Annotated in this window: 43 protein-coding genes and 3 pseudogenes (1 of these 46 only partly in view); 31 read left to right on the top strand and 15 right to left on the bottom strand. The window is 50.6% G+C overall.

The annotated features are described in order from the left end of the window. The first annotated feature begins 16 nt into the window (after positions 1-16). The gene (gene ssb, locus QT397_06120) at positions 17-640 is read left to right on the top strand and encodes a single-stranded DNA-binding protein (protein ID WNZ56922.1); all 624 of its coding nucleotides are present in this window, start codon (positions 17-19) and stop codon (positions 638-640) included. 15 nt (positions 641-655) lie between these two features. Further along, entirely contained in the window at positions 656-1,504 is an 849-nt protein-coding gene (locus QT397_06125) for a sugar nucleotide-binding protein (protein WNZ56923.1), read from the top strand. 59 nt (positions 1,505-1,563) lie between these two features. Here the strand turns inward: QT397_06125 and fabB are convergent, their stop codons facing one another. Further along, positions 1,564-2,787, bottom strand: coding sequence for a beta-ketoacyl-ACP synthase I (gene fabB / locus QT397_06130; protein WNZ56924.1), 1,224 nt, complete (start codon positions 2,785-2,787; stop codon positions 1,564-1,566). A 67-nt stretch (positions 2,788-2,854) separates the two neighbouring features. After that, a complete protein-coding gene (gene fabA / locus QT397_06135) occupies positions 2,855-3,379 on the bottom strand; it encodes a 3-hydroxyacyl-[acyl-carrier-protein] dehydratase FabA (GenBank protein WNZ56925.1) in 525 nt (174 codons plus the stop codon). A 316-nt stretch (positions 3,380-3,695) separates the two neighbouring features. Between fabA and galU the strand changes: the two genes are divergently transcribed. Then, positions 3,696-4,547, top strand: coding sequence for a UTP--glucose-1-phosphate uridylyltransferase GalU (galU, locus tag QT397_06140; GenBank protein ID WNZ56926.1), 852 nt, complete (start codon positions 3,696-3,698; stop codon positions 4,545-4,547). Further along, positions 4,544-5,890, top strand: a complete 1,347-nt coding sequence (locus tag QT397_06145; protein ID WNZ56927.1) for a phosphomannomutase — start codon at positions 4,544-4,546, stop codon at positions 5,888-5,890. Before galU ends, QT397_06145 begins: the two co-directional genes overlap by 4 nt. A 91-nt stretch (positions 5,891-5,981) precedes the next feature. Here the strand turns inward: QT397_06145 and QT397_06150 are convergent, their stop codons facing one another. Further along, positions 5,982-6,611, bottom strand: coding sequence for a hypothetical protein (locus QT397_06150; GenBank protein ID WNZ56928.1), 630 nt, complete (start codon positions 6,609-6,611; stop codon positions 5,982-5,984). Positions 6,612-6,864: 253 nt separating this feature from the next. Then, positions 6,865-7,827: an octaprenyl diphosphate synthase gene (gene ispB / locus QT397_06155; GenBank protein WNZ56929.1), complete on the bottom strand. Its 963-nt coding sequence runs from the start codon at positions 7,825-7,827 to the stop codon at positions 6,865-6,867. A 249-nt stretch (positions 7,828-8,076) separates the two neighbouring features. Between ispB and rplU the strand changes: the two genes are divergently transcribed. The 4 genes from rplU to proB all read left to right on the top strand — a co-directional run bounded on the left by rplU (position 8,077) and on the right by proB (position 11,262). Beyond that, positions 8,077-8,388, top strand: a complete 312-nt coding sequence (rplU, locus tag QT397_06160) for a 50S ribosomal protein L21 (protein ID WNZ56930.1) — start codon at positions 8,077-8,079, stop codon at positions 8,386-8,388. A 17-nt stretch (positions 8,389-8,405) separates the two neighbouring features. Next, complete coding sequence (gene rpmA / locus QT397_06165; protein ID WNZ56931.1) at positions 8,406-8,663, top strand: 50S ribosomal protein L27; 258 nt, start codon at positions 8,406-8,408, stop codon at positions 8,661-8,663. 189 nt (positions 8,664-8,852) lie between these two features. After that, positions 8,853-10,061 (top strand): Obg family GTPase CgtA, encoded by a 1,209-nt coding sequence (cgtA, locus tag QT397_06170; protein WNZ56932.1) that lies wholly within the window; start codon positions 8,853-8,855, stop codon positions 10,059-10,061. A 64-nt stretch (positions 10,062-10,125) separates the two neighbouring features. After that, positions 10,126-11,262 (top strand): glutamate 5-kinase, encoded by a 1,137-nt coding sequence (proB, locus tag QT397_06175; GenBank protein WNZ56933.1) that lies wholly within the window; start codon positions 10,126-10,128, stop codon positions 11,260-11,262. A gap of 67 nt (positions 11,263-11,329) precedes the next feature. Here proB and rpsT read toward each other — a convergent pair whose 3' ends face one another. From rpsT to QT397_06200, 5 genes are all read right to left on the bottom strand, one after another. Continuing rightward, a complete protein-coding gene (rpsT, locus tag QT397_06180; protein ID WNZ56934.1) occupies positions 11,330-11,596 on the bottom strand; it encodes a 30S ribosomal protein S20 in 267 nt (88 codons plus the stop codon). A 143-nt stretch (positions 11,597-11,739) separates the two neighbouring features. Continuing rightward, on the bottom strand, positions 11,740-13,764 hold the full coding sequence (locus QT397_06185; GenBank protein WNZ56935.1) for an ATP-binding protein: 2,025 nt from the start codon (positions 13,762-13,764) through the stop codon (positions 11,740-11,742). A gap of 35 nt (positions 13,765-13,799) precedes the next feature. Further along, positions 13,800-14,489 carry a proteobacterial dedicated sortase system response regulator gene (gene pdsR, locus QT397_06190; GenBank protein WNZ56936.1) on the bottom strand — a complete coding sequence of 230 codons (690 nt, stop codon included), beginning with the start codon at positions 14,487-14,489 and terminating at the stop codon, positions 13,800-13,802. Between the two features lie 211 nt (positions 14,490-14,700). After that, positions 14,701-15,387, bottom strand: coding sequence for an OmpA family protein (locus QT397_06195; protein ID WNZ56937.1), 687 nt, complete (start codon positions 15,385-15,387; stop codon positions 14,701-14,703). A gap of 159 nt (positions 15,388-15,546) precedes the next feature. Then, on the bottom strand, positions 15,547-15,681 hold the full coding sequence (locus tag QT397_06200) for a hypothetical protein (GenBank protein ID WNZ56938.1): 135 nt from the start codon (positions 15,679-15,681) through the stop codon (positions 15,547-15,549). 174 nt (positions 15,682-15,855) lie between these two features. Here QT397_06200 and murJ point away from each other — a divergent pair, with 174 nt between their 5' ends. The 12 genes and pseudogenes from murJ (at position 15,856) to QT397_06260 (ending at position 30,238) form a co-directional block, all read left to right on the top strand. Further along, positions 15,856-17,466 (top strand): murein biosynthesis integral membrane protein MurJ, encoded by a 1,611-nt coding sequence (gene murJ / locus QT397_06205; protein WNZ56939.1) that lies wholly within the window; start codon positions 15,856-15,858, stop codon positions 17,464-17,466. Positions 17,467-17,565: 99 nt separating this feature from the next. After that, the gene (ribF, locus tag QT397_06210; protein ID WNZ56940.1) at positions 17,566-18,546 is read left to right on the top strand and encodes a bifunctional riboflavin kinase/FAD synthetase; all 981 of its coding nucleotides are present in this window, start codon (positions 17,566-17,568) and stop codon (positions 18,544-18,546) included. 51 nt (positions 18,547-18,597) lie between these two features. Further along, the gene (ileS, locus tag QT397_06215; GenBank protein ID WNZ56941.1) at positions 18,598-21,402 is read left to right on the top strand and encodes an isoleucine--tRNA ligase; all 2,805 of its coding nucleotides are present in this window, start codon (positions 18,598-18,600) and stop codon (positions 21,400-21,402) included. Continuing rightward, positions 21,395-21,930, top strand: a pseudogene (lspA, locus tag QT397_06220) (signal peptidase II). The gene ileS and the pseudogene lspA overlap by 8 nt, the downstream one beginning before the upstream one ends. Then, complete coding sequence (locus QT397_06225; protein WNZ56942.1) at positions 21,927-22,367, top strand: peptidylprolyl isomerase; 441 nt, start codon at positions 21,927-21,929, stop codon at positions 22,365-22,367. The pseudogene lspA and the gene QT397_06225 overlap by 4 nt, the downstream one beginning before the upstream one ends. A 43-nt stretch (positions 22,368-22,410) precedes the next feature. Next, positions 22,411-23,343: a 4-hydroxy-3-methylbut-2-enyl diphosphate reductase gene (ispH, locus tag QT397_06230; GenBank protein ID WNZ56943.1), complete on the top strand. Its 933-nt coding sequence runs from the start codon at positions 22,411-22,413 to the stop codon at positions 23,341-23,343. A 312-nt stretch (positions 23,344-23,655) separates the two neighbouring features. Next, complete coding sequence (locus tag QT397_06235; protein ID WNZ56944.1) at positions 23,656-24,171, top strand: GspH/FimT family pseudopilin; 516 nt, start codon at positions 23,656-23,658, stop codon at positions 24,169-24,171. Positions 24,172-24,200: 29 nt separating this feature from the next. After that, entirely contained in the window at positions 24,201-24,773 is a 573-nt protein-coding gene (gene pilV, locus QT397_06240) for a type IV pilus modification protein PilV (protein WNZ56945.1), read from the top strand. A gap of 2 nt (positions 24,774-24,775) precedes the next feature. Next, positions 24,776-25,783: a PilW family protein gene (locus tag QT397_06245; protein WNZ56946.1), complete on the top strand. Its 1,008-nt coding sequence runs from the start codon at positions 24,776-24,778 to the stop codon at positions 25,781-25,783. Further along, on the top strand, positions 25,783-26,316 hold the full coding sequence (locus QT397_06250; protein ID WNZ56947.1) for a PilX N-terminal domain-containing pilus assembly protein: 534 nt from the start codon (positions 25,783-25,785) through the stop codon (positions 26,314-26,316). Before QT397_06245 ends, QT397_06250 begins: the two co-directional genes overlap by 1 nt. A gap of 13 nt (positions 26,317-26,329) precedes the next feature. Further along, positions 26,330-29,716 (top strand): PilC/PilY family type IV pilus protein, encoded by a 3,387-nt coding sequence (locus QT397_06255; GenBank protein WNZ56948.1) that lies wholly within the window; start codon positions 26,330-26,332, stop codon positions 29,714-29,716. A 66-nt stretch (positions 29,717-29,782) separates the two neighbouring features. Then, the gene (locus QT397_06260) at positions 29,783-30,238 is read left to right on the top strand and encodes a type IV pilin protein (GenBank protein WNZ56949.1); all 456 of its coding nucleotides are present in this window, start codon (positions 29,783-29,785) and stop codon (positions 30,236-30,238) included. A 6-nt stretch (positions 30,239-30,244) separates the two neighbouring features. Here the strand turns inward: QT397_06260 and QT397_06265 are convergent, their stop codons facing one another. From QT397_06265 to QT397_06275, 3 genes are all read right to left on the bottom strand, one after another. After that, on the bottom strand, positions 30,245-30,805 hold the full coding sequence (locus tag QT397_06265) for a GspH/FimT family pseudopilin (GenBank protein ID WNZ56950.1): 561 nt from the start codon (positions 30,803-30,805) through the stop codon (positions 30,245-30,247). 93 nt (positions 30,806-30,898) lie between these two features. Next, positions 30,899-32,299 (bottom strand): sigma-54 dependent transcriptional regulator, encoded by a 1,401-nt coding sequence (locus QT397_06270; protein WNZ56951.1) that lies wholly within the window; start codon positions 32,297-32,299, stop codon positions 30,899-30,901. 116 nt (positions 32,300-32,415) lie between these two features. Further along, positions 32,416-33,999, bottom strand: a complete 1,584-nt coding sequence (locus QT397_06275; GenBank protein ID WNZ56952.1) for an ATP-binding protein — start codon at positions 33,997-33,999, stop codon at positions 32,416-32,418. A gap of 92 nt (positions 34,000-34,091) precedes the next feature. Between QT397_06275 and QT397_06280 the strand changes: the two genes are divergently transcribed. Further along, the gene (locus QT397_06280) at positions 34,092-35,720 is read left to right on the top strand and encodes an NAD+ synthase (protein ID WNZ56953.1); all 1,629 of its coding nucleotides are present in this window, start codon (positions 34,092-34,094) and stop codon (positions 35,718-35,720) included. Between the two features lie 57 nt (positions 35,721-35,777). On the opposite strand, the gene QT397_06285 is transcribed toward QT397_06280, so the two are convergent. Further along, positions 35,778-36,710: an outer membrane protein assembly factor BamD gene (locus tag QT397_06285; protein ID WNZ56954.1), complete on the bottom strand. Its 933-nt coding sequence runs from the start codon at positions 36,708-36,710 to the stop codon at positions 35,778-35,780. A 118-nt stretch (positions 36,711-36,828) separates the two neighbouring features. Here QT397_06285 and rluD point away from each other — a divergent pair, with 118 nt between their 5' ends. The 5 genes and pseudogenes from rluD (at position 36,829) to QT397_06310 (ending at position 45,906) form a co-directional block, all read left to right on the top strand. Further along, on the top strand, positions 36,829-37,782 hold the full coding sequence (gene rluD / locus QT397_06290; GenBank protein ID WNZ56955.1) for a 23S rRNA pseudouridine(1911/1915/1917) synthase RluD: 954 nt from the start codon (positions 36,829-36,831) through the stop codon (positions 37,780-37,782). Positions 37,783-37,857: 75 nt separating this feature from the next. After that, positions 37,858-38,624 (top strand): annotated as a pseudogene (pgeF, locus tag QT397_06295) (peptidoglycan editing factor PgeF). Positions 38,625-38,906: 282 nt separating this feature from the next. After that, a pseudogene (gene clpB, locus QT397_06300) lies at positions 38,907-41,508 on the top strand (ATP-dependent chaperone ClpB). A gap of 279 nt (positions 41,509-41,787) precedes the next feature. Next, positions 41,788-42,822, top strand: a complete 1,035-nt coding sequence (locus QT397_06305; GenBank protein WNZ56956.1) for an efflux RND transporter periplasmic adaptor subunit — start codon at positions 41,788-41,790, stop codon at positions 42,820-42,822. An 18-nt stretch (positions 42,823-42,840) separates the two neighbouring features. Beyond that, positions 42,841-45,906, top strand: a complete 3,066-nt coding sequence (locus QT397_06310; GenBank protein ID WNZ56957.1) for an efflux RND transporter permease subunit — start codon at positions 42,841-42,843, stop codon at positions 45,904-45,906. Between the two features lie 16 nt (positions 45,907-45,922). On the opposite strand, the gene QT397_06315 is transcribed toward QT397_06310, so the two are convergent. After that, the gene (locus tag QT397_06315) at positions 45,923-46,987 is read right to left on the bottom strand and encodes a helix-turn-helix domain-containing protein (protein WNZ56958.1); all 1,065 of its coding nucleotides are present in this window, start codon (positions 46,985-46,987) and stop codon (positions 45,923-45,925) included. A gap of 255 nt (positions 46,988-47,242) precedes the next feature. Here QT397_06315 and QT397_06320 point away from each other — a divergent pair, with 255 nt between their 5' ends. Both QT397_06320 and QT397_06325 read left to right on the top strand, forming a co-directional pair. Continuing rightward, positions 47,243-48,460 (top strand): hypothetical protein, encoded by a 1,218-nt coding sequence (locus tag QT397_06320; protein ID WNZ56959.1) that lies wholly within the window; start codon positions 47,243-47,245, stop codon positions 48,458-48,460. Between the two features lie 30 nt (positions 48,461-48,490). After that, entirely contained in the window at positions 48,491-49,570 is a 1,080-nt protein-coding gene (locus tag QT397_06325; GenBank protein ID WNZ56960.1) for a hypothetical protein, read from the top strand. 16 nt (positions 49,571-49,586) lie between these two features. Here the strand turns inward: QT397_06325 and QT397_06330 are convergent, their stop codons facing one another. Next, positions 49,587-50,045, bottom strand: coding sequence for a DUF4124 domain-containing protein (locus tag QT397_06330; GenBank protein WNZ56961.1), 459 nt, complete (start codon positions 50,043-50,045; stop codon positions 49,587-49,589). 451 nt (positions 50,046-50,496) lie between these two features. Between QT397_06330 and QT397_06335 the strand changes: the two genes are divergently transcribed. The 3 genes in view from QT397_06335 to ilvC are tightly spaced (at most 22 nt apart) and all read left to right on the top strand, a layout consistent with a single transcriptional unit that may run on beyond the window. Next, positions 50,497-52,233 carry an acetolactate synthase 3 large subunit gene (locus QT397_06335; protein ID WNZ56962.1) on the top strand — a complete coding sequence of 579 codons (1,737 nt, stop codon included), beginning with the start codon at positions 50,497-50,499 and terminating at the stop codon, positions 52,231-52,233. Between the two features lie 11 nt (positions 52,234-52,244). Further along, a complete protein-coding gene (gene ilvN, locus QT397_06340; GenBank protein WNZ56963.1) occupies positions 52,245-52,736 on the top strand; it encodes an acetolactate synthase small subunit in 492 nt (163 codons plus the stop codon). 22 nt (positions 52,737-52,758) lie between these two features. Next, positions 52,759-53,215, top strand: the 5' portion of a protein-coding gene (gene ilvC, locus QT397_06345) for a ketol-acid reductoisomerase (GenBank protein ID WNZ56964.1). Its footprint extends 569 nt past the window's final position; 457 of the gene's 1,026 nt are visible here — the first part of the coding sequence; the start codon lies at positions 52,759-52,761; its stop codon lies beyond the right edge, outside the window.

A 53,215-nucleotide genomic window follows, 5' to 3' on the forward strand; every position in this document is an offset into this window, starting at 1 on the left:
ACGAGAGGAGAGGGCCATGGCCAGGGGTATTAATAAAGTAATTCTGATCGGTAATCTGGGGAATGACCCGGAAACCAAATATATGCCGAGTGGCGGTGCTGTTACCAACATCAGCCTGGCTACCAGTGAGAGCTGGAAAGACAAGCAGACTGGCCAGCAGCAGGAGCGCACTGAGTGGCATCGCGTAGTATTTTTTAACCGCCTGGCTGAGATCGCCGGTGAGTACCTGCGCAAGGGGGCCAAAGTTTATGTAGAGGGCTCTCTACGCACCCGTAAGTGGCAGGATAAGAATTCCGGCCAGGACCGCTACACCACTGAAATCGTTGCCAGCGAAATGCAGATGCTGGACGGTCGCGGTGAGCAGGGCGGCTTTGGTCAGAGTATGGGTGGCGCTGGAATGGGTGCAGCCGCAGGTGGTCAAATGGGTGGCGGCCAGCCGATGGGTGGTTCCAGCGGTTTTGACCAACAGGGCGGCGGTTTCCAGGGTGGCTACCAGCAGCAGGGCGGCCAGGAGGCATACGGGCAGGGGCGTACCGCTCCCTCACCGATGGCACCAGCTAACCAGCAGCCCCAGCAACAGCCGAACCAGGGTCCTGCCGGTGGTTTCGATAATAGCTTTGATGACGATATCCCGTTCTAAGAACTGGATTTACCAGTGTCTGAATTGAATACAGGTTATATGCCGGATACCGTCGCCATTATCACAGCAGGTAATGAGATTGATGGTGCGCTGCAAAAAAGACTGCAGCGCGCAGGCTTTCGCATACAGCAGTTGACCCCCGGGGAAATCGATCAATTGAGACCGGGCTCAATTGTGATTAATGCCTCCGCCTGTGCCGACAATCGAGGCATGCCGGAGTCACTGCTGGTGAGTAAGCGGCTTTGTGCTGCACCCTGTGAACATATTATTCATCTCTCATCCTACCAAGTTTTTTCTGGCGGTGAGCGCCGCCGCTATGACGAAGATGAGCCCGCAGAACCACAGTCCTTGAGTGGGCGCGAATGGCTGGCCTGCGAAGATGCCTTTAATGGGCTGCAAAACCTGACGATTTTGCGTTTTGGCTGGATGGTGGATAGTGGTCAGGATGCCTTGTTAGGGCGTATTTTACGCAACTTTGTGTCTGGGGAGCCTTTAGCCCTGGATGGAAGGAACAACGGTAACCCGGTGACAGTGGTGGATATGGCTCGTGTCGCAGTGGCGGTTGCCCAGCAGCTCGCTAGCGGGGCCAAGGCAGGAGGCGTTTACCACTACGGTAGTTCTGATAGCTGCACAGCGATGGAGTTTGCCCTGGAGGTGGTCGAGCGCGCCCAGGCTTTTTACGATGAAGAGCGCTTTGCGCAATTTACTTCATTAGGGGATGAGGCTGAGAAGCGGGATCGCAGCATAGTACTTTCATGTGGCAAGCTGCGGGATGTCTTTGGTGTTCAGCAGCGGAGCTGGAGACAGGGACTGACACGCCAGGTTGAGCTGTGGTTGGAGCGCTTACACGCGACTCCGGAATAGTTTGGTTTCTGTTGTGCAGTCAATAAAAAGGGCGCCTCGCGGCGCCCTTTTTATTTCGATTAGATTTTATCGAATATCAGGCAAGCATTAGTTCCGCCAAAGCCAAAGCTATTGGACATAGCCCGTTTGACTTCAGTCTCACGCAGCTGGCGGACAAGGTCCATGCCTTCCGCAGCGGGGTCGAGGTTCTCTACATTAGCTGATGCAGCAATAAAGTTATTCTGCATCATCAGCAGGCTATAAATGGCCTCCTGAACCCCTGCAGCTCCCAGAGAGTGGCCTGTCAGAGATTTGGTAGAGGCGAATGCCGGAACTGTATCCCCGAAGACTTCGCGCATGGCCTTCAATTCGGCGACATCGCCTACAGGCGTAGAGGTGCCGTGGGTATTGATATAATCCACGCTACCCTGCAGGCCTTTGCCGTCCATTCCGGCCAGAGCCTGCTGCATGCAGCGGGTGGCGCCTTCACCGCTTGGGGCAACCATATCGTAACCATCGGAAGTTGCGCCGTAACCGGTCAGCTCCGCATAGATGGTCGCACCGCGAGCCACGGCGTGTTCCATTTCTTCGAGCACCAGACAGCCACCACCACCGGCGATCACAAAGCCATCGCGATCGGCATCGTAGGGGCGTGATGCTTTTGTCGGAGTATCGTTATATTTGCTTGAGAGGGCGCCCATAGCGTCAAACAAGTGAGTCAAACTCCAGGCTAGTTCCTCACCACCGCCAGCAAACACTACATCCTGCTTACCCATCTGGATAAGCTCAGCTCCGTTTCCTATACAGTGGGCACTGGTAGCGCAAGCGGAGGAAATACTGTAGTTCACCCCTTTGATTTTGAATGGAGTGGCTAAGCATGCGGAAACGGTACTGTTCATTACCTGGGGCACGCGGTAGGCGCCTACACGGCGAACACCTTTTTCCTTCAGAGTATGTGCAGCGTCAATAATCTGCTGAGTGGATGTGCCGCCAGAGCCCATCACGATACCCGTGCGCGGATTAGATATCTGCGCCTCCTGCAGGCCCGACATCTCGATTGCCTCACGCATGGCAATGTACGCATAGGCTGCAGCGTCGCCCATAAAGCGAAGTTGCTTGCGATCGATATGCTCTTTGAAATCGATGTCCACAGGCCCAGCCACATGGCTGCGCAGGCCGAGCTCCTTATACTCTTCTTGGAAGCGGATGCCGCTTCGACCAGTTTTCAGTGACTCGGTGACTTCTTTAGTGTTGGTACCGATACAGGAAGTGATACCCATTCCGGTAATGACGACCCGACGCATAGTGATCTCCAGCATAGCTTGTCGGCAGAGGACTGATGGTTTCTACCGGTATTAGTCTTAAACGAGTTTAAAAATTGTCCGTACGGGTAAATAAGCCTACGCGAAGATCCTTTGCTGTGTAAATTTCTCTTCCATCCACAGAGACACTGCCGTCGCCAATACCCATAACAAGCCTGCGCTCAACAATCCGGCTCATCTGGATATGGTAAGTCACCTTCTTGCTGGTGGGGAGGATCTGGCCTGTAAATTTAACTTCACCACAGCCCAGTGCGCGGCCGCGGCCGGGGTTGCCTTTCCAGGCAAGGAAATAGCCCAGCAGCTGCCACATAGCGTCCAAGCCCAGGCATCCAGGCATTACGGGATCGCCGGGGAAATGGCAGTCGAAGAACCATAGGTCGGGGTGAATGTCGAGCTCAGCGATCAGCTCTCCCTTGCCGAAAGCACCACCTTCCTTGGATATATGGGTGATACGATCGAGCATCAACATATTGGGAGCCGGCAACTGGGCGTTGCCTGGGCCGAACATCTCACCGCGGGAGCAAGTCAGGAGCTCCTCTCTGGTATACTCACTTTTTTGTACAAAATTACTCATCATTTCCCCGTTAGTGGGTGGTTATGCAATTGAGATTGGACACTTTTGCAAGAGCGGGCATTCTAAGGGGTCTGTGTCGCTTGTCCAGTCGGTCAAGTCGCTTTTTGTGACTGGCGCGAGAATTGTCTTCACAAATACTGCTGATTTAGCGTATTAAATCCCTAATATATTTGTTTAGTTTCAGTACTTGTCCTCGGGGAATTCACACTATGAGCCAAGTTTAACGTTATCGAGTGTAAGTGCTCCTGTCGCGAGGCTATGATAAGTTGCCGGGTCTGCGCAGGGGTGCGCCGTTTTGAATTGATTAGGGGGCAGAATGCTCAAGAAATGCCTATTTCCTGTTGCCGGTTACGGCACTCGTTTTCTTCCTGCCACTAAGGCAATGCCGAAAGAGATGTTGCCATTGGTGAATAAACCACTGGTTCAATATGGCGTTGAGGAAGCTATAGAGGCAGGGCTGACGGAGATCGGTTTTGTGACAGGGCGAGGCAAGCGCGCGATAGAGGATCACTTTGATACCAACTTTGAGTTGGAACACCAGATCGCCGGTACCGGCAAAGAACGTTACCTGGACTCAGTGCGTAAAGTGATCGATAGGGCGAGCTTTTCTTATACACGCCAGGGTGAAATGAGAGGTCTGGGTGATGCCATTTTACAAGGCCATCGCCTGATTGGTGATGAGCCGTTTGCGGTTGTGTTAGCTGACGACCTGTGTCTGAATGAAGATTTGGGCGTTTTGGGGCAAATGGTTCAGCTATATAAGCAATTCCGCTGCAGTATTGTTGCGGTAGAGGAAGTCCCGAAAGAGCAGATCCATAAATTTGGTGTGATCGGTGGCAATGAGATTAAGCCTGGGCTTTACCAAGTTACCGATATGGTGGAGAAGCCTGCAGCGGAAGATGCCCCCAGTAATATGGCGATTATTGGTCGTTATATCCTGACACCGGATATCTTTGATCTGATCCGTGATACTCCTCCAGGCAAAAATGGTGAGGTTCAAATTACCGATGCGCTGATGGCGCAAGCTCAGCAGGGCTGCGTATTAGCCTATGCCTTCAAAGGTCGACGCTTTGACTGTGGTTCTGTAGAAGGCTTTATCGATGCAACCAACCACGTTTACGAAAATGTCTACTTGCCGGAGCAGGTTGCTAAGGAGAAGGCTAAGTGAGTGAGCTGACTTGCTTTAAGGCTTATGATCTTCGCGGCCGTGTTCCCGATGAACTTAATATCGATGTTGCATATCGAGTGGGGCGTGCCTTTGCCCAGTTCCTGAATGCTCGTCGAGTAGTTGTTGGGCATGATATTCGGCTTACCAGTGGTGAGTTAACTGATGCGCTGGTCAATGGATTACGAGATGCGGGTGCCGATGTTTTCCATATCGGCGAGTGCGGTACAGAAGAGGTCTACTTTGCCAATTTCCACGGGGACTTTGACGGCGGTATTTGTGTTACTGCTAGTCACAATCCTATGGACTACAACGGCATGAAGTTTGTCCGTGCAGGTAGTAGTCCAATCAGTGGTGATACCGGTCTACTGGATATCAAGCGCTTGGCAGAAGAAAACAACTTTGCTCCGGTTGAGCAAAGAGGTACTTTGCAGCGCTTTGAACACCGCGCTGATTTTGTGCAGCACTTATTGGGGTATATCGATAATACTGCATTGAAACCATTAAAATTGGTGGTTAATGCGGGTAATGGTGGTGCGGGGGCGGTTGTTGATGCGCTGGCTCCACACCTGCCGTTTGAGTTTGTGCGAGTTCACCACGAGCCCGATGGCAACTTTCCCAACGGTATTCCCAACCCAATTTTGCCAGAAAACCGCAATTCTACTGCCGAGGCAGTGCGGGCAAGCGGTGCTGATTTTGGTATAGCCTGGGATGGTGATTTTGATCGCTGCTTTTTCTTCGATGAAAGTGGTGATTTTATTGAAGGTTACTATGTTGTTGGCTTGCTGGCAGAAGCTTTCCTGGCAAAAAACAACGGTGCCAAAGTTGTTCATGATCCACGCCTGCTCTGGAATACCGAGGATATTGTCCGCGCTGCTGGTGGAGAGCCGGTACAGAGTAAAACCGGCCATGCCTTTATTAAAGAGCGCATGCGCAAGGAAGATGCCATTTATGGCGGTGAAATGAGTGCGCATCATTATTTCCGGGATTTTGCCTACTGCGATAGCGGTATGATTCCATGGTTATTGGTTGCTGAGTTGGTAAGTCGCAGTGGTAAATCGCTGTCACAGCTTGTTGGTGAGCGCATGGCTGCTTTCCCCTGTTCGGGGGAGATTAACTCTAAGGTTCAGGATGCTGCAGCACTGTTAAAGGCGGCAGAGGAAAAGTATGGACCTGCAGCTGACAGCGTTGAGCACGTGGATGGGTTGAGTATCGTTTACCCCGAGTGGCGTTTTAATTTGCGTATGTCAAATACTGAACCGGTTGTTCGCTTGAATGTTGAATCCCGCGGAAGTGAGGAATTAATGCGGGAGAAAACAGAGGAGCTGCTTAAGCTTATCGGTTAATACTCGTTTTTTAATATTAGAAAGCCCCGCAACTGCGGGGCTTTTTGATTTGAGGGTGCTTGAAGTTACTTATCTGGCTTTATTAAAAAAGTTATAAGAGTCGGGTGACAGCTTGGATGGGGCCTTTGGGAGTCTTTACGTGTTGAGCGAAGATTTGCCACTGGTTCTTAACCCGTACTCCAATAACATAGGCGTAGTCGGAGTAGAGATGATGGTGGGGCCTTAGGGTTGAGCGCCCAAGGGATTTTGTGACGTTACCTAAAAACCTGAACTTTCCCCGATTGATAATTTCATTGTGTGTGGCCTTGCCATTGAGTCCCTGCTTTTTCCTTGGGCGAACATGAGCAACGGCTGGCATATTCGCATTGCGCCCGCCAATACAGAAACAGCAGTCACTGAGTTGCCCGGTAATCATAATGTCGGCACCGCTGCGCATTTGGTAGGGCTCAAGGCGATCTAGGGCAAGGTCTTCATCCCAATCGATCATGCGAATATGGTGGACTTTGATTGTTTGTGGATCTTCGATAAAGACCCCTTGGCGGTGGAAAGCAAAAATTTCATTGGGGCTATCGATACCAGGTGCGCCCATACCCATGGTGTAGGTCCCGAATTGATAATCCATGACTCCAGTATCTTTTGTACCGGTAATTCTCACTAGGTTATTTTTTAAGAACATTTCCGGGTAATTTCTAAGCTGATAAAGCGCAGTAGAGCTTCTCATGTGCCGATCTCTCTATACCAATTATATTTTTCTCGTTATTTTTGCTCCTGAGGAATTGGTGTTGGCGCTTGAAATAACAAGAGGAACAATCGTACCTAATGTTGAAGGGGCAGAGGAAAATAGATACGAATAAATCTTGGAGTCCGGTCAGGGGTGGTAGCTGTTCGAGGGGGTGGGAACAGCGTTGCTTCGCATTGTGCTTAAGGTAGCGGCGCTGCCCGCGCTATCGATATAGCCCGAGCAGCATTTACTTCTAGACGTTTCTCTCGATAGCAAAACTCGCCAATTGCTGCAGGGCGGTTTTTTGTTCGCTCTCGGGCATAAAGGCCAATTGCTTTTTGGCGTCTTCTACAGCGGCCCGGGCACGATCCATGGTGTAGTCCAGAGCACCGCAGGCTTCAATGGCCTCTACTATTTCACTGAGCTTTTCCGCACTGCGCTGTTCAATTGCAGTTTTTACTAGCAGTGCCTGGTCCTTGCTGCCGTTGGCCATGGTGTAGATCAAGGGCAGGGTCGGCTTGCCCTCCGCCAGGTCATCCCCAACATTTTTACCCAGTTCTTCCGAATTACCGCGATAATCAAGAGCGTCATCAACCAGCTGGAAGGCGAGTCCCAGGTGTCGGCCGTAGAGTTTCAGTGCAGTTTGTTCTTTACTGGAACAGCTGGCTAATACGGCAGCGGTTTCACAGGCGGCTTCAAACAGTGCGCCAGTCTTTTTGTGGATAACGGTGAAGTAATTCTCTTCGCTTACTGCGGGATCACCGGCGTTGACCAGCTGCTGTACTTCACCCTCTGCGATGGTGTTGGTGGTCTCTGAGAGTATTGCCATGATGCTCATGTCTTCCAGAGCAACCATCATTTGGAAGGCGCGGGAATAGAGGAAATCTCCCACGAGTACGCTGGGCGCATTGCCCCACTTGGCATTGGCGGTAAGGCGGCCGCGGCGCATGTCAGAGGTGTCTACAACATCGTCGTGCAGTAAGGTAGCAGTGTGAATAAACTCGATAATTGTGGCGAGATCGATATGGTTCTCACCCTGATAGCCGCAAGCTTTGGCACAAAGCAGTACCAGTAGTGGGCGCAGGCGCTTGCCCCCGGCTTCGACCAGGTAGTGACCTATATTTTCCACCAGGGGAACGTCCGAGTGCAGTTGATCGAGAATGCGCTGGTTAACCGCAGCAAAGTCTTCGGCGGCGACCCGGTGAAAAGGCAGCATGTGAGAGTTCCTTATACGACTAGACAGAGGCCTCCCGGGGGCCGGAAGGCGAAGGGGCGCTATTGTATCAACCCGGCGAATTGATTAGAATCTGCGCCCCGCCAATTGCGGGCTCTTTGCGGCTATTGGGTCGTCTGCGGGCCTTTTGGCGAATAGATGTTAAACACACGGCGCAAGCTCCCGAAATGCGGAGCAGTGACTTACTGGTCCTCCCGCTGCTTCGTGTCGTCCTTACCGGAGCATAGAAATATGTACGCTGTTTTTGAGAGCGGTGGCAAGCAACACCGTGTAGAAGAAGGCGAAGTACTTCGCCTGGAGAAGCTGGAAGTAGCAACTGGCGAATCCATTGATTTTGATAAAGTGTTCATGGTTGTCGATGGCGACAAGATCAGCATTGGCGCTCCTATTGTAGATGGCGCTAAAGTAACTGCTGAAGTGGTAAGCCACGGCCGCGGCGAGAAGGTGAAAATCATCAAGTTCCGTCGTCGTAAGCACTCCATGAAGCGCCAGGGCCACCGTCAGTGGTACACCGAAGTTAAAATCACTGGCATCAAGGCATAAGAGAGGAGTAACGACTCATGGCACATAAGAAAGCTGGCGGTAGTACGCGAAATGGTCGCGATTCCGAGAGTAAACGCCTGGGCGTGAAGCGCTTTGGCGGCCAGTCTGTAGCAGCAGGCAACATCATCGTTCGTCAGCGTGGCACCAAGTTCCACGCCGGTGTTAACGTTGGTATGGGCAAAGACCACACCCTGTTCGCCACTGCGGACGGCGTTGTGAAGTTTGAAGTTAAGGGCCCCAACAACCGCAAGTTCGTTTCTATCGAAACTGCTTAAGCGGTCATTAGCCCAAGCTTCATAAAAAGCCCCGCTATTGCGGGGCTTTTTTGTTGGAAAAGTCGCAAAAAGACCGCGACGGGAAGTTAGGGTGGCAGTTGCCCACAGGAGGCGGCTTGTCGGCTGGTATGATGATAGTGCGCGCATCTGCGCACCGGATGAGACAACCGCTGTGGCGGTGGAGTGATTATGAAGTTTGTCGATGAGGCGCCCATCTCTGTGCAGGCAGGCAAGGGCGGCAATGGCTGCCTGAGCTTTCGCCGGGAAAAATTTGTTGAGAAGGGTGGCCCGGATGGTGGTGACGGCGGCGATGGCGGCTCCGTGTACCTGGAAGCTGATGATTCCCTGAACACCCTGGTGGATTACCGCTACCAGCCCCGCTACGCCGCTGAAAGTGGTCAGCCGGGTCGAGGACGCAACTGCACTGGCGCCAAGGGTGAGGACCTGGTCCTTAAGGTGCCGGTGGGCACCACGATCATTGATGCGGATACCGGCGAGACTATCGGCGATATGACCGAAGCCGGTGAGCGTCAGCTGGTGGCCCAGGGTGGCTTCCACGGCCTGGGTAATACCCGATTCAAGTCCAGTACTAACCGTGCGCCGCGTCAGACCACACACGGCACTGAGGGTGAAATGCGCAGTCTCAAGCTCGAGCTGAAGGTTCTGGCAGATGTGGGCATGTTAGGGCTGCCCAATGCGGGCAAATCCACGTTTATTCGCGCCGTCTCTGCGGCCAAACCGAAAGTGGCCAACTACCCCTTTACTACCCTGGTACCAAATTTGGGGGTGGTGCAGGTTCAGAAGCATCGCAGCTTTGTGATTGCAGATATTCCCGGCCTGATTGAGGGGGCAGCCGAAGGGGCGGGCCTGGGGATTCGTTTCCTCAAGCACTTAACTCGCTGTCGAGTTTTGTTGCACCTGGTTGACCTGGCTCCCTTCGATGGCTCTGATCCGGTAGAGAATGCCCGAGCCATTGAGCACGAGCTGTCCACCTTTAGCCCTACCCTGGCCGGGCGCGAACGCTGGTTGGTATTGAATAAGACCGACCTGGTTCCCGCTGCTGAGCTGGAAGAGCGCTGCCAGGCGGTAGTGGATGCCCTGGGTTGGGAAGGACCTGTGTTTCGTGTGGCAGCTATTCGGAAGGAGGGTACCGATGCCCTCGGTGGTCGCTTGATGGACTACCTGGAAGAGCGCCAGGAAATCGAAGAGCGAGATCCCGACTTGGCTGTGGCGGAGCTGGAAGCGCAGCGTCAAATGCAGCGCGAAGCTCGCGAGCGAATTGAAGAGTTGAGAGAGAGTCATCGCGCCAAGCGCAAAGCTGCCAAGGGGCAGGTGGATGACGATGAGGATTGGGATGATGACGACGACCACGATGTGGATGTCGAGTATCGCTCTTAAATGGCATGGAGCGAGCTGAGTTAGCCTGGCTCGCTCAATAGTTATCTTGTCCTGAGGGGGAAACATGGACTCCGCAACAGTGTCCCGGCAGGCGTTGACCAAGGCCCAGCGGTGGGTGGTAAAAATTGGTAGCGCCCTTCTGACAGATAATGGTCGAGGTGTGAATACCGCTGCCATTTCTGCCTGGGTTGCGCAGATGGCTGATTTGCGCCGTCGAGGGATCGAAGTTGTTCTGGTTTCATCCGGTGCTGTTGCGGCCGGAATGGACCGGTTGGGCTGGTGTCGCCGGCCCGAGTCTATCCACCAGTTACAGGCGGCTGCTGCTGTGGGGCAGAGCCACCTTGTGCAGGTCTATGAGCAGGCTTTTAGCCGTTTTGATATTCGCAGCGCTCAGATCCTGTTGGATCACGATGACCTTTCCAATCGCACTCGCTACCTGAATGCTCGCAGCACCTTGCGCACGCTCCTGTCACTGGGGGCTGTGCCTATCGTGAATGAAAATGACACGGTAGTGACTGACGAAATACGTTTCGGCGATAACGATACCCTGGCGGCCCTGGTTGCAAATCTGGTTGAGGCAGATGCGCTGCTGATTTTGACCGATGCGGATGGGCTGTTTACTGAAGATCCCCGCGATAACCTCGAAGCAGAATTAATTAGTGAGGCATCTGCGCTTGATCCCAGGCTGCTCGAGATGGCGGGGGATTCCCGCAGCGGTCTGGGTCGTGGTGGTATGACCACCAAGGTGCGCGCAGCGCAGCTGGCAGCGCGCTCAGGAGCTCGCACAGTGATCGCTGGCGGCGCCCTGGAGGCGGTGATAGATAAAGTTTGTGCCGGCGAGCAGTTGGGTACCCTGTTGCTGCCAGAGGCGGACCCCCTGGCGGCGCGTAAGCGCTGGCTCGCGGGACAGTTACAGGTGCGCGGAACCCTGTTAGTGGATGCCGGTGCCGAGGCAGCTATGACTGGGAGTGGTAGCAGTTTGTTGCCGGTGGGGGTTACCGCTGTTGAAGGGCATTTCAGGCGCGGAGATCTGGTGTCTTGCAGGAATGCTGAAGGTCGCGAGATAGCGCGGGGCCTGGTCAATTATGACAGTAGTGAGAGCGGTCGGATTCTGGGGCAGTCATCGGAGAAGTTTGCCGACCTTTTAGGGTATCGGGATGACGATGAATTGATTCACCGCGATAACCTGATCCTGCTCTGAATTGGCAAGTTTCGAATACAAAAAAGCCCCGCAGTGCGGGGCTTTTTTGTGTCTGCTGCCTAAGGAATTAGGTGGCCAGAGCTTTGATCTGAGCGTTCAGACGGCTCTTATGACGAGCGGCTTTATTTTTGTGAATAATGCCTTTGTCTGCCATACGGTCAATAACGGGAACTGCTTCTGCGTACGCAGTTTTTGCTTTTTCCGCATCGCCGGCATCGATGGCCGCAACTACCTTCTTGATGTAGGTGCGCACCATGGAGCGCAGACTGGCGTTGTGCATGCGGCGCTTGTCGTTCTGGCGCGCGCGTTTCTTCGCTTGAGGTGAGTTGGCCACCGGTTGCTCCTGTCTGGAATCTATAAATCTGTAACTAACAGGCCCTGGGGCCCGATCGGGACGCGACATTATCCCCACAGTTGGTTGTTTGTCAACCATAGCGGGCGTCTCGGTGCAGATATGTTGTCAATCCACAACGGCGGTTACCCGGTCGGCAACTCCAGGCTGAACTCTACACCGCTGCCGTCGCTGCGGTTTCGGGCTTTTAAGGAGCCACCGTGGAAGTCTGCGATCAGTTTTGCGATATGCAGTCCCAGCCCCAGGTGGCCGGCATTATCGCCCTGGTTGCGCACAGAAACGAGAGAGTCGAACAGCTTGTGAGCGTAACCTTCCGGGAGCAGAGGGCCGTCATTGCCCACTGTGATCAAGTAGGTATCTCTGTTTGTTGCCACTGACAGGCAAATTTCACTGCCTTCGGGAGCGAAGCTACATGCGTTATCCACCAGCTTGTCCAGCAGTTGAGCCAATAACTCCGGTGCGCCGTGGCAGGCTAGCTCCCCAGTGGGTTTGTTTAGAGTAAATCGGTGTTCGCTGTGAGCATCGCCATAGCACTGTGTCATGACTTCAAGCAGGTCTGCCAGGTCGAAAGGCTCCCGCTCCGCTTGGTGGATGCTGGTTTCAAGATTGCTGGCTGCGGAGAGACTGTTGAGAATCCCCGACAGCCTTGCACTGCCATCCATAGCCCGCCCTGCATAGCGGCGGCTGTGGTCGTCGAGTTCTCCGGCGGCGAGGTTATCCAGGGATGAGCGAACCACTGCCAGCGGTGTGCGTAGCTCGTGTGACAACTTACTGGCGAGAGTGCGCAGGTACTGGTGATATTGGTCCAGTTCTGCGAGCAGGCTGGCGAAGGCCCGGTTTAGGTCTCCCAGTTCATCGCCAGCCTTTGAATGGGGAAAGTTGCCGCGCAGTTTGCCGCTGGAATCTACTGCGTTGCGGGCGGCCTGGTGTAGCTTGCGCACGCGCCAGGAAAGCCAGCTGGCGTAGCCCAAAAGGAAGAGCAGGGCAGTTGCGGCCGCGGCGCAGCTGATCAACCACAACCGGTGGGCTGCTCCCTCGGTGACTGATTGCATCGCTTCGCCAGATTGCAGGACGAGGACTTGCCCCAGAAGTGGCCGCTCAACCACTTCGTCGACCCGGGTGATAACGGGCACACTCACCGCACCAATTCGGGATTGCAGCGGTCCTGAATACCATTGCTCCCGGGTGCCACGGCTGTCAGGCGTTGGAAGAGGCAAGCTATTTTCCGGCAGCTGTGGCAAATCCTCTCTGGAAAGCAATTTGCGATAAGCCCAGTCTCTCAGCCATGAATTGCTCTCGGAATCTGCCAGCTGTAGTTGTCCGTTGCTGGCAAGAAGAAACCCCTCGCTGTCCACTACTGCGAGGCGCAGTCCAGGGCGCGCAAAATGGTCGAGCTCTCTCTGAAGGTCTGGCAGAGGGCTCACCAAGCGTCCTGGGTGGCCATCTGTCGGAAGTGTGCTGGCGCTGCGAGTCGGTGAGGAGCCACTGCTGTTTGCCCTGTCGTGAATACGGATAGCGAGGGCTCCACCGGTTAGGGCTTGTGGCAGAGCCAGCTCCAATTGGTAACCTGCACCAGAAGTTGTCCAGCGGCCCCTGAAACGCAGCTCGCGCTCGTAGCGGCCCTCTCTAGGGTTGTGCCACAAGGCGCTGGCGGCCCCCTGGCTGGCGACGGGCAGGATGTAGTGCTGTTCAGCGGTAAACAGCTCTACGGTGTCGCCTCCAGCGATCAGACCTGTGCGGGGGTCCCGATAGGCGGGGGTTGAGTCCGAAACAGTGAGAAGCAGGTAGATTTGCTTACCCAGTTGCCCCAGCGTCACCTGGGCCATAGGGGATAGCTGCCCGTCCTCAAGGGTTCTGGGCTCAAGTTGCTGCGCTCGCCACTCATCGCCATAGCCGTCGACTCTCGGAGCTTGAGATAGGGGATTCAGGTAGAGCTGAGCCCCTGGTGGGCGCGAAAGGCGCTGAGGATCTGGGGCGATAAGCTGGGGGGCGCTGGCCAAGCGCGCGGCAATTGCCGCCGCAGTTGCCTCGATTGCCTGGATCTGGCCTTGTGCTAGGGCGGCGTCCACCTGGCGGAGGTACTGGCAGCCGGCCCAGGGCAGGGTGAGTGCGACAAGGCTGACGAGCAAGAGTTGGCGGCGTAGGTTCATACTTAAATTTTTGAAATTGTTCGCCCGATGGCGGTTTACAGCTGCCAGCGATACCCCATGCCGTAGGCGGTTCCTATGGCATTAAACTCGGTGTCCAGCGCCTGGAACTTGCGCCTGATTCTTTTGACGTGAGAGGTGATGGTGTTGTCATCCAGCACTACGCGGGCTGCTTCCATTAGTTGGCTGCGGGATTTAACGTGGCCGGGCCTTTTGGCCAGGGCGTGGACAATCCAGAATTCGGTCACGGTTAAGTCCACGGGTTGCTCATCCCAGTGGCAATGGAGCCTGGAAATATCCAGCCATAGCTTTCCCTGAGTTAAGCTCTCGCCTTCATCGTTTTGATCTCGCAGCACGCTAACGCGGCGCAGTAGGGCGTTAATTCGCGCCTGCATATGGGGTAGGGAGATATCCTTGGTGAGGTAATCATCAGCGCCCAGGCGCAGTCCGGAAATAATATCCAGCTCTGAGTCCCTGGCGGTGAGAAATAATATTGGCAGGCTCGGCGCCATAGCGCGCAATTCCCGGCAGAGCTCAAAACCGCCCTCCACCTCGCTGCCCAGGCCAACATCGATCACGGCCAGGTCTGGCAGCCGCTGGCGAAAAGCATCCATGGCCTCAATCCTGGCGCTGTATAAATCGACCCGGTAACCGTGGCGGCGCAGAGCATCGCGATAGTTTTCTGCGATAGCGCGTTCATCTTCGACAATGGCGATGGTTGCACTCATGACAAATCCCGACTTAATTCCTTTCTGGCGGAGAATCATGCACGAAGTTGCAGGGGTTAGGCAAAAAGGCGGGCGCAAGGCGCCCGCAAATACAACAGGGTTTCTATCAGCTTGGAGTTGCGTGAGTGGATTTGCGATCCACTCACGCTTATGTAGTGCGGCTTGAAGGCGAAGGGATATGCGGATTTGTTGTCCGCCGTGCCCCTTTGACTCAGAAGTTTCCCGCCATGGACTCCGGAAGAGAGAAGCGGATGTCGACGCGGCGCTCCATGGCGTAGGCGTCTACATCACCTCGGGCTGCCTGGGAGTAGGTGGAGCCGAGTGCGCTGCGGCTGATTCTTGAGGCATCAACTCCCAGCGATACCAAAGCCTCTTCCACACTCAGGGCGCGTTGATCGGAAAGTACATTGTTGTAGCCGTCGCTGCCGCGAGGATCTGCGTGTCCCTCCAGGTGAATTTGCAGGTGGGGATGGCGCTTGAGGAAGTCAGCCATGGCACTCAGCTGATGCATTTGGCCCTCCTGAAGCTCGTCCTCCCCAGTGGTAAACAGCATTTGGAATTGCAGTGAATCCAGGGCCAGTTGGCTGGCGTCGTTCGCGGACAGTTGAGCCGCATCTAATTGCTGTGCCAGGTTGCTGAGCTCTGCACGGCTCTCTGTCAGTTGTGTTGCCAGCATATCTGCCTCGTCTGCTTGCTTGATCTGCTCTCCGAGCCAGGCTCCGCCGAGTGCTCCGGCGATAAAGCCAACGGGCCCACCCAATGCTGCACCGGCAATTGCAGAGCCGGTAAAGACTGAGGCCTGCTTGGCCGGAGTCAAATTGGATTCGTTTTGTTCCTTAGCGTGGGCTCCGGTGGCAATCAGAGAACCCAGGGCGACGGCCATCACTACTTTTTTCATTGTTCTGCTCCTTAGCGGCTTTTCTTACTCGTTTGGGCCTGTTCTGCTGTGGCCCGTTTGAGTGTTATTAAAAAGCTCCAAGGAGGCGCTGGCGTGGCGCAGCTATGACCAACTGCGGCTCAATTGTGGCGAAATATGGCGATCGCTCCGAAACCCAGCTCAGAAGCTGGAAGGGGCTGGGCGACCGCAGTTATAGCAGGGGATGGATGGACAGACGGGGCTGGGGCCATCAACAGCTGCTATGTACCGCACAATTGCCAGAACCAGGGCAATAATCAAAGCACTAATGGTCATCCCTTCTCTCCCCGCACCACCAGGTCCATGGGTGGCGCGACTAGCTCGCTCTTAGTATAGGCTCGCGGTCCCGCAGTCGCAGGGCCTCAGCTCTGTAGAGGAGCCCATATATCCCCAGGATTTGGGGTAGACTTGCCGGCCAACAAGTTTCAACTTTCGCCAGGAGTCCGAGTTTTGTCGCAGTCATCCCCAGCTCAGGAACAGGCAGTCGAAAAATCTGGTGCTTCCAGATTGCTGCGGGGCAGTTCCGTTGTCGGTGCTGCCACTATGCTGTCGCGAGTGGCCGGGCTGGTTCGTGACGTGGCGCTGGCCCGCTTTGCCGGTGCGGGCGATGCTGCCGATGCCTTTTTTGTCGCATTCAAGATTCCCAACTTTTTTCGCCGTCTATTTGCAGAAGGTGCATTTGCCCAGGCCTTTGTGCCGGTACTGGCCGAATACCGCCAAAAGGGCGGTAAGGCGGCTGCGCGAGAGTTAAATGACCGGGTTGCGGGCGCTCTTGGTGGCGTACTTTTGTTGGTTACTCTGTTTGGTGTTCTCTGCGCTCCACTAGTGACGGGTATTTTTGCTTTTGGCTGGTGGTGGGACGGCAGTGAGCGTGAGAAGTTCGATCTCGCTACCGATATGTTGCAGATCACTTTTCCCTATTTAATGCTGATTTCCCTGGCGGGATTTACCGGGGCAATACTCAATACTTTCGATCGTTTTGCGATTCCGGCGCTAACCCCGGTGATGCTCAACCTGGTTTTGATTGCTGCGGCGACTGTTGCTACCAGCTGGTTTAATCCGCAAATTATGGCGCTGGCTTGGGGCGTTTTTGTTGCGGGGGTGGTGCAGCTGCTGTTTCAACTGCCTTTTCTCGCTCGTGAAGGTTTGCTACCTAGCCCTAAGTGGGATTGGCAGCACAAAGGAGTGCGTAAAATTTTACGCCTGATGGCGCCGGCGATTTTTGGTGTGTCAGTGACCCAGATCAGCCTGGTGATGGACACTCTGCTGGCTTCATTCCTGCCCAGCGGCAGTGTTTCCTGGCTCTATTTTTCCGACCGGCTCACCGAGCTGCCCCTGGGGGTGTTTGGGGTTGCGGTGGCAACGGTGATTCTGCCGAGCTTGTCGCGGCAGCACACTGACGGAGACCCCCGCCGGTTTCGTCATACCCTCGACTGGGCTTTGCGCAGTGTCACGCTAATTTCCCTGCCCGCTTCTGTAGCCTTGGTGGTACTGGCTGAGCCGCTCCTGACAACCCTTTTTCAGTATGGGCAGATGCAGCCGCGCGATATGCAAATGGCCGCCTGGTCCCTGCGCGCTTATGCCATGGGGTTGTTGGCGTTTATGCTGATTAAAGTGCTGGCGCCGGGCTATTTTGCCCGCCAGGATACCTATACCCCAGTGCGTTTTGGCTTAATCGCTATCTCGGCCAAAATGGTGTTGAGCCTGCTGTTTGTGATACCGCTTAACTACTACTTCAAGCTCGGCCATATGGGTCTGGCACTAGCTACGGCTTGTCAGGCTGCTATTAACGCCTGGCTCCTCTATAAAGGCCTGCGTCGAGATGATGTCTATAAACCTGAGGCTGGGTGGGGCACTTACCTGGTAAGGTTGCTTCTGGCGAATTTGGCCATGGTTGCGATTTTGCTCGGGGCCCTGCACCTGTGGTCACAGTGGAGTGAATGGGCCTGGTATGACCGCGCCTGGCGTATGGGGCTGATCGTAGCTGCGGGGGGAGCGACCTATCTGTCAGTTTTACTGGTTTCGGGATTGCGCCCCCGCCACTTCCGCGCCACAAGTTAGTTTATTAAGTGGGCATATCTGGATAAATATGGCCTCTGGCCGCCCAGTGGGAATCCGCTATACTGTGCGGCTCGATTTTATGAGGATGGGAAAATCGCTTTGGCCCAGGAGCGCGAACTAATTCGCGGGTTGCACAACCTGCGCCCCCGCCACCGGGGAAGCGTGGCGACAATCGGCTCGTTCGATGGTGTACACCTCGGCCACCAGGCGATTATTGCGCAGCTCAAGCAGCGCGCGCAGGAACATGATCTGCCCTCGGTGGCGATTATCTTTGAGCCCCAGCCACATGAGTTCTTCTCTGGGGAAAGGGCGCCCGCGCGTCTGATGCGCTTTAAAGAGAAGGTATTGGCGCTATTTGATGCTGGTGCCGACCGGGTGTTGTGCCTGCAGTTTAACGAGAAACTGCGCAACCTGAGTGCCGATGCCTTTGTGCGCCGTATTCTGGTGGACGGCCTTGGAATCCGCCATTTGGTGGTGGGAGACGATTTCCGCTTCGGCTGTGATCGCAGTGGCGATTATCAATTCCTTCAGGGCGCCGGGGCCGAAAATGGATTCACGGTGGAAGACACGGCTACGCTTGAGGTTCGCGGAGCCCGGGTGAGTAGCACCCGCATCCGCGAAGCGTTGCAGCGGGGCGAATTTGAGTTGGCCGAGGCCTTACTCGGACGCCCTTACAGTATTACCGGACGGGTTGCCCCCGGCCGCGCTTTGGGCCGGCAACTGGGTGCTCCCACAGCCAATGTGCGTTTGCACCGCTACCGCTCCCCGCTGGTTGGCGTTTACACCGTTCGCACCAAAGCCGCGAATGGAAGTGAACTCGCAGCTGGGCGGCCGGAAATTGACGGTGTTGCCAATGTGGGGTTTCGCCCGACAGTTGAGGGAGAGGGCGCCCGGCCACTGCTGGAAGTCAACTTGTTTGATTTTGATGGCAACCTCTACGGGAAAGAACTAGCGGTAGAGTTTTGCCACAAACTTCGCAATGAAGAGAAGTTTGCCTCCCTGGAAATCCTCAAAGCCCGCATCGCTCAGGATATTGACGATGCTAAAGACTGGTTTGTGCAAAACCCCAAGGGGCACTAACCGGTGTATAGACGATGAATTATTCTCTACTAGAGCTGAAGTAGACATCCAATGACTGATTATAAAGTGACCTTAAACCTGCCTGAGACCGACTTTCCTATGCGCGGCAATCTGCCCCAGCGCGAGCCGGCTATTTTAAAGAAGTGGCAGGAAACCAAGCTCTACGAAAAAATCCGCGAAGCGCGGGCAGGGCGCGAGCAGTTTATCCTGCACGACGGCCCTCCCTACGCCAACGGGGATATTCACATAGGTCACTCGGTCAACAAGATTCTCAAAGATATTATTATCAAGTCGAAAACCCTGAGCGGTTTTGACGCTCCCTATGTGCCTGGCTGGGACTGCCACGGCCTGCCGATTGAGCACCGCGTCGAGAAAAAGATTGGCAAGGCTGGCGCAAAGGTGGATCACAAAACTTTCCGCCAGAAGTGCCGCGAGTACGCAGCCAAGCAGGTGGATGGACAGAAGAAAGACTTTATTCGCCTGGGGGTGTTCGGTGAGTGGGACAACCCCTACCGCACCATGGATTTCCAATTTGAAGGCGATATCATCCGAGCGCTTGGGCGAGTGGTCAAAAATGGCCATTTGGCACGGGGTTTCAAGCCCGTGTACTGGAGCGTTGTGGGCGGATCAGCTCTGGCGGAAGCGGAAGTGGAGTATCAGGATAAAACCTCCTACTCCATTTACGTTTGCTATCCGGCGACGGAAGAGACATCCCTGGCTATCGCCGATGCGGCAGGTGGACACGCGGGTGAAGGCCCCTTATCCGTTGTCATCTGGACCACAACCCCCTGGACGCTTCCTTCCAGCCAAGCGGTTTCTGTCAATGCTGAGCTGGAATATGTTGTGGTGCAAACGGCTGAGCGCCGATTGCTCGTTGCCGAAGCACTCAAGGATGCCGTATTGGAGAAGGCGGGGCTCGAAGGTGAAGTGGTAGGCCGTATTCGCGGTGCCGCCTTGGAGCACCTGAAGCTAAACCATCCTTTCTACGAGAAGCAATTGCCGATGATCCTCGGCGACCATGTCACCACTGATGCAGGTACAGGCTGTGTACACACTGCGCCGGACCATGGTCCCGATGACTTCCAGGTGGGCAAGCGCTACGGCATCGATACCCTGAACTATATCGATGACAATGGCGTATACCGCGATATGGTACCGCTGTTTGCCGGTGAGCACGTCTACAAGGTGGACGACAAAATTGTGGCCCTGTTACAGGAGCGCGGAGTACTTCTGCACCAGGGTAAGATGGAGCACAGCTACCCCCACTGCTGGCGCACCAAGACGCCGCTTATTTACCGTGCGACTCCGCAGTGGTTTGTGAGCATGCAGCAGAATGACCTTCTGGAGAATGCACAGAAGGCAGCGGATGAAGTTCAGTGGATCCCCGGTTGGGGCAAGGCTCGTATCGATGCCATGCTCGATGGCAGTCCGGATTGGTGTATTTCCCGCCAGCGCACCTGGGGCGTGCCCATCGCTTTGTTTGTTCACAAAGAGACCCATGAAATCCACCCGGACACTCCCGCTTTGATGGACAAAGTGGCTGAAAAGGTCGACGCCGAGGGTATGGATGTTTGGTTTGACCTGGACCCGCAGGAACTCCTGGGAGGTGAGGCAGACCAATATCAAAAGGTGACCGACACCCTGGATGTCTGGTTCGATTCAGGTGTGACTCACTACGCCGTACTGGAGCGCCGCAACGGCCTGCGTTTCCCGGCAGATCTGTACCTTGAGGGCTCTGATCAGCACCGAGGCTGGTTCCAGTCTTCACTGAAGACCTCCATCGCCATCAACGATTGTGCCCCTTATAAGCAAGTGTTGACCCACGGTTTCACGGTAGATGCACAGGGACGGAAAATGTCCAAGTCCATCGGCAATACCGTTGCACCACTGGATGTAATCAATAAGTTGGGTGCAGATGTATTGCGCCTTTGGGTTTCCGCTACAGACTTCAGTGGTGAAATGGCGGTTTCCGATGAGATCCTGAAACGCACAGCGGACTCTTACCGTCGCTTGCGCAATACGGCTCGTTTCTTCCTGTCCAACCTGGCTGGGTTTGACCCGGAAAAAGATTTGTTGCCGGAGAGTGAGCTTCTGGCGCTGGATCGCTGGGCGCTGGATAAGGCTGCGCGTCTACAGGATGAAATTATCGCGGCTTACGATAACTACCAGTTCCACCAGATCTATCAGAAGTTACATAACTTCTGCGTCGTGGAAATGGGTGGCTTCTATTTGGATATCATCAAAGATCGTCAGTACACCACCAAAGAGGACAGTACTGCACGCCGCTCTGCGCAAACCGCCCTCTATCATATTGTTCAGGCATTTGTTCGCTGGATTGCGCCTATCCTGAGCTTTACCGCAGAAGAACTATGGCAGTTTATTCCCGGTGCCAAAGCGGACAGCATCTTTATTGAAGAATGGTATTCGCTGCCGAAGCTGCCAGTAGACTCGGTTAAAGGTGCGGACTATTGGGCCGCCATCGCCGAAGTAAAAACTGCGGTAAACAAGGTGCTTGAAGAGCAGCGTGGAGCTGGTGCTATTGGCGGCTCCCTGCAAGCGGCGGTGACTCTGTTCGCCGAAGATGACTTGCGCGAAAAGCTCTTGGAGCTCGAAGACGAGTTGCGCTTTGTTTTGATTTGCTCCTCCACTTCTGTACAGCCACTCAGCGATGCTGCCGGTGCAGAGTCCACAGAGCTGGAAGGATTGAAAGTCAGCGTAAGCAAAGTGGATCACCCCAAGTGTGCGCGCTGCTGGCATTACCGTGCCGATGTGGGTGTATCAGCAGAGTATCCAGACATTTGTGAGCGCTGCGTGGAAAACGTTTCTGGTGAAGGAGAAGTGAGGCACTATGCCTAGTTCCAACCCTGTTTGGGGGCATCCATGGCGCTGGTACTGGCTGGCGCTGGTGGTGGTTGTCCTCGATATCGCCAGCAAAGTCTGGGCCGTGGATATGTTTATGCACGGCCCATCAATGCAAATTATTCCCGGCTTGCTGCAATTTACTTATGCGGAAAACTACGGTGCTGCCTTTAGCTTTCTGTCTGATGCTGGGGGGTGGCAGCGGTGGTTTTTCGGAATTATTGCCTTTGTATTTAGCGTTGTTGTCAGTGTTTGGCTATGGCGCTTGCCGGCAACAAAGCGCTGGGAACCCTGTGCCCTGGCGCTAATTCTGGGGGGGCCTTGGGCAACCTTTGGGATCGAGTGCTGCTGGGTTACGTAAGGGATTTTATTTCGGTCTATTACGGCAACTGGCACTTCCCGGTATTCAATGTTGCGGATATGGGAATTAGTATCGGCGCTGCAATGCTGGTTATTGAGCTACTTTTTTTGCAGAAAAAGAAAGTGGCAAAGCAAAAAATAACGTGGAAGTCTAACGAACTATGAGTAATGCCGTTATCGGTGAACACTGCCGGGTGACACTGCACTTTAGCCTGAAATTGGATGATGGCACTGAGGTGGATTCAACCTTCAAAGGTGACCCAGCCTCTTTCAGTGTTGGCGATGGCAGTTTGCTGCCGGGCTTTGAAAAAGCGCTTTTTGGTTTAAAAGCGGGGGATGAAGCCGAGATCGAGATACCGCCGGAGATAGGCTTTGGTCAGCGCAACCCGGAAAACCTGCAAAAGGTGCGCCGGGATACCTTTTCTCCCGATATGGAGCTGGAGCGCGGGTTGGTAGTCTCTTTTGACAATGGCAGCGGCGAACTCCCCGGAGTAATCAGTGAGATTGGTGAGGACGATGTTACCGTCGACTTTAATCATCCATTGGCCGGTCAAACCTTAAATTTCCATGTGAAAATTATTGCGGTGGATTCGATCCAATAGGGTCGGGTTCCCTCTTTGTAGCAAGTAGGGTACTGAAGTAGATATGCAAATCCGAATGGCTAACCCCCGGGGCTTTTGTGCCGGTGTTGATCGGGCAATTGATATTGTGAATCGCGCCCTGGATGTATTTGGTGCGCCGATCTATGTCCGCCATGAAGTGGTGCATAATAAGTTTGTGGTGGAGAGCCTGAAAGAGCGCGGTGCGGTCTTTGTCGATGAACTCGATGAAGTGCCCGATGATGTTATCGTTATCTTCAGTGCTCACGGTGTTTCAAAAGCTGTGCAGCGCGAAGCTGAAGATCGTGGCCTGCGTGTATTCGATGCTACTTGCCCGCTGGTTACCAAGGTGCATATTGAAGTGAGTAAGTTCAGCACCGACGGTGCTGAGTGCATACTTATCGGCCACGCCGGGCACCCGGAAGTGGAGGGCACAATGGGGCAGTATGACAACTCTGCTGGCGGTGCCATTTACCTGGTTGAAGACGAAGAGGATGTTGCGAAGTTAACTGTTAAAGACGAGAGTAATCTCGCCTATGTTACCCAAACAACACTATCCATGGATGATACCGCTCGAGTCATTGATGCCCTGAGAGTGCGTTTCCCTGAAATCCGTGGGCCTCGAAAAGATGATATCTGTTACGCGACCCAGAATCGCCAGGATGCTGTAAAGCAGCTGGCTCTGGAAAGTGATCTGGTCCTTGTTGTTGGTAGCCCGAATAGTTCTAACTCTAATCGCCTGCGTGAACTCGCTGAACGCTGTGGTGCTGCTGCTAAATTGATCGATGGTGCGGATGATATCGATGCAGATTGGCTTCAGGGTAAGTCGGCCATAGGAATCACAGCGGGAGCGTCAGCACCGGAAGTCCTGGTACAAGGAGTGATTGACCGACTGCAACAACTTGGTGCAAGCCTTCCTGAAGAAATGGATGGAAGGGCTGAGAATATACGTTTCTCCCTGCCTAAAGAGCTGCGTTAATCAGCAGCTCTATCTCCTATCGGCAAGCTGGCTAGCCCACTTATCGCCCCCTCCAAGCCGTTTGTCGGCAAGCTGCAAAACCCTCGACCCCATCGCTTACCTGCTTTCCATAAACTGGTATATATACGATAACAATACGAACCAAAGTGTTGTGCCTCCACTTTACTTGCACATTGTTTGTAAAGTACTGGGGTGAGAATTTTTGTGTGCAAAATTTATACTGAAAAGCTGCACGCTTTAGATAAATTGAGATTTTTCTCTCCATGCCAGGCAGCATAGCCCAGTACTTATAGGTTCTTTAAGGCAGCAAATATGATTAGCTTCAAAAAATACATAGGGGCAACCCTTATAGAGTTAATGGCGACTATCACCATCTTAGGGATTGTACTTGCGATTGGACTACCTTCATTTAATTCATTATTTGATAGCAATCGCTTGTCGGCTATGACAAATGACTTGAACGGTGTTCTTCAATATGCACGTTCTGAAGCTGTGCGTATAGGAGGTAGCGTAGAGGTAGGTGCAATTGACGATGATATTGGTAATGGAGTTATTGTCTGGGTTGATAGTGACGGGAGTGATTCTTATGACGATGGAGAGGAGTTAAGAATGCTACTTGTCGAGTACGAGGATATTGTAGTTACAGCGGAAGTCTCTGGTGCCGGAGTGGCAGACTTAGATTTTAGCTATGGCGCGCAGGGGGAGATAAGTCTTGGGGCCACTTTAACTTTGGATTTATGTGATAGTCGGACAGGAGATTATGGTCGCCAGTTGCAGGTTCTCGCTTCTGGGGCTTTAAGATTGAATACCAATATGCCTTGCCCGTAGGAAAACGGATTGAAAAGAGGATAATTTGAATGCTCAAGCAAAAAGGGGCAACCCTAATTGAAGTGCTTGTATCGGTTTTGATCCTGGCGGTTGGTCTTTTGGGGCTGGCGGCAACACAAGTGATGAGTTTAAAAAATGGCAATGGGGCTCATCACCGGTATATGGCTGTACTTGCAGCACAGGAAATTATTGAACGAATGCGCGCTAATCCTACGGGGACTATGAGTAGTGAGTATGATGGCACTGTAGGCGGTTCTTCTGGTGATGGCGGGTCAGATGGTTCGGGTGGTTCAGATGGCTCGGATGGCTCGGATGGTTCAGATGGTTCAGATGGTTCAGATGGTTCAGATGGTGGCGCTGGCAGTAGTTCTACGCCGGATTGTAGTAGTGCATGTTCAGATGCTGAACTTGCAGATTTAGACCTCTATGAATGGGAGCTCATTCTATCTTCCAATCTACCTGACGCAACAGGAACAATTGCTCACAACGCCGGTGTAGTAACGGTAACTATATCTTGGAGTGAACAGCATACAGGGGAAAATTACGGGGTATTAGATGGTGACGTGGATAATGCCTCCTTTTCGATGATAGTGGAGCTTTAAGAATGCAATCTTTTAGTAATCAAAGAGGCCTTTCATTAGTTGAATTAATGATAGGTATTTTATTGGGCTCCCTTCTTTTACTTGGCGTATTACAAATATTTCAGAGTAATAGCGATACTTTTCGCATGCAGGATGGGTTCTCGCGTGTACAGGAAAACGGTAGATTTGCAATCGACTTGCTGAGCAAGGAAATACGACTTGCAGATTATTGGGGATGTGCACCAGATCAAGACAGTATCGAGAATAGGTTGGATACGACAGATGCTTTCTTAGCTTCCATTGGTTCTGACGGAGTTCAGGGTGTTGATAATGCCAGCGGTATGACAGTTGGAACAACGAACGTGCTGGATGGAAGTGATGTATTAATTCTTGGTGGTGTTATTGATGCCTGCGGGGGATCTGGACGTATGTTAGATCCTAGTGGTAGTGATCTGGTTGTAAGTTCAAATTGTCCTGTAGCGGCTGGAGATATTGTCTTGGTCTCCACTTGTATTAACGGCGACATTTTTACTATTACAAATATTGATACGGCCGTTGGCGCTGGTAATAGGGCTTTAAAGCACGATGTGAGTACTACAACTGGGTGGGTTAATAATAAGAGTGACGCACTTCAGGAAATATATGGAGCAGACTCCGCAATTTTTCAGCCGTATCAAAAAACTTATTTTATCGCTGTGAATACAGCTGGTACCAATTCCCTTTTTGTTAGTGATGAAAATGATTCCGTCGAAGAGTTGGTTCCCGGAATAGAAGATATGCAAGTTTCTTATGGTCGGGATACCACAGGAAGTGGAATAGTTGATACTTGGCAAAGTGCTAGTACATCTCTTGATGAGATGTCAGAAGTTGTTGCTATTAAATTAGAATTATTGGTAGCTAGCGATAGCGATGCAAGTGTAGATAGCCAAACTATTCGCCGGCTCGATGGTAGCGAAACTGAATATAGTGATGGAAGAATTAGAAAGTTGTATGTGGCTACGGTAAAAGTGCGTAATCGAGGTGATATGTAATGAGGACTATCAGATCACAAAGCGGCGCCGTTCTAATGGTCAGCCTGATTATCTTACTGATATTAACTTTAATTGGGATCTCTGGGGCCAGGAGTATCCTGATGAGCGAACGCATGACCTTTGCTTCTCGTGACGCAAAGGTAGCTCTCGAGGTGGCAGAGTCTGTTGCTCGCCGAGGTGAAGATTATATTGAGACGCTGACAAACTTAGACGACTTTGGCACTACAGGTTGGCGGCGTACTGCAGGTGATGGCCCGGATGACTTATTTGATGAAAATACTTGGACAGATGCCAGTTCAGTAGAGCAAGAGGTACCCATGGAAGGTGTTGATGGTCAGGCCCTAACTGGTCGCATGTTTATCGAGCTTGCAGGGCTTACTGAAGATGACACAAATATTACTGATATGGATAAGAGTGCAGACTCCATCCGAAGCGACGGTACAGAGATTCAGGTGTTTAAAATTGTTTCTCGTGGTGTTGGGGTAGGTGGTACTGAGAGAATCATTATCACTCTCTATGGTAAAGAAATATAAAAGAGTAAAAAAAATGAATTTTTCACTGTCAAGTAAAGTCCAATTCCCATTGAAACCTATCGCTGCCGTTGTATTGTTTTTTTGCGCGAGTAATGAGGCTTTTTCTGCACCGGGTGAGTTATCTGATGTTCCGCTTTATTCCCGCGGTTCAGCAGAACCCAACCTGATGTTTGTGTTGGACTCTTCAGGGTCAATGGAAACAATGGTTTTGCCCGTAGATGGTTATGATACTTCAGACCCTGCGGGGTCTAGCTGTAGCTCTCCAGTATCAATGACGTATACGTCGAACTCCTGTGGTCATGGTGGCTGGGGTTCCTGTACACGTTATTATGATGATGTTGAATATCGGGTTAATACATCCGATGGAAGTGTTCAGATCAAATTGGTGGATAGAAACCGTGCAGAGAGTGATTGGTTTACTTGGGATAGTAGCAGCAACTGCTTTGACGAAGATGAGGATTATACTGCTTGGCTTTATGCGGAAGCTAATTCTGGAGGGGATAGTTATTATGAAACTGGTCAGGATTCAGATGACTATAGGGAAAGTACTACCGGGCATTTTCTAAACTGGTTCTTCTCCAAAGAAAATGGTAGCGGGGGTTATGTAGCCGATAAATTTACGGATGAGGATGGCAACGCAACGAGATCTAAAGTAGATATACGTCGAACCGATATTATGAAAAGTGCAGCCCAGGAATTAATTTCAGGGCTTAATGATGTGCGTGTCGGTGTGATGCAGTTCAATACAGAACACGGTGCAAAGCTGCTATCCGGTTTGGTTAGTCTAACCGAGACCAATCGAAATAGTATACTCAATATTATTGAAGATATTGATGCAAATGGTAATACCCCTCTTGCAGAGAGTTTTGCAGGTGTAGGGCGTTATTTTATTAGCGGCTATGAGGGAAATAACCTCACCTATATAGATTCTACTGGAGCAGAAAAACAGGTTCCCGGAGAGGATATATTTTCTGGAAGCGGCACTAGTACTATATTGAATTGGGGCGATGTTAGCGCGCCTGATGATACCGTTGATGGCGGAGCTATCCAGTATTATTGTCAAAAGAGTTTTATGGTGGCTCTAACAGATGGTGAGCCAACAAGGGATAATAGTATTAGCAGTGACTTGACCGACTATGATTATGGTTGCTCCTCAAATAGTGGCGGCTGCACAAGTGATGAGATGGATGATGTCCTTAAGGCTCTTTACGATATTGATTTACGACCGGATTTGAAAAAGACTGGTGGTGAAGAGGTCGTTAACAATATTACCAGTTATATTATTGGCTTTGCTGAAGATGGTTTGTCAGACACGAACCTGATGAAAAATGCCGGGGAATTGGGTGGCGGTGGTGTGTATGATGCTGGTAACGCCGCAGAACTGAAGGTGACTTTTAATACTATTATTAATAATGTTCAGTCTATAGTTGGTAGCTCAAGCTCTGTAGCTTTTAATACTTCTTCCCTCAAAACAAATTCCAGTATATTTGCTGTAGGTTTTGATAGTAGTGCATGGTCGGGTAATTTAGCGGCTTGGAACCTTAGTGATGAAGGGGATATCGAACTTAATGTCGATGGAAATCTCGGCACTTCATCCATTTGGGAGGCGAACTCTGAATTGGATTCGATAGACCCAGATAGCAGGGTTATGCTCTCCTATAGCAATGGTACCGGGGTGCCTTTCACTGCATCCGGGCTCGGTATTACCGGGACAGATCATGCTGATGATTTGAATCTTGATATTCAATCTAGTGCGGGAGTATATGATGGCCGTGCCTCCGATCGTATTGATTATCTGAGGGGTGATCGGAGCAATGAGGGAGCTAGTACTGGTAGTTTCCGGGCTCGTGAAGGGCGTTTAGGTGATATTGTAAATTCAACACCGGTTTATGTGGGAGAACCCAGCGGCCCTTGGTCTGATTACGAGTTCAGTGGAGCTTCTAGCTACGATGATTTTGTTAGCGCTAAAAGCAATCGTACTCCAGTTGTATATGTGGGAGCGAATGATGGCTTCTTACATGGTTTTAATGCCAGTGCCAGTGGAGCTAATGCCGGTAAAGAGCTGATAGCTTATTCACCTGCGGCCTTACTCAGTACAACCGCTGATGAGGGGCTGCATGCTTTGAGTTCGCAATACTATACCCATAAATATTATGTGGATGGTACTCCGACAAGTTCTGATGTCTACATAAATAGCAGCTGGAAGACGGTACTTGTGGGAGGCTTAGGTGCTGGTGGTAAAGGATACTATGCTCTCGACATTACTAACCCCTCTGATTTTACTGAAGAGAATGCCGCAGATATTGTTTTGTGGGAGTTTACCGATTCGGACAATAATAACTTAGGTTATACCTTTAGTCGTCCTCAAATTTACCGTATGTCAAACGGTGAGTGGGCTGCAATATTCGGTAATGGATATAACAGTTCAACCGGCGATGCGGGTTTATTTATCGTATATTTGGATGGGGAAGATAGTAGTGGCAATAGCCATGTCTATATTTCAACGGGTACTGCTGATACTTCCGATAAAAACGGGATGTCAGAACCGACTATCGTGGACTCTGATGATGATGGCACTGTAGATCGTATCTATGCCGGTGACTTAAAGGGCAATATGTGGGCTTTCGATGTCTCATCGACAGGAAGCTGGGGTGTTGCTTCGTCAGCTACTTCCCCGTCGCCACTTTTTTCTGTTCCAGGGGAGCCAATTACCGCTGCTCCGCAAATTGCAAGAAATATAGAACACCCGTTCGGAGCATCTCCCAATATAATAGTTGCCTTCGGCACGGGACAGTACTTGGTTGACTCAGATACAAGTGATACTAACCCCGGCGGATTTTATGTTGTATCTGATAATGACGTGTACAATTTAAGTACAAGCGACCTGGAAAAGCGCACATTACATACGAACCAAGTCACAGCTGAGGATGGGAGTGAATGGCTTTTGAGGTCATCATCTGGAGATGAGTTTACCTGGAGCGATAAATCAGGTTGGTATATGCCCTTGGATGAGGGCAGTGGATTGGATGGCGGTGAGCGTATAGTTACTCGGCCAACAATACTGAACTATGTCGTATTCTTCAATACACTGATTCCAACCGGACAAGTTTGTGCTGCAGGTAGTGATGGCTGGCTGATGTCTGTGGATGTTTGGACCGGCTTGGCTCCGGAAGATCCCGTATTTGATGCGAATAAGGACGGTGTAATTGATGAAGACGATTATGGTTATATAGGAGAAAAGCCTGATGATGGAACAGAGGGCGGCCCAAATAAGTCCGGTTTCCTGGGAAGTAAACAGTATACAGGCACCAGTGATGGTGGGATTTACGTGAGGGAGATAAATCTTGGTGGTGGAGATAGAGCAGGTCGTCTGTCCTGGGAAGAAATTACTCCAAACTAACTGTTATTAGATGGTGGTACTTGCCCGGCTCTGTCGGGCTTATCTGGATAGTGAAAGCGTATGAAAATGAAAAATCACAGTGGTTTCAGCTTGATTGAGCTAATAATAGTTGTAGGAATCATTGGCATTATTGCTGGACTTGCATGGCCTGCCTATCAAAGTCACATCCTTACCTCAAATAGAGCGGATGCTCAGGGTGCTTTGATGAGCCTGGCTCAGGCAATGGAGCAGCACTTTACTCAGAACGGCTCCTATACCGGAGCGGCAGATGGGGGTGCAGATATCGGTGCTCCAGCAATCTTTCCTACAGAAGCCCCACTGGATAACAGTAATAAAACTTATGACTTGACTATTCAGGCTGCCAATGATTCATCCTATACGATTCGAGCAACACCTAAAAACTCTCAAGTGGGTAATGGGGAACTTGAATTGCGTTCAAATGGATTTCGAGCATGGGATCGAGGGAATGACGGAGCTTTCGACGACCCAGATGACTTGTGCTGGAACTCCAGTTGTATCTAAAAGTAGCTAGGGGCAGCTTAATTCCTGGCCACTTCCATTTTCCACAATGCCATTTAGATCTTTATCTTTGGCGTAGTAAGGTCTTCCTATCGCATTGAGGATTATAATCCAGCCATACTCTGCCTCGCCGCTTGCGGGGCAGAATGAGAAGTTGCCACTTTGGGACGGAGTAGTTCCTGTTGGTTTATAAATCAGAAACCCTCTATTATTGAATGCATTCCAGCTTAGAGAGGCTCCCTGTTCAGCTCGATCTATATATCTTACAACCTGATCTTCTGGATCGACTTCGCCGTTGCCATTTTCATCGGCGAACAATAAAGCGCCATCTGCCCAATCGCCAGCGCACTCATCAGAAATCCCTTTTGGACAAAGAGTAAAGTTACGTTGTTCACTAAGGGCCCTGTTACGCATAAATATAAGTACGTCAAAGAGCTCTCTTTGTTTAGCTTTACTTTTATACCTTTTAAGGAAGTCGCTAAAAGAAGGTAAAGCTATAGCTGTTAATACTGCAATAACCGTAATACAAATTATTAACTCTATAAGGGTGAATCCTGCAGATCGTTTCACGGTGCAAACTCCTCCTGGTTGAGTTTGCACTAGAATACTATTTAGTTAGTGTATTCCAACCACATGAAATTACGGTACCTTGGTCTTAATAATCTAACTCTCAAGCCCTAGTTTTTTTAATCTATATCTTAGAGAGCGGAAGCTAATACCCAGTTTCTGTGCTGCAGCAGTTCGATTCCATCGAGTTTTTGCTAAAGTTTCCTCAATAACCTCTTTTTCTATCCTCTGTAGGAATTCATCCAGGGAATCATACTTGTGTGGATTGAAATCTTCTGAGTTAGCCTTTTTTTCGGTTTGATGTGAATTATTGGTGTGTTTTTTATCTGTAGCGCTTTCTTGCCTATTGTTACATTCAAGTAGGAGGTCTTCTTCTCGAATTATGTTTTGATCAGATAAAGTGAAAGCTCTTTCAAGTATATTTTCAAGCTGTCTGACATTTCCCGGGAAGGAATAATTTTGTAAGGCAATCATTGCTTTATGTGACAAGGCAGGTGGGGTAAGTCCGGCAGTAGAGGCTATACGTTGCATGATTATATCGGTTAGGAGCGGTATATCCTCAACCCTATCCCGAAGAGGTGGGACAGCGATTTCGATAACGTTTATGCGGTAGTAAAGGTCATTTCGAAAACGTCCATTGTTTACTTCTTCACTTAAATCTTTGTGGGTTGCACTTAAAATACGAGTATCTATTGCTACTTCTTTATTGGAGCCAATTGGCCGTATAGATTTTTCCTGAATCGCTCTAAGGAGCTTTACCTGCATTTCCAGAGGGAGATCTGCTACTTCATCCAAGAAAAGGGTGCCGCCCTCGGCACTTTGTAGAAGGCCTTGTTTGTCTTTGTGTGCACCGGTAAAGCTACCCTTTTGGTGGCCAAAGAACTCACTTTCCATCAGTTCAGAAGGTATTGCACCACAGTTTATGGCGATAAAGGGTTGCTCAGCTCTAGCGCTCTGTAGATGAATAGAGCGGGCAGCAAGTTCTTTGCCTGCGCCTGACTCACCACTGATATAAACAGGAGCGTCACTGCGAGCAACCTTACTGATCTGTTGGCGTAGCTTGCGGATATTATCTGCTTCGCCAAGTAGTAGGTCTTTTTTGGGGATTTCCTGTTGTGGAGCCTGATTGCTATCCAGACGCAGGGCAAGTTGTGCCAAATTGCGTAAGCGCTCAAGATCTACTGGTTTACTCACAAAATCGAAAGCGCCAAGCTTTAGCGCTTTAATTGCAGTGTCCATATTCCCGTGAGCAGTTATAACCGCAATAGGGAGTTCAATCTCTGTACTTCCCTGGATATATTCAACTAGCTGTAGCCCATCTCCATCAGGTAGGCGTAAATCAGTTAGGCAAAAGCAATAAGTATTTTGGCTGAGTGCATTTTTAGCCTCGGAAAGCGTTGCTGCAGTATGGCAATCAACATCCATCCTTTGAAGGGTGAGACTAAGTAAGTTACAAATATCCGGTTCATCATCGACAACCAGTGCCAGTGGGCGCATCGTTATTCTTTCTTTTCTTGTTTTGTTCACTTTATACCAAAAGGCATGAAACGCGATTATGTCAGAAATTTCTGGTGAATAATGATCTAGTTACACGGAAAATTTCCTGAGCTAGATCAGGTCACACCAATAGAGTGAGCGAATTCAAGGCGGAAGCAGCTTTTATTGTCCTCACTTTGGCAATGATACAAACTGATTCTATTGGCTTCACACAGTTCTCGAGCAATATACAAACCGAGCCCGCTACCGGCCTTATCAGTGGTGAAAAACGGCTCAAACACTTGGTTTTTGACCTCGGGGGGAATGCCACTACCATTATCTTTAATATCCAATATAGAGTGGCCTTTCTCAGTATTATAGTATGCATGAACAGCTGCATAGCGCTGTCCAGTTTCCATTTCTGAGTGCCGCAATGCGTTGTCTGTTAGGTTCGTAATGACCTGTGATAACTGAGCGGAATCAAAGTTTGCTGGGATAAGCCGGTCTGGAACATCTAGTTCAATTCTGTTGTTTTGGGGGTTGGCTGTATTGAAGTCGGTAAGAAACTGTTTGAGCCAATTTCGCAGGTCATGCTCTTCTGGTGAATTTGCACGCCTTCTGGATAGTTGCATTACATTTTCAATGATTTGATTTACACGACCACTCTGCCGGCAAATAATTTCGATTAAATGTCGATCTTCATCTTTGAGCTGGGTAGATTCAGATAAAAGTTGCGCTGCATGGTTGATTGCAGAGAGTGGATTGCGAACTTCATGTGCAATAGAAGCGGTTAAGTGTCCTAAAGATGCAAGTTTGAGCTTCTGAGCTGCTTCAGTGAGCTTTCGATTATCCTCGACAAAAATCAGTGTGCTATTGCCACTTTTATGGCGTAATTGGGCAAAGTTGAGTTGTAGCTCGTCATTGTTACCGGCTTTAAAAAGTATACTTGTGTTTTCATCTTGCTGGCGCCAAGACTGAATCTGACGGTGAAGCTCAGAGTTGGGGGTTTCGCCAGACGTTAGCTGTGTTCCAAGTAAGCGAGTGGCGGCTCGATTGATCAACTCAGGCTTATTGGATGGCCCCATAACAAGCACGCCTGTATTCATCCTTTCAATGATTTGTTGTGCCAGCCTCTGAAGGTGTGCTGCCTGACGGCTTTGCTGGTCTGCGCGCAGATTGGCTTTATGGATACGCTCAGATAAATATTGAATTGCGCTGACGGTTACGAACATTAGTAAGCCAAGCCCACCTGCAGAAACAATATCTCTGCTGGAGCCGGAGCCTGACAAAAGGTGAAACAGTTGGAGGGAAATTACGCCCAGGCTAGCGATGGCTGCAAAAAATGCGCTCAGGCGTCTATCCAGCAGAATGGCACCGATTGAACAACTGATCAAAAGTAAATAGCCCAGACCAGAGTTCAGCCCCCCACTGGCTTCAATCAGTAACAGAAATACCAGGATATCGCACCCCAGAACAACTCCAATTTGGCTGTTATTAGTTTGATATGCCTTTTGTCGGAGAAAGAATAGCCATGTGATATTAAGCAGGGCATAGGATGCGGTGGTATAGACAAATAGTGTTGGCAAGTGCTCACCAAGTGAGCCCTCCCCAATATCTGAGAAAAATACTCCCAGCAAAACCAAGGCTATTGCAACCCGATATATAGCGCTAATCCGTAGGAGTTCGTGATGTTGTAAGGGGGATGTCTGGGAACTGCTCACTGTAGATGCCCGGTATTCTTGTAGTGGTGAGCCGCTGCTGTTGTTACCCCGATGGGGTTACAATAGCGGCCTGTCTTGTCCGAGGTTCAACGATGTCTACTTTGCAGTTAGTGCTGGCACAAATCAATTCCCTGGTGGGAGATATTCCAGGGAATACCAAGCAGGTGATAGAAATTGCGCGCCGAGCGTACCAGGAACTGGGTGCAGACTTGGTACTTTTCCCAGAACTGACCCTGTGCGGCTACTCTCCTGAAGACTTGTTGTTGCGCCCCAGTATGCAGGTTCGTATTGATGCGGCATTGGATCAACTCAAAGCTGCAGAACTGCCCTGCGCCATTGTTGTAGGTTACCCCAAGCTGCTCGATGGCGTTATGTTCAATATGGCGGGGGTCATAGTTGAGGGAGAGTTAATCGCAGAATATGCCAAACAAAAGCTGCCTAACTATCAGGTCTTTGATGAAAAGCGTTACTTCAAGCCGGGTAAATCTCCCTGTGTAGTGCATATCAAGGGAGTTCCTGTGGGGCTGAGTGTTTGTGAGGATATTTGGTTTCCAGAGCCCATCAAGCAGTCAGTCGATGCTGGAGCCAAGTTGATTCTCAACATCAATGCATCACCTTTCCATCGGGGCAAGGCTCAACAGAGGCTGGAATTGGTTTCCAGGCAGGCAAGAAATGCCGGAGTCCCCATTGCCTATGTAAACTGGTGCGGCGGTCAGGACGAGCTGGTTTTTGACGGTGGCTCAATTGTTGTTGACGCTGAGGGAGAGGTATGTGCCAGGGCTGAGGAGTTTACAGAGCAGTTGTTGCCAGCTTCCATATCTTTGCAGGGACAGGATTTGACGGTACTCCCTGGGGAAATTGCTCCTCCTCGCGGCGATTTGGCTTCCGTGTACCAAGCCCTGGTACTTGGGGTGCGCGACTACGTTAATAAAAATGGTTTTAATGGTGTTGTGCTGGGGTTGTCGGGTGGAATCGACTCAGCTCTTACATTGGCAGTTGCGGTCGATGCGCTGGGTAAAGAGCGTGTTGAGGCAGTAATGATGCCGTTTCGCTATACCTCGGATCTGAGTAAAGGTGATGCGGCCGATCAGGCGGAAAGAATGGGGGTTCACTATCGGGAAATTAGTATCGAGCCCATCTTTGATTCGTTTATGGGCGCTCTCGCTGAAGAATTTGCTGGCAGTGAGAGGGATACCACTGAGGAGAACCTGCAGGCCCGCTCTCGTGGCGTTCTTTTGATGGCTATCTCCAATAAGAAGGGCGCGATGGTCCTGACCACGGGTAACAAGAGTGAAATGGCCGTTGGTTACGCAACCTTATACGGGGATATGGTAGGCGGATTCAATGCCCTGAAGGATGTTCCCAAAGTATTGGTATTCGAGCTGGCCCGTTACCGCAACACAATTTCTGAAGTGATTCCTGAAACGGTCATTACTCGACCACCCAGTGCGGAGCTGGCCCCGGACCAGGTGGATTCTGACAGCCTTCCGCCTTATGAGATCCTGGATCAAATTCTCAATTTCTATGTCGATCAAGACCACAGCGCTGAGGAAATCATTCAGCGTGGCTTCCAGAGAGAGGATGTAGAGCGTGTGGTCAGGTTAGTGGGGCGCAATGAGTACAAGAGGCGCCAGGCAGCCATCGGGGTGCGTATTTCTGAACGCGGATTTGGAAGGGATCGCCGCTATCCCATCACCAATGGCTGGAAGCTGGGTGACTAGCTCTCCTGAAAATAGAAACGGCGCCGAATGGCGCCGTTTCTATTTTTAAGTGATAAGTTACAGAAGCTCTGGAGGCAGGGGAGTCTCGTCCCGGTTGTATTCGGGATTATACAGTTCCCGGCTGTCAAAGCCCCGCGGGTCAGATTTTTCAAACAGGCCCAAGGTAACCCTGTGCACTAGACTGCGGCCGCTTGGACCTTTGTAAAAGTCGTAGTTGAAAGTGCCGTCTTCGTTAAAAGCGGGGTGCTTTGGATAGTTATTGCGCAGTACATCCAGGGCATTAGCCTCGAGATCTTGCATTTCCATCAAATGGTAACCTTGAACCATAACTGCCAGGGCATCGGGAATTGCGGGTGTCTGCTGGAAGTTTTCCACAATGTAGCGGCCGCGATTGGCTGCTGCGAGGTAGGCGCCGCGCTTAAAGTAGTAGTTAGCCACGTGAACTTCATAGCGAGCCAGCAGGTTACGCAAGTGGATCATGCGCTTTTGCGCGTCTGGAGCGTAGCGGCTCTCAGGGTAGCGGGCCATTAACTGGGAGAAATAAGCGAATGACTCTCGAGCCGATCCTGGGTCGCGACTGGTCAAGTCGGTAGGCATAAAGCGCTCGAACAGGCCTGTGCCCTCAGTAAAGGAGGACAGGCCCTTCATGTAGTAGGCGTAGTCGACATTGCGGTGCTGGGGGTGTAGGCGGATAAAGCGGTCTGCAGCGGCGATAGCAGCATCGTTTTCATAGTTGCGGTAGTAGGCATAGATCAGCTCAAGCTGAGCCTGTTCCGCGTAGTTGCCGAATGGGAAGTTGTCTTCCAGGGCTCGCAGGTTTCTGATGGCAAGATCCCACTGGCTGGTTCGCAGCTGTCGCTGGGCCATCTCGTAGTATGCCTGCTCTGTACGTGAACCTGTGGGTAGGCCCACTTCCGAATCATCTGTGTTGGCGCAGGCAACCAATATTGCGGACACCAAGGCCAGCCACAGCATTTTCCAGGTCTGCATAGCCCCTCGCTCTATCATTCTTACACTCTACCTTATTAAACTACCCACCAGTATTAACCTGGCGCGTCGGACATTTAACCACAGTCGCGGAGCTGCCCAAAGTATTTGCAATTGATTGATGATTGAACACCTAAAACTAGATATCCAAGTTCCTGCCAATATGGCTGGTCGACGCTTAGACCAGGCCGCAGCCGAATTAATTCCCGATTTTTCGCGCGCGCGCCTCCAATCGTGGATCAAAGGCGGTCAGCTCACCTTAAACGGAGCCCCAGCTAAGGCCAAGGAAAAGCTCTTTGGCGGCGAGCTTATCCAGCTTCGCGCAGAGCTGGAACCCCAAGGTAGCTGGGCTGCCCAGGACCTCGACCTCAATATTATGTACGAAGATGACTGCCTGATGGTGGTCAATAAGCCCGCGGGCCTCGTAGTCCACCCCGCTGCCGGTAACCCCGACGGCACTCTGCTCAATGGCCTTCTTCATCACAATCCAGCACAGGAGCTGATACCCCGAGCCGGTATTGTTCACCGGCTGGATAAGGACACCAGTGGCCTGATGGTTGTGGCTAAGACTTTGGCCGCTCAGACCCATCTCGTGGATCAATTAAAGCAGAGAACGGTGAGTCGACAGTATGATGCTTTGGTCCAAGGATATATCACCGCTGAGGGTCGTGTTGATGCGCCCATCGGTCGGCATCGTCAAAATCGTCTCAAGATGGCTGTTTTGGACTTTGGCGGCAAAGAGGCGATCACTCATTATCGTGTACGGGAGCGTTACAGCGCTTACACGCTCTTACGCTGCAAGCTAGAAACCGGCCGTACTCATCAGATTCGGGTACACATGGCCCATATTAGGCACCCGCTCGTGGGAGATCCACTCTACGGAGGCCGCCCAAAGTTGCCTCCAGAGGCCTCGGCAGACCTTGTTGAAGCTCTCCAGAGCTTCCCCCGGCAGGCTCTGCATGCGGCTGAACTAGCGCTAGTACACCCCACCAGTGGACAGGGCATGCATTGGTGTGCGCCAATGCCTGCTGACATGCAAGCACTGCTCGATCAGTTGCGTGCTGATGAGCCCTGAAGTACCGGTTATAAATTCGCCTGGGCACCTATCGCCGGTTCTCGAAAGGACAATTTCGCAAAGCAAGATATCTCAATGCCAAGTAACCACTACCTGATACCCGACTGGCCCGCACCCGCAGGGGTGAGGGCGGCGACAACGCTACGCACTGGGGGCCAAAGTTGTGGCCATTTCTCCTCTTTTAACCTGGCGGCTCACGTGGGGGACAAGGAGTCAGCTGTTACTGCCAATCGCCAACAGTTGAGGGGGAGCTTGAGTTGCCCTCAGAACCGCAGTGGCTGGAGCAGATCCATAGTGACAAGGTAGTGGAGGCAAGTGATGACGCCTTAGTTCGAACCGCAGATGCCTGCTTTAGTATGAAAAGAGGTGTTGTCTGTGCCGTACTAACCGCAGACTGTTTGCCTGTTTTGCTATGCGATAAGAGTGGTACCCGTGTAGCAGCAGCCCATGCCGGGTGGCGCGGATTGGCCGGTGGTATATTGCGCAACACCGTACGGGCGATGAAGTGTGATCCTGAGGAGTTGATGGTTTGGTTGGGTCCAGCGATTGGCCCGGAGGCCTTTGAAACCGGAATCGATGTCCTCGAGGCATTCTTTGAAAATGCAATTAGCAGTCGACACACAGAAAAAATCGCTAGCTGTTTCCGCCCACACACTAAGAAACCACTGCACTTTTTAACAGATATCTACGCCTTGGCTCGCACGGAGTTGGCAGAGCTGGGGGTTGGCGAGGTGTACGGTGGGGGGCTCTGCACAATGTCAGAACCTGAGAAGTTTTTTTCCTACCGCAGAGAGTCTGAAACCGGCCGTATGGCAACTTTGATATGGCGGGATAAAGACTGAATTGAAGTTCTATATGGCATATTTTTTCTATGTAAGCCATTCGATAATATTGGGGCAGCTTGGGCAATTACAAGGCTGGGTGTTGACTGAGCTGTAAAAACCATAAGAGATAGATTTGCCGCAAAACCACTTTGCATAGAATAAATGCCGCTATTGATTTAAATCATTGAAAACCCTTCCTGCGCCCCTATTTTACTTGTCAGTACCATAGCGAATGTAAAAGGCAAATTAGTGCCACTATTACAGCGCTTCTGAAAAAATCGAGTAAAAGAGGTTTCGTTCATGCGAATTGACCGAATGACAAACCCGCTACAGGCGGCATTTGCTGATGCGCAATCCCTAGCGGTAGGGCGCGACCACAACCAGATTTATCCCGAGCACTTGATTCTGGCACTGCTTAACCAGAATAACGGAAGCGTACCCGCATTCCTGTCACAGGCGGGATTTAACCTAAACGGGTTGCGCAATGACCTTGCCAAGCGATTGGACAGCCTGCCGAGGGTGACTTCCCCCACGGGTGATGTGGGGATGTCCCAGGAATTAATGCGCTTAATGAATCTCACGGACAAGCGAGCCCAACAAAATGGTGACAGTTTTATTTCCAGTGAAACTGTATTACTGGCGGCTTTCGACTCTGCGGCGGGAGAGATTTCCAAAATCTTAAATGCCAACGGCGACATTAAACAATTAGAGGCGGCAATTCAAAAAGTGCGTGGCGACGAAAAAGTGGATGACCCCAATGCGGAAGAGGCGCGCCAGGCGCTGGATAAATATACTCTAGACCTGACCGAGAGGGCTCTGGCCGGCAAGCTTGACCCGGTGATCGGCCGCGATGATGAAATACGACGGACGATTCAAGTCTTACAGCGGCGTACCAAGAATAACCCTGTACTAATTGGTGAGCCGGGTGTTGGTAAAACTGCCATTGTTGAAGGGCTCGCTCAACGTATCGTCAATGGTGAAGTGCCGGAAGGGCTAAAGGACAAACGTCTTCTTTCCCTGGATTTGGGGGCATTGTTGGCGGGCGCAAAATTTCGTGGAGAATTTGAAGAGCGATTAAAAGCGGTACTCAACGAGTTATCCAAACAGGAAGGTCGCATTATTCTCTTTATCGATGAGATCCACACGATGGTGGGTGCCGGTAAAGCTGAGGGGGCCATGGATGCGGGAAACATGCTGAAGCCCGCTTTGGCCCGTGGAGAACTGCATTGTGTCGGTGCAACCACTCTGGATGAGTATCGGCAATATATTGAAAAAGATGCAGCGCTTGAGCGGCGTTTCCAAAAAGTATTGGTTGATGAACCAACTGAAGAGGATACGGTTGCGATTCTGCGCGGATTGAAAGAACGCTACGAAGTACACCATGGCGTTGATATTACCGACTCTGCAATTATTGCCGCGACAAAATTATCGCAACGTTATATCACTGACCGTCAATTACCAGATAAAGCAATTGATCTTATTGATGAAGCCGCCAGCCGGATACGCATGGAGATCGATTCCAAACCGGAATCCATGGATAAATTGGAGCGCCGTTTAATTCAATTAAAGATTGAACGAGAGGCGGTTAAAAAGGATACGGATGATGAGGCGACTAAAAAACGCCTATCGAAACTGGAAGAAGAGATTCTACAACTGGAGCGGGAATACTCCGACCTTGAAGAGGTTTGGAAGGCGGAGAAGGCACAGCTTGCCGGCAGCCACGACCTCAAGGAAAAGCTGGAGCAGGCCAAGCTCGATATGGAGTCTGCACGGCGTGCAGGTGATCTCAATAGAATGTCTGAATTACAGTACGGTGTAATTCCACAACTTGAACAACAGCTTAAAAGTGCCGCTAGCGCTGAAGCTTCTGAAGAACCCCGCCTGCTGCGCAATCGGGTGACCGATGAAGAGGTGGCTGAAGTGGTATCCCGCTGGACGGGTATTCCTGTATCTAAGATGCTCGAAGGTGAGCGTGAAAAGCTACTGCGAATGGAAGATGAGTTGCACAAGCGGGTCATCGGACAGGGGGAAGCGGTGGAAGCGGTTGCTAATGCCGTACGCCGCTCAAGGGCGGGGCTAGCTGATCCCAACCGACCCAATGGCTCATTCTTGTTCCTCGGCCCAACCGGTGTGGGTAAGACGGAATTATGCAAGGCATTGGCTCAGTTCTTGTTTGACACAGAAGACGCCATGGTGCGAATCGATATGTCGGAATTTATGGAGAAGCACTCTGTGGCCCGACTGATTGGCGCCCCCCGGATATGTAGGTTATGAAGAAGGGGGATACCTGACTGAAGCGGTGCGGAGAAAGCCCTATTCTGTTGTGCTATTAGACGAAGTGGAGAAAGCGCATCCCGATGTATTCAATATTCTTTTACAGGTTCTTGATGATGGCCGCCTGACCGACGGCCAGGGGCGCACGGTAGACTTTCGTAATACCGTTGTCGTAATGACTTCAAACCTTGGCTCAGATTTAATTCAAAAATACGCCACAGCTGAAAATGGTGATGACCTGGACGCTGAAATTCGTTATCGACAGATGAAAAGTGCGGTGATGGAAGTGGTGGGGAACCATTTCAGGCCAGAGTTCATAAATCGTATTGACGAAGTGGTTGTTTTCCATCCACTGGATAAGGCAGAAGTACGCTCTATTGCCGAAATTCAGTTGCAACAACTTTGCCGTCGACTGACAGAGAGGGACCTGAAATTAGAGGTATCTGAAAGTCTGCTGGATAAATTAGCAGAAGTTGGGTTCGATCCCGTTTATGGTGCACGGCCATTAAAGCGTGCTATTCAGGTATGGCTGGAAAACCCGCTGGCGCAAGATGTTCTCGCCGGTAAGTTTTCCCCTGGAGCAACGATCCACGCGGATGTTGAAGGCGATAAAGCCGTATTCCGATAAAAAAGCACTTGGGGGTGCCATATGGTGCACCCCTAAACTCCCACCGATTCCTCACTCTCTCCATATCTATACTCACAGGTGCGCTAATCCGTTTGTTCGGATATTTACGTAGAGGGGCACCCCTCCGTAGCGCATAGTTTCCCTTGCAAGTATCAGTTTATAGTTTTTATTGACGACACCTTACGGGGGCCTGATATCAGTAAGCGTATGTTGCTAATGCTGCTGGGATGCCTTTTGCTCTTCGGCGGAATTTTTGCTTATAAATTAATTGGCAGGCATATGGTGAATCAGTTCATAGACAACTTAGCCCTGCCTGCGGCCACAGTGACTTCAGCAACCGCCCAGTTTCAATATTGGAAGGAAGACCTGAGAGGAATAGGCACCATTCGAGCTGTTAATGGTGTAGAGGTTACTACCGAAGCTCAGGGGGTTATCAGCGCTATTCACTTCAAGTCGGGCCAGCATGTTAGGAAGGGCGATTTATTGGCGGAAATTTTTGCTGAACCGGAAAAGGCGCAGTTGCAGGTGTTGGATGCAGAGCTTCGCTTGGCCCGTCGTAATTACGTGCGGATCAAGACTCTGCTGGGGCGAGGTGTAACAACCGAAGCAGATTTGGATAGCGCTCGCAGTACTTTGGACCAGGTGGTTGCCAATATAGAAGTGCAGCGGGCCAGGGTGGATCAGCGAGTTATCGTGGCGCCTTTTAGTGGAGTACTGGGAATTCGACAAATCGATCTTGGGCAGAATGTAAGCCCGGGGGAGTCTGTTGTTTCTCTACAGCAACTTGATCCTATTTTTGTTGATTTTTCCCTCCCTGAACAAAAATATGCCTTGGTTAAGGCTGGGCTTGCTATTCAGTTGACAACAGATGCTTTCCCTAAAAATACCTACGAAGGAAGAATTACTGCTGTTGACCCTCAGGTGGATAGTGCAAGTAGGAACTTTCTGATTCAAGCTACTCTGAAAAACCCCCAACACGATTTACGTCCTGGGATGTTTGCCCAGGTATCCGTAAAGATAAGTGCACAGCGAAAAGTGCTCGTTATTCCCAGAACCGCATTGGCTTTTGCTCCCTATGGGGTGGCGGTTTTTGTGTTGGAGCCCGATAAAGATGGTGAGCATATGGTCGCAGTTAAACGATTTGTGAAAACTGGTGAGGAACGTGGGGATCTAGTTGAAATTATACAAGGACTTTTGGTGGGGGATATAGTGGCTAGCAGCGGATTACTCAAACTTCGCAATGGAGAGAAAGCGGTTATCAATAATCAGAATCAACCCCCAGAAAGCGTGGACCCCACACCGGAAAATAGTTAAACCTGGAATTTATAGGTTGTGAATTTCACAGAGATTTTCATTCGAAAACCAGTGTTGGCCTGCGTAGTCAGCCTATTTATTTTTCTATTGGGTTTGAGGTCGCTAACGGAATTAAATGTCAGGCAGTACCCGGAACTTGAAAATGCAGTTATTACAGTAACCACCGTTTATGTTGGTGCCGACTCAGATCTAGTACAGGGGTTTATTACTACGCCGCTTGAGCAGGAGATTGCTACTGCAGATGGTATAGATTACATGGTCTCCACCAGCGTGCAAGGTCTCTCGACGATAAACGTTTATGTACGTTTTGATTACGATCCAAATGAAGTGTTAACTCAGGTCGTTGCCAAGGTAAATAAGCTGCGCAGTGAATTGCCTGATGAATCAGAGGATTCCAGTGTGGAAATGCAGCAGGGAGAAACCACTGCTGCAATGTACCTTTCTTTTTCCTCAAATATTCTCGCTAATAATCAAATCACGGATTATCTGACACGCGTTGTTCAACCTAAATTGGCGACTATAGCTGGTGTGCAGCGAGCTCGCCTTTTGGGGGACAGTACCTTTGCAATGAGAGTCTGGTTAAAACCGACAGAGATGGCGGCATTGGAAGTCACACCTGCGGATATTTCTGATGCGCTTAGGGATAATAATATTCTGTCGGCAGTTGGTTCGACCAAGGGAACCCGTGTGGCACTGGAAATACGTGCGGATACAGATATTGCACGTCAATTGGATTTTCGCAAGCTAGTGGTTAGAGCCGATGGGGATAAGTTGGTTCGTCTAGGTGAAGTGGCGGAGATAGAGTTAGGAGCTGAATCCTATGACAGCTCTGTGACTTTTAACGGACAATCGGCCACTTTTATTGCTATTGAGGTGGCACCCGATGCGAACTCCCTTGATGTTATTAAAAAAGTACGCGAGGAGTTAGAGCAGAAAATTTTTCCACAGTTGCCAGAGGGTATGCTAGGCGAGATTCCTTACGACAGTACTGAATATATTCAGGACTCCATTGAAGAAGTCGTCAAAACAATTGTTGAAGCAGTATTTATAGTAATTTTGGTGATTTATTTGTTTCTGGGGTCAGTTCGCAGCGTATTGATTCCAGCAATTGCACTACCGCTTTCTCTTGTTGGTGCATTCTTTTTAATGTTATTAATGGGATTTTCCATCAACTTGCTCACATTGCTAAGCATGGTTCTGGCAATCGGAATTGTTGTTGATGATGCCATCATTGTTTTGGAAAATGTCCATCGACATATAGAAGAGGGCTTGCCTCCAAAAGAGGCTGCGATCGTAGGGGCTCGAGAGTTGGCATGGCCTGTAGTGGCCATGACTACAACGCTAATTGCAGTGTATATTCCGATTGGTTTTCTCGGTGGTTTAACCGGGACCCTATTCATAGAGTTTGCATTCTCCCTAGCTGGCGCCGTATTACTGTCTGGAGTGGTTGCTCTTACTTTATCTCCCATGATGGCCTCGAAAATATTAAAGCCTCGCGATGGTGGAGGTACCCGGTTTGAAATTTGGCTGGAACGCCAATTTAATCGACTTCAGACGAGATTTGAAAAATCGCTCCATTCTTCTCTTGATGAGCGCCGAGTTATTTTGGTTTTCGGCTTAATTGTATTGATAAGTTGTTACTTCTTATTTGTGACGTCCCCTCAAGAGCTTGAACCTACAGAGGATAGGGGGCTTGTTCTTACAATTTCTACTGCCGATGCTTACGCAACTTTAGATTATGTTGAACAGTACAGTGGTGAACTTAATGTCATTGCTGAGAGATTTACTGAGGTTGAAAATCTTTTTCTGCTTAATGGGGCGGGCACCTTCAGTAGTGGTGTTAATAATGCGGTGGCCGGGTTTGTTTTGGCTCCCTGGGAAGGGAGAGACCGCGATACGGAAAAGATGCAGGAGTTGATTAGCAGTGATGTACAGCAAATAGCCGGGTTAAAAATAGCCGTTGTGGTGCCACCAAGTCTGCCAACTGCGGGAGGGCAGCTTCCGGTTGAATTTGTTATCGGTTCTACAGAGCCCATGGAGAATCTGGCATCGGTGGCAAGCGATATTATGACCCGAGCCCTTGAGAGTCGAAAGTTTATTTTTCTAGATTCTGATCTGAAAATTGATAAACCAAAAATTGTAATAGAAATTGATCGTGATAAAGCGGCCAGTATGGGTGTGGAAATGGTGGACTTGAGTCGTGACTTAGGTGCGATGTTATCCGGAGCTTATGTTAACCGTTTTTCCCTGGATAACCGCAGTTATAAAGTTATCCCTCAAGTCGAGAGAGTTGACCGCCTAACCCCTGATCAGTTGGAGCAATATTATATTCGGGCGGTAAACGACAAGTTGGTTCCTGTGAGTACTTTGATAAGGCTCACAGAAACCGTTGAACCACAGCAACTAAAGAGATTTCAACAATTAAATGCCGTCACTATTTCGGGTGTGCCACGCCCTGGGATTACGTTGGGTGAAGCATTGATGGTGTTGGATAATGCGGCTAAAGAAATCTTACCAGTTGAGTATTCTGTAGATTACTCGGGGCAGTCCAGGCAATTCAAAACTGAAGGATCGGATTTGGTGGTTACCTTTTTCTTTGCCTTGATAGTGATTTATTTGGTGTTGGCTGCTCAATTTGAATCCTGGCGCGATCCCTTGATTATGTTGGTCACAGTACCCATGAGTGTTTGCGGAGCGATGATTTTTGTCAGTCTAGGATTGACGACCCTCAATATTTACACACAAGTGGGGCTGGTTACCCTGATTGGGGTTATTTCCAAACACGGCATTCTGATAGTAGAGTTTGCCAATAAGTTACAGCTCTCAGGGCTTGATAAGCGATCAGCGATTGAGCAGGCCACTTCAATCCGTTTGCGACCGATTTTAATGACTACTGCATCTCTGGTTTTGGCGATGGTTCCATTGTTAATAGCGTCGGGGCCAGGTGGAGGGGCAAGGTTTGCAATGGGCTTGGTAGTGGCGACAGGTATGACAATTGGAACGCTATTTACTTTATTTGTTGTACCGGCGATGTATATGTATCTTGGGCGGAATTTTGAGGCGGAGGCTGTAGCGGCCTCCTGAGTTTCTTTACACTTATTTACGCTTCGAAAATATCTCTGTCGACATTGCTGCGACGGAATTCGGAAGGGGTGACTCCCTCATGTTTTTTAAAGAAGCGGGTAAATACTGCTCGTTCGGCAAAATGAAGTTGCACCGCAATACTTTCTACGGAATCACTGGTTGAGAGAAGGAGTTTCTTGGTCAGAGATAGCGTAACACTGTCTTTAAGCTGCTGGAATGTTACTCCCTGTTCTCTCAATCTGCGCTGTAAAGTGCGGCCGCTGGTGCGGAAGTGGGCTGCGGCTTGTTTGATAGTAATTTCTTCACTGAGCAAGTGCTTTTCGAGCCAAGCTCGCAAACTGGCTGCCAGGTTATAGCTGGTCAAAGTATTGTGTAAAACTGCCTTTAAAATATTTCGGCTCTGGCTGCGAATGATTTTATGGTAACTGGGTATAGGGAAGTCCAGTATCTGGGAGCCCAGGATAATCGCATTTTCATCAGCGGAAAATTCAATTGGGCACTGGAAAATCCTCTTGTGGATAGAGTCATCTTCTGGCTTTTCACTGCGTAACTTTAATCCCCGAACCTCGGGAAACCTCGGGTTAAGAGTACGCAATAGATCTACTCCACGGCTCATCAGCATTTCAGCAATAAAATGATTGACCGGAGCACTAAAGAGTTCCTGCTGCCAGTTGAGTGTGAGTACTTCCGCATCGGCTTCCTGGTAAGTCTGGAACCGCAGGAGGGGGGCCAGAGTTTGTGAGAGCACAATTTCTGCAGGGCGAAAGATCTCCCTCGGCCGTCTCAAGGAGGGCTGAGCTTCGATAATAGTTTCTTCAAGCCAAAGCATAATTGGGAAGCGGCTAAAGCTGAGACCTGGTGAGGTAACAGGGGATAGCGCCAGTATGCTTTCAATTAGAGCATTGAATTCACTGTAATTGAGCCATTCACTCTCTCCTGGATTCCAGCTAAATGAGAATGGCAATCGTTCAATTAGCGTCTCGGTGGGGATGCCGAGCCTGGCGGCGGCAACCACAAAGTAAGGCGCAAATATCTTGGGCACGCCGGCATGGCCGGACATATTTTTATTTTGGTCTCTCATGACTTACTGCCGTCCGGGTGGCGTTGCCGGCATCATAGCAAAGGCGCCTCAAAGCACGAGTATAAATTGAGGAATATGACGAATTGGTCGCTTCGCGTGGCGGATTCGACCCCCCTCTGGCGCCTTTAATCCTATTCCGAAATAGAGCGTTAAGGATAAGTTTTAGTCGTCTGCTGTACATTGCGTTATTCAGATTTTTTAAAACTCTTCAGTCACGAGAGTTACCACTTACTAAAACAATAAAGGAAAATAACAATGGCACTGTCTAAAAGGCTGGGTACAAGCCTGTCTATTTTTTTCTCGGCGATAATTGGAGCTTCATCAGCGGTAGCGGAAAACTGCTATATCCTGGTTCATGGACACGGAGTCGAAGGACACACTACAAGTGAAAGTAATGATGGGAGTTTAGTGCAGCCAGCACTGGACTATTGGAGTGAGGCGGTTTTCGACGAATATTCTAGCAGTGATTTTATTGAGCAATTGTTAGTTGATGGCGGCAATTACGGCGTTGTCGGTTATAACTCAACTGATGAAGGTGAATTTCCCTACTGGCATGATGAGACTGCGGGTGAAATTGCTCGTCAAATTATAGAGATCCGCTCTGGCCAGGGAGATCGGTTTGAACACGAAAACCAGTGCTCAGCAGAGGACACTTTCTGGATTATTTCCCACAGCCAGGGTGCCGCCCAAATGATGTATATCGCGGGTAACGCTGTTGAAGGGTCCCCATACTACAATCGCGCCTACAACCAGTTCGATAGCAATACAGAAATTCAAGAAGTAAAAAAATGTTCCACGACTTGGTATGGCAGTAAATCCTGTAAAACGGTTGAAGAAGAAGTTCGAGTTGCAGGGCTTAACGAAAGCTATGCAGTGAGCGTTGATTTTGATGCGGCTATCAGCGGTGTTGCTGCAATATTCACCACAGGGGGAGCAATTACCGGAACTGAAGGCGTTGATCGGATATGTAATGGAAGCTGGTATGACGATTTGGTCAACGCACTATTTCTTGGGCGTGAGTGTTCGGCGGTTCGCTATATGCAGACTAATGATGTTTACACTGTGAGAAATTATGTGGGGACTAATCTCGGTGCGCCGGTGTACACCATTGGGGGTTATGCGGGCTTCCCAGGTGTGGAAAGTGCTACCTCCATGCTGCTGAATGGTGAGGATGACGGTTACATTAATTTGGCTTCGCAAATGAACTGTTCCGGATCTGCCAAGCGCAATCTGTGGTCAAATCTCAAAGAATATGAAACCCTGTTTGGAGTAGCATACGGCAGCGCGATTTTTTCTTGTGACAACGACAGTAAAGGCACTGCTCGATCTTACAATTTGGCCAGTATCTATACAGATCATGATGCGCAGCGTAACGGTGGCATTCTATCCCCCGATTATGATTCTATTCCCGATGGACTGGACTGTGGTTCAGGAAAGAACAGCGCGGGTAGAATCTCAGCCTGCACGAATTAACTAAAAAAATAAAAGGCTTCGGAGGTATTGATGTCTACATCAAGCAAAGATCGCTCAAAGGCCCGGCTGGCAGGCTGGGGTGTACTGGCCGTAGTTACTGGACTGGTGGGTTACTGGGCCCTAACTGGTGGTGAAGAGGCGACGCCCGTTGTTGTAGCTAAAGCAAAAGCTGAAGAGCAATCTATCCGAAGCCGCAAGCCTGATAACGTTAAGCCGGCGGAACTGGAGCAAGAGGAAGAGGATCAGTCTGTAAAACTATGGAAGGGAATTCAGTCCCTGCCCAACAAGACTGAGTTACACGAATCCCTTCTCTCGGATCTGGCCCGCTTTCATCGCTATCCGCCAGAAAACCGAGCAATTAAAACTCCTGAACAGGACCCGATTACTCAGACATTTGCGGTGGATGAAAGAACCACTCACAGTGAGGAAGGGGATTCTCTGACTATATGGACAGATGAAAAGTTTTATTTGCGTGGGGATACTATTCGGGTTTTTGCCTATCAGGCCGATAGTGATGGAGATCGGGTCAGTGCTGACCTGACTGCGCTGTTGGTTTACGAAGACCAACAAGTCGTGGGTACCTTGGCTTTTAGTGATTCGGATGGAGACTTAGTCTACGAAGTATTGATGGAGGCGGGCTCCTTTAATAGCCAGGTGCTGGAAGCGGGCATTTTTAAGGTCATTGTGGATACGGATATTGATGGTCTCCGAGATGCGGCAGCATTCACCCTTTCTGAGGATACGGGAAGCTATACAGGATCGCTGCGGGATTCTGTTACCGCCGATGGCAATTTATTAATTGAGGCGGAAGTCGATATCAGCAGAGAGGGGCGCTACTATTTTCAGGGCTCCCTATATAACGATGAGCAATCCCCGATAGGCACAACGCAAAATGCTCTTGAGTTAACGGCGGGGCGGCACTGGATTCCCCTAGAGTTTTATGGGCTCTTGATTCGCGATGCCGGGCAGGACGGCCCCTACCTGGTGAAACAATTGAGTATTGCCAGGGTGACGGTACCTATGGCCAGGGATAGTGCTTTTGAACCAGGCTATTACACTGAACGCTATAGCCTGGATCAATTTACTGATACTCCCTACCAGGAAATGTAGGGAGAATAGGGGGGCTTTAGCAGTTATCTCGGATACGTTGTTGAGCGGTTGATATACGTTGCTGCCGCTCATCCTCACCCAGGCTTCTATAATTTCCATTTTGGTCGACTGCGCGAATACGAGAATGAGCGGTCAAGGAACTCAGAGACTTTCGTGCTGACTCACAGCGCTTAGCGCGAAGAGCGGCTTGCATTTGCGCTGCTTTTTCCTGTTCTTGCTGACGTACATCGAGTTGCTTTTCAGGTTGCTTTGCTGCGGTTGGCATTGATGGTTTTCGGGGTTTGGCAGCCTCCTGTTCAGCCTCCCATTTCTTATAGCGCTCTGACTTGGGCTTTTTGATCACGTCCACTTGGGTGCCTCCTGGAGGTTGCTCACCGAAGTGGACAACACCATTTTCATCTACCCATTTATAGATGCCGTCGGCTTGAGCGGTCGTAGCTGTTACTGCAATCAATAGCGCCAGTAAGATGCGCATGGTGCTTACCCCTTGTGTTGATGTTCCTTCCGTCCCCTTATTGTACCGATACTGGCGGGTTTTCCTGTAACTGTCTTAACACTTTCGCGGACACCTATTGACAGCTAGGGCTCAATTGGCAAAATCGGGGGTTTACTCAGTGACTAGATCTCACCGCACACCCGTGGTTTTGAGTCTAACCCTGATGGAACACCCTCCATCGAAATTCCACTGAGTGGCCCTCCCCACCCCTGGAGGCCTGCTAACCCCGCAGTGAACCTTTGTAGATTTACTTGGGGTTGGGTGTTTATGCGCGATCAGTTCATCCTAAAAATCGGCAGCTAAACACGCAACAGGCTGATATTTGTCACCATTTTCCCCTATAATTGCTGCCTGGCATTCTTGCTGGTAGGCGTTTTATACGTTTTCGGTGATGGCTATCCTATAAAACAGGAAAATTGAGGAGACTCAAGTGGAATTACTTTCCGGCGGCGATATGTTGGTTCGCGCGCTGCAGGATGAAGGGGTGGATCTGATTTTTGGATACCCGGGCGGCTCAGCGTTACATATCTATGATGCTATTTTTCGGCAGAAGTCGATTAAACATATTCTCGTGCGCCACGAGCAGGGTGCGACCCATGCTGCGGATGGTTATGCGCGGTCTACTGGTAAGGCGGGTGTGGTACTGGTGACGTCTGGTCCCGGCGCTACGAATGCGATTACTGGCATCGCAACGGCCTATATGGATTCTATCCCTATGGTGGTGATATCCGGCCAGGTACCCAGGGATAAGATCGGTGAGGATGCGTTTCAGGAAACAGACATGGTCGGTTGCTCGCGGCCGATCGTGAAGCACAGCTTTTTGGTTAAAAATGCTGAAGATATTCCTACGATTGTCAAAAAGGCATTTTTTATCGCCAATACTGGCCGTCCCGGTCCCGTAGTGATCGATGTTCCAAAGGATGTAACCAACCCGGCGGAGAGATTCCCCTACCACTACCCTGAAAAATTGCGGATGCGCTCCTATACCCCAGCCGGTAAGGGGCATAGCGGCCAGATTCGCAAAGCGATTGCTATGTTGCTGTCAGCTCGCCGCCCGGTGATTTATGCCGGCGGGGGAGTGGTGCAGGGTGGCGGCGCCGAGCTTCTCACTGAGCTGGCTAGAAAGTTGAACTACCCGGTGACTAATACCTTGATGGGGCTCGGAGCATTTCCTGGTAGTGACAGGCGTTTCTTGGGAATGCTTGGTATGCACGGCACTTTCGAGGCAAATACAGCCATGCATCACGCCGACGTTATCCTGGCAGTAGGTGCGCGCTTTGATGACCGGGTGACTAATACTCCAGGCAAATTCTGTCCGGGTGCCAAAATTATTCATATCGACGTCGATCCGGCTTCGATCTCTAAAACGATTGTTGCCGATATCCCGATTGTCGGCACGGTCCAGGCTGTTCTTCGGGAGATGCTCGAAGCGTTGAAAGCCAATGATGAGCAGCCGGATCACTCCGCGATAGTTGACTGGTGGCGCCAAATCGATGATTGGCGTGAGCGTCACGGACTCTACACGGCTCCTCGTTATCAGACTAATGGTGCTCTGATAATGCCGCAGGATGTGATCAAGGCGGTGTATGACATTACTGAGGGTGATGCTTTTGTGACATCCGATGTAGGGCAACACCAGATGTTTGCTGCGCAATATTACCTGTTTGATAAGCCGCGCCGCTGGATTAACTCCGGTGGGTTGGGGACTATGGGTTTCGGCTTACCGGCAGCCTTGGGGGTGAAAATAGCTCACCCGGATAAAGAGGTTGTGTGCGTAACTGGCGAGGGAAGTATCCAGATGTGTATTCAGGAGCTTTCTACGGCTACCCAATATCATCTGCCAGTAAAAATCCTCTGCCTTAACAACCAGGCTCTGGGGATGGTGAAGCAGTGGCAGGAGATGCAATATGAAGGAAGGCTTTCCAATAGTGTTTACGAGGAATCGCTGCCTGATTTTGTGAAACTCGCCGAGGCATACGGTCACGTCGGAGTGAAAGTGGAGCGTCGTGAAGACCTACACAACAAGTTACAAGAAGCTTTTGCAATTAAGGATCGCACTGTATTTATCGACGTATACGTCGACCCATCTGAGCATGTCTATCCCATGCAAGTGCTACCAAATGGCTCCATGCGTGACATGTGGCTGAGCAAAACTGAGAGAACTTAAAGGGTAGGGCGATGCGTAGAATAATTTCGGTTCTGATGGAGAACGAACCTGGGGCATTGTCCCGTGTTGTTGGCTTGTTTTCCCAGCGTGGCTACAACATTGAAAGCCTCACCGTGGCGCCTACTGAGGATGCGACTTTATCGCGTCTCACTTTGGTGACGATTGGTGATGATCACAAGATTGAGCAAATTACCAAGAACCTAAACAAGCTTATTGATGTTGTGAAATTGGTGGACCTCACTGAAGGCTCTCATATCGAGCGGGAGCTGCTATTGGTGAAAGTGCGGGCCAATGGTGCCCAGCGCGATGAGGTGAAGCGCAGTGTCGATATTTTTCGCGGGCAGATCGTCGATGTCACCAGCAGTATGTACACGGTACAGGTGGCAGGAACTGGCGAAAAACTCGATGCGTTCCTCCAGGCGCTGGGGGAGCACACAATTATGGAAGTGGTGCGATCCGGAGTTTCCGGGATTGCCCGCGGTGAAAAAGTATTAAGTGTATAGAGCAAAAAGCAGGAATTGAGCGATGCAAGTTTATTACGACAAAGATTGTGACCTTTCTTTAATTCAGGGAAAAACAGTAGCCATTATTGGTTATGGATCTCAAGGTCATGCCCATGCCAATAACCTGAAAGACTCTGGTGTAGCGAATGTTGTTGTTGGGTTGCGCGAGGGGTCTGCTTCCTGGAAAAAGGCTGAAGGCGCGGGCTTGAAGGTAGCTGAAGTTGTCGATGCGGTGAAAGATGCCGACGTGGTTATGATTCTCGCTCCGGATGAATACCAGGCGAATATTTACAAAGAGCAAGTTGCTCCAAATTTAAAGTCTGGTGCAGCACTGGCTTTCGCGCATGGTTTTAATGTGCATTTTGAATTGATTGAGCCACCAGCGGATGTCGATGTCATTATGGTTGCTCCCAAGGGGCCCGGCCATACCGTTCGATCGACCTACCTTGAGGGAGGTGGTGTCCCTACCTTGATTGCGG

The sequence above is a fragment of the Microbulbifer sp. MKSA007 genome, assembly GCA_032615215.1.
In the GTDB taxonomy this organism is placed as follows: Bacteria; Pseudomonadota; Gammaproteobacteria; order Pseudomonadales; family Cellvibrionaceae; genus Microbulbifer.

Excerpts from the sequence above, each read along its gene's own strand:
- QT397_06280 (WNZ56953.1), top strand. The coding sequence starts at position 34,092 with ATGTCTACTTTGCAGTTAGTGCTGGCACAAATCAATTCCCTGGTGGGA.
- QT397_06225 (WNZ56942.1), top strand. The coding sequence starts at position 21,927 with ATGAGTAATGCCGTTATCGGTGAACACTGCCGGGTGACACTGCACTTT.
- ispH (WNZ56943.1), top strand. The coding sequence starts at position 22,411 with ATGCAAATCCGAATGGCTAACCCCCGGGGCTTTTGTGCCGGTGTTGAT.
- QT397_06250 (WNZ56947.1), top strand. The coding sequence starts at position 25,783 with ATGAGGACTATCAGATCACAAAGCGGCGCCGTTCTAATGGTCAGCCTG.
- ssb (WNZ56922.1), top strand. The coding sequence starts at position 17 with ATGGCCAGGGGTATTAATAAAGTAATTCTGATCGGTAATCTGGGGAAT.
- QT397_06255 (WNZ56948.1), top strand. The coding sequence starts at position 26,330 with ATGAATTTTTCACTGTCAAGTAAAGTCCAATTCCCATTGAAACCTATC.
- rplU (WNZ56930.1), top strand. The coding sequence starts at position 8,077 with ATGTACGCTGTTTTTGAGAGCGGTGGCAAGCAACACCGTGTAGAAGAA.
- QT397_06245 (WNZ56946.1), top strand. The coding sequence starts at position 24,776 with ATGCAATCTTTTAGTAATCAAAGAGGCCTTTCATTAGTTGAATTAATG.
- QT397_06150 (WNZ56928.1), bottom strand. The coding sequence starts at position 6,611 with ATGAGAAGCTCTACTGCGCTTTATCAGCTTAGAAATTACCCGGAAATG.
- QT397_06200 (WNZ56938.1), bottom strand. The coding sequence starts at position 15,681 with ATGACCATTAGTGCTTTGATTATTGCCCTGGTTCTGGCAATTGTGCGG.
- ileS (WNZ56941.1), top strand. The coding sequence starts at position 18,598 with ATGACTGATTATAAAGTGACCTTAAACCTGCCTGAGACCGACTTTCCT.
- QT397_06325 (WNZ56960.1), top strand. The coding sequence starts at position 48,491 with ATGTCTACATCAAGCAAAGATCGCTCAAAGGCCCGGCTGGCAGGCTGG.
- rpmA (WNZ56931.1), top strand. The coding sequence starts at position 8,406 with ATGGCACATAAGAAAGCTGGCGGTAGTACGCGAAATGGTCGCGATTCC.
- galU (WNZ56926.1), top strand. The coding sequence starts at position 3,696 with ATGCTCAAGAAATGCCTATTTCCTGTTGCCGGTTACGGCACTCGTTTT.
- rluD (WNZ56955.1), top strand. The coding sequence starts at position 36,829 with ATGATTGAACACCTAAAACTAGATATCCAAGTTCCTGCCAATATGGCT.
- pilV (WNZ56945.1), top strand. The coding sequence starts at position 24,201 with ATGCTCAAGCAAAAAGGGGCAACCCTAATTGAAGTGCTTGTATCGGTT.
- QT397_06185 (WNZ56935.1), bottom strand. The coding sequence starts at position 13,764 with ATGAACCTACGCCGCCAACTCTTGCTCGTCAGCCTTGTCGCACTCACC.
- fabA (WNZ56925.1), bottom strand. The coding sequence starts at position 3,379 with ATGAGTAATTTTGTACAAAAAAGTGAGTATACCAGAGAGGAGCTCCTG.
- QT397_06305 (WNZ56956.1), top strand. The coding sequence starts at position 41,788 with ATGGTGAATCAGTTCATAGACAACTTAGCCCTGCCTGCGGCCACAGTG.
- pdsR (WNZ56936.1), bottom strand. The coding sequence starts at position 14,489 with ATGAGTGCAACCATCGCCATTGTCGAAGATGAACGCGCTATCGCAGAA.
- QT397_06270 (WNZ56951.1), bottom strand. The coding sequence starts at position 32,299 with ATGCGCCCACTGGCACTGGTTGTCGATGATGAACCGGATATTTGTAAC.
- QT397_06195 (WNZ56937.1), bottom strand. The coding sequence starts at position 15,387 with ATGAAAAAAGTAGTGATGGCCGTCGCCCTGGGTTCTCTGATTGCCACC.
- QT397_06285 (WNZ56954.1), bottom strand. The coding sequence starts at position 36,710 with ATGCAGACCTGGAAAATGCTGTGGCTGGCCTTGGTGTCCGCAATATTG.
- QT397_06260 (WNZ56949.1), top strand. The coding sequence starts at position 29,783 with ATGAAAAATCACAGTGGTTTCAGCTTGATTGAGCTAATAATAGTTGTA.
- cgtA (WNZ56932.1), top strand. The coding sequence starts at position 8,853 with ATGAAGTTTGTCGATGAGGCGCCCATCTCTGTGCAGGCAGGCAAGGGC.
- QT397_06235 (WNZ56944.1), top strand. The coding sequence starts at position 23,656 with ATGATTAGCTTCAAAAAATACATAGGGGCAACCCTTATAGAGTTAATG.
- QT397_06315 (WNZ56958.1), bottom strand. The coding sequence starts at position 46,987 with ATGAGAGACCAAAATAAAAATATGTCCGGCCATGCCGGCGTGCCCAAG.
- ilvN (WNZ56963.1), top strand. The coding sequence starts at position 52,245 with ATGCGTAGAATAATTTCGGTTCTGATGGAGAACGAACCTGGGGCATTG.
- QT397_06330 (WNZ56961.1), bottom strand. The coding sequence starts at position 50,045 with ATGCGCATCTTACTGGCGCTATTGATTGCAGTAACAGCTACGACCGCT.
- QT397_06320 (WNZ56959.1), top strand. The coding sequence starts at position 47,243 with ATGGCACTGTCTAAAAGGCTGGGTACAAGCCTGTCTATTTTTTTCTCG.
- proB (WNZ56933.1), top strand. The coding sequence starts at position 10,126 with ATGGACTCCGCAACAGTGTCCCGGCAGGCGTTGACCAAGGCCCAGCGG.
- fabB (WNZ56924.1), bottom strand. The coding sequence starts at position 2,787 with ATGCGTCGGGTCGTCATTACCGGAATGGGTATCACTTCCTGTATCGGT.
- ispB (WNZ56929.1), bottom strand. The coding sequence starts at position 7,827 with ATGCTGCCTTTTCACCGGGTCGCCGCCGAAGACTTTGCTGCGGTTAAC.